At 74.3% G+C, this 57498-nt stretch carries 50 protein-coding genes and 2 pseudogenes (2 of these 52 running past the window's edge); 37 read left to right on the top strand and 15 right to left on the bottom strand.

From position 1 onward, the window contains the following. Both mutM and ABZ793_RS07575 read left to right on the top strand, forming a co-directional pair. Positions 1 to 666 carry the 3' portion of a bifunctional DNA-formamidopyrimidine glycosylase/DNA-(apurinic or apyrimidinic site) lyase gene (gene mutM / locus ABZ793_RS07580; protein WP_357453430.1) on the top strand. Its footprint begins 192 nt before the window's first position, so the window shows 666 of its 858 coding nt (coding positions 193–858); its start codon lies off the left edge, out of view; it ends in the stop codon at positions 664 to 666. 220 nt (positions 667 to 886) lie between these two features. Further along, complete coding sequence (locus ABZ793_RS07575) at positions 887 to 3103, top strand: MMPL family transporter (RefSeq protein ID WP_357453427.1); 2217 nt, start codon at positions 887 to 889, stop codon at positions 3101 to 3103. A 165-nt stretch (positions 3104 to 3268) separates the two neighbouring features. On the opposite strand, the gene ABZ793_RS07570 is transcribed toward ABZ793_RS07575, so the two are convergent. Both ABZ793_RS07570 and ABZ793_RS07565 read right to left on the bottom strand, forming a co-directional pair. After that, entirely contained in the window at positions 3269 to 4111 is an 843-nt protein-coding gene (locus ABZ793_RS07570; RefSeq protein WP_357453424.1) for an endo alpha-1,4 polygalactosaminidase, read from the bottom strand. Between the two features lie 108 nt (positions 4112 to 4219). Then, positions 4220 to 5530 carry a CAP domain-containing protein gene (locus tag ABZ793_RS07565; RefSeq protein ID WP_357453421.1) on the bottom strand — a complete coding sequence of 437 codons (1311 nt, stop codon included), beginning with the start codon at positions 5528 to 5530 and terminating at the stop codon, positions 4220 to 4222. A gap of 372 nt (positions 5531 to 5902) precedes the next feature. Between ABZ793_RS07565 and ABZ793_RS07560 the strand changes: the two genes are divergently transcribed. From ABZ793_RS07560 to ABZ793_RS07550, 3 genes are all read left to right on the top strand, one after another. Continuing rightward, on the top strand, positions 5903 to 6097 hold the full coding sequence (locus tag ABZ793_RS07560) for a hypothetical protein (protein ID WP_091096806.1): 195 nt from the start codon (positions 5903 to 5905) through the stop codon (positions 6095 to 6097). Positions 6098 to 6412: 315 nt separating this feature from the next. After that, on the top strand, positions 6413 to 10027 hold the full coding sequence (gene smc, locus ABZ793_RS07555) for a chromosome segregation protein SMC (protein WP_357453418.1): 3615 nt from the start codon (positions 6413 to 6415) through the stop codon (positions 10025 to 10027). Continuing rightward, a complete protein-coding gene (locus tag ABZ793_RS07550; protein ID WP_357453415.1) occupies positions 10027 to 10650 on the top strand; it encodes an HAD-IA family hydrolase in 624 nt (207 codons plus the stop codon). The genes smc and ABZ793_RS07550 overlap by 1 nt, the downstream gene beginning before the upstream one ends. 108 nt (positions 10651 to 10758) lie before the next feature. On the opposite strand, the gene ABZ793_RS07545 is transcribed toward ABZ793_RS07550, so the two are convergent. From ABZ793_RS07545 to ABZ793_RS07530, 4 genes are all read right to left on the bottom strand, one after another. Then, on the bottom strand, positions 10759 to 11280 hold the full coding sequence (locus tag ABZ793_RS07545; protein ID WP_357453412.1) for a DinB family protein: 522 nt from the start codon (positions 11278 to 11280) through the stop codon (positions 10759 to 10761). 112 nt (positions 11281 to 11392) lie between these two features. Further along, positions 11393 to 11887: a universal stress protein gene (locus ABZ793_RS07540; RefSeq protein ID WP_357453409.1), complete on the bottom strand. Its 495-nt coding sequence runs from the start codon at positions 11885 to 11887 to the stop codon at positions 11393 to 11395. Between the two features lie 66 nt (positions 11888 to 11953). Continuing rightward, positions 11954 to 12394 carry a MarR family transcriptional regulator gene (locus ABZ793_RS07535; protein ID WP_357453406.1) on the bottom strand — a complete coding sequence of 147 codons (441 nt, stop codon included), beginning with the start codon at positions 12392 to 12394 and terminating at the stop codon, positions 11954 to 11956. A gap of 24 nt (positions 12395 to 12418) precedes the next feature. Continuing rightward, entirely contained in the window at positions 12419 to 14131 is a 1713-nt protein-coding gene (locus ABZ793_RS07530) for an alkaline phosphatase D family protein (protein ID WP_357453403.1), read from the bottom strand. Positions 14132 to 14282: 151 nt separating this feature from the next. On the opposite strand from ABZ793_RS07530, the gene ftsY reads away from it, so the two are divergent. From ftsY to ABZ793_RS07495, 7 genes are all read left to right on the top strand, one after another. Next, positions 14283 to 15470: a signal recognition particle-docking protein FtsY gene (ftsY, locus tag ABZ793_RS07525; protein WP_357453399.1), complete on the top strand. Its 1188-nt coding sequence runs from the start codon at positions 14283 to 14285 to the stop codon at positions 15468 to 15470. Between the two features lie 7 nt (positions 15471 to 15477). After that, positions 15478 to 16341 (top strand): aminoglycoside phosphotransferase family protein, encoded by an 864-nt coding sequence (locus tag ABZ793_RS07520; protein ID WP_357453396.1) that lies wholly within the window; start codon positions 15478 to 15480, stop codon positions 16339 to 16341. 195 nt (positions 16342 to 16536) lie between these two features. Next, complete coding sequence (locus ABZ793_RS07515) at positions 16537 to 17958, top strand: ammonium transporter (RefSeq protein WP_357453394.1); 1422 nt, start codon at positions 16537 to 16539, stop codon at positions 17956 to 17958. Positions 17959 to 17983: 25 nt separating this feature from the next. After that, on the top strand, positions 17984 to 18322 hold the full coding sequence (locus ABZ793_RS07510) for a P-II family nitrogen regulator (protein ID WP_357453746.1): 339 nt from the start codon (positions 17984 to 17986) through the stop codon (positions 18320 to 18322). Between the two features lie 16 nt (positions 18323 to 18338). Then, positions 18339 to 20705, top strand: coding sequence for a [protein-PII] uridylyltransferase (locus tag ABZ793_RS07505; RefSeq protein WP_357453391.1), 2367 nt, complete (start codon positions 18339 to 18341; stop codon positions 20703 to 20705). 305 nt (positions 20706 to 21010) lie between these two features. Further along, the gene (gene ffh / locus ABZ793_RS07500) at positions 21011 to 22567 is read left to right on the top strand and encodes a signal recognition particle protein (protein ID WP_357453389.1); all 1557 of its coding nucleotides are present in this window, start codon (positions 21011 to 21013) and stop codon (positions 22565 to 22567) included. A 67-nt stretch (positions 22568 to 22634) separates the two neighbouring features. Then, positions 22635 to 23213, top strand: a complete 579-nt coding sequence (locus tag ABZ793_RS07495; RefSeq protein ID WP_350704854.1) for a Uma2 family endonuclease — start codon at positions 22635 to 22637, stop codon at positions 23211 to 23213. A 65-nt stretch (positions 23214 to 23278) separates the two neighbouring features. Here ABZ793_RS07495 and ABZ793_RS07490 read toward each other — a convergent pair whose 3' ends face one another. Then, positions 23279 to 26824: a S8 family serine peptidase gene (locus ABZ793_RS07490; protein WP_357453385.1), complete on the bottom strand. Its 3546-nt coding sequence runs from the start codon at positions 26822 to 26824 to the stop codon at positions 23279 to 23281. Between the two features lie 308 nt (positions 26825 to 27132). On the opposite strand from ABZ793_RS07490, the gene ABZ793_RS07485 reads away from it, so the two are divergent. Beyond that, a complete protein-coding gene (locus ABZ793_RS07485; protein ID WP_357453382.1) occupies positions 27133 to 28212 on the top strand; it encodes an amidohydrolase family protein in 1080 nt (359 codons plus the stop codon). 61 nt (positions 28213 to 28273) lie between these two features. Here the strand turns inward: ABZ793_RS07485 and ABZ793_RS07480 are convergent, their stop codons facing one another. Continuing rightward, complete coding sequence (locus ABZ793_RS07480; RefSeq protein ID WP_357453379.1) at positions 28274 to 28870, bottom strand: TetR family transcriptional regulator; 597 nt, start codon at positions 28868 to 28870, stop codon at positions 28274 to 28276. A 113-nt stretch (positions 28871 to 28983) separates the two neighbouring features. Between ABZ793_RS07480 and proS the strand changes: the two genes are divergently transcribed. The 12 genes and pseudogenes from proS (at position 28984) to ABZ793_RS07420 (ending at position 37290) form a co-directional block, all read left to right on the top strand. Further along, a complete protein-coding gene (gene proS, locus ABZ793_RS07475; protein WP_357453377.1) occupies positions 28984 to 30390 on the top strand; it encodes a proline--tRNA ligase in 1407 nt (468 codons plus the stop codon). A 107-nt stretch (positions 30391 to 30497) separates the two neighbouring features. Then, entirely contained in the window at positions 30498 to 31145 is a 648-nt protein-coding gene (locus tag ABZ793_RS07470) for a DUF402 domain-containing protein (RefSeq protein ID WP_357453374.1), read from the top strand. Between the two features lie 249 nt (positions 31146 to 31394). Beyond that, the gene (gene rpsP, locus ABZ793_RS07465) at positions 31395 to 31853 is read left to right on the top strand and encodes a 30S ribosomal protein S16 (protein WP_350704864.1); all 459 of its coding nucleotides are present in this window, start codon (positions 31395 to 31397) and stop codon (positions 31851 to 31853) included. Next, entirely contained in the window at positions 31828 to 32088 is a 261-nt protein-coding gene (locus ABZ793_RS07460; protein ID WP_176737275.1) for an RNA-binding protein, read from the top strand. Before rpsP ends, ABZ793_RS07460 begins: the two co-directional genes overlap by 26 nt. A gap of 2 nt (positions 32089 to 32090) precedes the next feature. Continuing rightward, on the top strand, positions 32091 to 32645 hold the full coding sequence (gene rimM, locus ABZ793_RS07455) for a ribosome maturation factor RimM (RefSeq protein ID WP_357453743.1): 555 nt from the start codon (positions 32091 to 32093) through the stop codon (positions 32643 to 32645). Positions 32646 to 32665: 20 nt separating this feature from the next. Next, positions 32666 to 33439, top strand: a complete 774-nt coding sequence (gene trmD, locus ABZ793_RS07450) for a tRNA (guanosine(37)-N1)-methyltransferase TrmD (protein ID WP_357453369.1) — start codon at positions 32666 to 32668, stop codon at positions 33437 to 33439. A 141-nt stretch (positions 33440 to 33580) separates the two neighbouring features. Then, on the top strand, positions 33581 to 33937 hold the full coding sequence (gene rplS, locus ABZ793_RS07445) for a 50S ribosomal protein L19 (protein WP_089001547.1): 357 nt from the start codon (positions 33581 to 33583) through the stop codon (positions 33935 to 33937). Positions 33938 to 34122: 185 nt separating this feature from the next. Next, positions 34123 to 34997, top strand: a pseudogene (gene lepB, locus ABZ793_RS07440) (signal peptidase I). Positions 34998 to 35006: 9 nt separating this feature from the next. Next, entirely contained in the window at positions 35007 to 35627 is a 621-nt protein-coding gene (gene lepB / locus ABZ793_RS07435) for a signal peptidase I (RefSeq protein WP_357453366.1), read from the top strand. A gap of 48 nt (positions 35628 to 35675) precedes the next feature. Beyond that, the gene (locus ABZ793_RS07430) at positions 35676 to 36164 is read left to right on the top strand and encodes an NUDIX domain-containing protein (RefSeq protein WP_350704872.1); all 489 of its coding nucleotides are present in this window, start codon (positions 35676 to 35678) and stop codon (positions 36162 to 36164) included. After that, on the top strand, positions 36158 to 36970 hold the full coding sequence (locus ABZ793_RS07425; protein ID WP_357453363.1) for a ribonuclease HII: 813 nt from the start codon (positions 36158 to 36160) through the stop codon (positions 36968 to 36970). Before ABZ793_RS07430 ends, ABZ793_RS07425 begins: the two co-directional genes overlap by 7 nt. Further along, positions 36967 to 37290 (top strand): DUF2469 domain-containing protein, encoded by a 324-nt coding sequence (locus ABZ793_RS07420; RefSeq protein WP_007075222.1) that lies wholly within the window; start codon positions 36967 to 36969, stop codon positions 37288 to 37290. The genes ABZ793_RS07425 and ABZ793_RS07420 overlap by 4 nt, the downstream gene beginning before the upstream one ends. A 122-nt stretch (positions 37291 to 37412) precedes the next feature. Here the strand turns inward: ABZ793_RS07420 and ABZ793_RS07415 are convergent, their stop codons facing one another. After that, a complete protein-coding gene (locus ABZ793_RS07415; RefSeq protein WP_357453361.1) occupies positions 37413 to 38042 on the bottom strand; it encodes a class I SAM-dependent methyltransferase in 630 nt (209 codons plus the stop codon). A gap of 359 nt (positions 38043 to 38401) precedes the next feature. Between ABZ793_RS07415 and ABZ793_RS07410 the strand changes: the two are divergent. After that, positions 38402 to 38806: pseudogene (locus tag ABZ793_RS07410) on the top strand (M23 family metallopeptidase); the annotation flags it as partial. A gap of 45 nt (positions 38807 to 38851) precedes the next feature. Here the strand turns inward: ABZ793_RS07410 and ABZ793_RS07405 are convergent. Beyond that, positions 38852 to 40033, bottom strand: coding sequence for an aminotransferase class V-fold PLP-dependent enzyme (locus ABZ793_RS07405; protein ID WP_357453358.1), 1182 nt, complete (start codon positions 40031 to 40033; stop codon positions 38852 to 38854). A gap of 92 nt (positions 40034 to 40125) precedes the next feature. Between ABZ793_RS07405 and ABZ793_RS07400 the strand changes: the two genes are divergently transcribed. Then, the gene (locus ABZ793_RS07400) at positions 40126 to 40716 is read left to right on the top strand and encodes a GNAT family N-acetyltransferase (protein WP_357453355.1); all 591 of its coding nucleotides are present in this window, start codon (positions 40126 to 40128) and stop codon (positions 40714 to 40716) included. A 116-nt stretch (positions 40717 to 40832) separates the two neighbouring features. On the opposite strand, the gene ABZ793_RS07395 is transcribed toward ABZ793_RS07400, so the two are convergent. After that, positions 40833 to 41960 carry a tyrosine recombinase XerC gene (locus ABZ793_RS07395; protein WP_357453740.1) on the bottom strand — a complete coding sequence of 376 codons (1128 nt, stop codon included), beginning with the start codon at positions 41958 to 41960 and terminating at the stop codon, positions 40833 to 40835. 511 nt (positions 41961 to 42471) lie between these two features. On the opposite strand from ABZ793_RS07395, the gene ABZ793_RS07390 reads away from it, so the two are divergent. After that, the gene (locus tag ABZ793_RS07390; protein WP_357453352.1) at positions 42472 to 42807 is read left to right on the top strand and encodes a hypothetical protein; all 336 of its coding nucleotides are present in this window, start codon (positions 42472 to 42474) and stop codon (positions 42805 to 42807) included. 17 nt (positions 42808 to 42824) lie between these two features. Here the strand turns inward: ABZ793_RS07390 and ABZ793_RS07385 are convergent, their stop codons facing one another. Genes ABZ793_RS07385 through ABZ793_RS07375 form a run of 3 tightly spaced genes read right to left on the bottom strand, consistent with a single transcriptional unit; the run spans position 42825 to position 46000 of the window. Continuing rightward, entirely contained in the window at positions 42825 to 44072 is a 1248-nt protein-coding gene (locus ABZ793_RS07385) for a DNA-processing protein DprA (protein WP_357453349.1), read from the bottom strand. Continuing rightward, positions 44069 to 45589 carry a YifB family Mg chelatase-like AAA ATPase gene (locus tag ABZ793_RS07380; protein WP_357453346.1) on the bottom strand — a complete coding sequence of 507 codons (1521 nt, stop codon included), beginning with the start codon at positions 45587 to 45589 and terminating at the stop codon, positions 44069 to 44071. Before ABZ793_RS07380 ends, ABZ793_RS07385 begins: the two co-directional genes overlap by 4 nt. 51 nt (positions 45590 to 45640) lie before the next feature. Next, on the bottom strand, positions 45641 to 46000 hold the full coding sequence (locus ABZ793_RS07375; protein ID WP_350704888.1) for a YraN family protein: 360 nt from the start codon (positions 45998 to 46000) through the stop codon (positions 45641 to 45643). A gap of 840 nt (positions 46001 to 46840) precedes the next feature. On the opposite strand from ABZ793_RS07375, the gene ABZ793_RS07370 reads away from it, so the two are divergent. The 8 genes from ABZ793_RS07370 to ABZ793_RS07335 all read left to right on the top strand — a co-directional run bounded on the left by ABZ793_RS07370 (position 46841) and on the right by ABZ793_RS07335 (position 56214). Continuing rightward, positions 46841 to 48142 carry a hypothetical protein gene (locus ABZ793_RS07370; RefSeq protein WP_357453343.1) on the top strand — a complete coding sequence of 434 codons (1302 nt, stop codon included), beginning with the start codon at positions 46841 to 46843 and terminating at the stop codon, positions 48140 to 48142. Between the two features lie 437 nt (positions 48143 to 48579). After that, the gene (gene rpsB / locus ABZ793_RS07365) at positions 48580 to 49425 is read left to right on the top strand and encodes a 30S ribosomal protein S2 (protein ID WP_350704894.1); all 846 of its coding nucleotides are present in this window, start codon (positions 48580 to 48582) and stop codon (positions 49423 to 49425) included. 135 nt (positions 49426 to 49560) lie between these two features. Next, on the top strand, positions 49561 to 50388 hold the full coding sequence (gene tsf, locus ABZ793_RS07360; protein WP_357453340.1) for a translation elongation factor Ts: 828 nt from the start codon (positions 49561 to 49563) through the stop codon (positions 50386 to 50388). Between the two features lie 163 nt (positions 50389 to 50551). Then, complete coding sequence (pyrH, locus tag ABZ793_RS07355; RefSeq protein WP_357453337.1) at positions 50552 to 51319, top strand: UMP kinase; 768 nt, start codon at positions 50552 to 50554, stop codon at positions 51317 to 51319. Between the two features lie 78 nt (positions 51320 to 51397). Then, complete coding sequence (frr, locus tag ABZ793_RS07350; RefSeq protein WP_091096739.1) at positions 51398 to 51955, top strand: ribosome recycling factor; 558 nt, start codon at positions 51398 to 51400, stop codon at positions 51953 to 51955. A gap of 308 nt (positions 51956 to 52263) precedes the next feature. Further along, entirely contained in the window at positions 52264 to 53475 is a 1212-nt protein-coding gene (locus ABZ793_RS07345; RefSeq protein WP_357453334.1) for a phosphatidate cytidylyltransferase, read from the top strand. 104 nt (positions 53476 to 53579) lie between these two features. After that, positions 53580 to 54728: a 23S rRNA (adenine(2503)-C(2))-methyltransferase RlmN gene (gene rlmN, locus ABZ793_RS07340; RefSeq protein ID WP_357453331.1), complete on the top strand. Its 1149-nt coding sequence runs from the start codon at positions 53580 to 53582 to the stop codon at positions 54726 to 54728. 31 nt (positions 54729 to 54759) lie between these two features. Next, on the top strand, positions 54760 to 56214 hold the full coding sequence (locus ABZ793_RS07335; RefSeq protein ID WP_357453328.1) for a DivIVA domain-containing protein: 1455 nt from the start codon (positions 54760 to 54762) through the stop codon (positions 56212 to 56214). Between the two features lie 100 nt (positions 56215 to 56314). Here ABZ793_RS07335 and ABZ793_RS07330 read toward each other — a convergent pair whose 3' ends face one another. Further along, complete coding sequence (locus ABZ793_RS07330) at positions 56315 to 56536, bottom strand: DUF2631 domain-containing protein (protein ID WP_357453325.1); 222 nt, start codon at positions 56534 to 56536, stop codon at positions 56315 to 56317. A gap of 270 nt (positions 56537 to 56806) precedes the next feature. Between ABZ793_RS07330 and ABZ793_RS07325 the strand changes: the two genes are divergently transcribed. After that, positions 56807 to 57498, top strand: the start of a protein-coding gene (locus ABZ793_RS07325) for a Rieske 2Fe-2S domain-containing protein (RefSeq protein ID WP_357453322.1). 898 nt of this gene lie beyond the right edge of the window; 692 of the gene's 1590 nt are visible here — the first part of the coding sequence; the start codon lies at positions 56807 to 56809; its stop codon lies off the right edge, out of view.

The raw sequence follows: 57498 nt of genomic DNA, 5'->3' as shown, positions 1-57498 counted from the left end.
CTGCCGCTGGACAGCGGGGACGCCGTCGTCGGGCACCTGGGCATGTCGGGCCAGCTGCTGGTGCAGCCGGCCGACGCGCCCGACGAGACGCACCTGCGCGTCCGGTTCCGCTTCGCCGACGACGGGCCGGAGCTGCGCTTCGTCGACCAGCGCACGTTCGGCGGGCTGTCGGTCTCCGCGGGCGGCGCGGAGCTGCCGGCGGAGATCGCGCACATCGCCCGCGATCCGATGGACCCGGAGTTCTCCGACACGGGGTTCGCCGCCGCGCTGCGCCGGCGGCGTACGGAGGTCAAGCGCGCCCTGCTGGACCAGACGCTGATCTCCGGGGTGGGCAACATCTACGCCGACGAGGCGCTGTGGCGGGCGAGGCTGCACGGCGCCCGCCCCACCGACGTGCTGACCGGCCCGGCCGCGCTGCGGCTGCTGGGCCATGTCCGGGACGTCCTGGCCGAGGCGATCAAGTCCGGCGGCACCAGCTTCGACGCCCTCTACGTCAACGTCAACGGGGAGAGCGGCTACTTCGACCGGTCGCTGAACGTCTACGGCCGGGAGGGTCTGCCGTGCCACCGCTGCGGCGCGCCCGTGCGTCGGGAGGCGTTCATGAACCGTTCGTCGTACAGTTGCCCGCGCTGTCAGCCCCGCCCCCGGGGGGCCCTTCGGGGATGACCCCGAGGCGTTTTCCGGGTCGCCGTCGGCGCGTCGACCCCGGCCGGTCGGGGATCGCCCTCCCGACGCGCCGGTTTCGGCCCGGCTCGCCCGGCCGGACCGCCGTTCAGGCCGCGTACAGGTTCCGGGGAAGGGCCGGGGCCGTTCCCTGATGTCCCGGGCCCCGTTCCGTCCATAGCGTCGACCCGTTGACAGGGGTGACGTGACAGGGGGACCCGGAATGGGGGCAAGACCGGTGACGGTGCGGCTGGCGCGGTGGAGCGCGGAGCATCCGTGGCGGGCCATCGCGCTGTGGGTCGTGTTCGTGGCGGTGTGCTTCGTCGGCGGGAACGCCGTGGGACTCAAGGAGGCGACCGGCGCCGACCAGGCCGTCGGCGAGTCGGGCCGGGCGGGGCTGATCGTGGACGCCGGCGACTTCGCCGACCCGGCGGTGGAGAACGTCCTGATCACGGCGCGCGGCGGCACCCTGGACCCCGTCGCCGCGAAGGCCGCCGCCGCCGACGCGGCGACCGAACTGCGCTCGGTGACCGGAGTCGCCTCGGTGGGGGAGCCGGTGATGGCGCGGGACGGCTCCGCGCTGCTGGTGCCGATCACGATGTCGGGTGACGCGGAGACCGCGTCCGACCGGGTGCAGCCGCTGCGGGACGCCACCGCCCGGGTGCAGGAGGGGCATCCGCAGCTGCGCGTCGAGCAGGTCGGCGGCCCGTCGATCAGCAAGGCGCTGAACGACACGCTCGGCGAGGACTTCAAGCGGGCCGAACTGCTGAGCCTGCCGGTGACCCTGGCCATCCTGATCATCGCGTTCGGGGCACTGATCGCCGCCGGCGTGCCGGTGCTGCTGGCGCTCTCCTCGGTCGCCGCGGCGATGGGGCTCTCCACCCTCGCCTCGCACCTGGTGCCGGCGACCGACACGACGGCCAGCGTCATCCTGCTGATCGGCATGGCGGTCGGGGTCGACTACTCGCTGTTCTACGTGCGGCGCGAGCGGGAGGAGCGGGCCAAGGGGCGCTCCGGCCTCGACGCGGTGGAGATCGCTGCGGAGACCTCCGGTCACGCCGTCGTGGTCTCCGGCTTCGCCGTGATGATCTCGATGGGCGGGCTGCTGCTCGCCAACGACGCCATCTTCTCCTCCCTCGCGGTGGGCTCGATGCTGGTGGTCGCGGTCGCGGTGATCGGCTCGCTGACCGTGCTGCCGGCCCTGCTGGCCAAGCTCGGCCGCTGGGTCGACCGGCCCCGGGTGCCGCTGCTGTGGCGGCTCACCGCCCCGCGTACCGGGCGGCACGGCGAGGCGAAGCCGAGGTTCTGGCCGGCCGTGCTGAAGCCCGCGCTGCGGGCGCCGGTGGCCACCCTGGTGATCTCGGTCGGGCTGCTGCTCGCCCTGGCCACGCCCGCGCTGGGGATGAAGATGAAGTTCCCCGGCATGGAGGACCTGCCGCGTAGCACGCCGGCCATGCAGGCGTACGACCGGCTCACCGCGGCGTTCCCGAGCAACGGCACCAGCCACACGGTCGCGGTGCGGGCGCCGGCGGCCGAGGCGGACCGGGTCGCGGCGGCGCTGACCGCGCTGGCCGGCGCGGCGTCGGCCGACCCGCTCTTCGCGCCGACCGAGGCGGACGGCCCGAAGATCGAGGTGTCGGCGGACCGGCGGGTGTCGGTGCTGGGGGTCGCCACCCCGCACGCCAGCCGCACCGACGAGGCGGCCCGTTCCCTGGAGCGGCTGCGCGCCGACCTCGTCCCGGCCGCGCTCGGCGGGGTGCCCGGCGTGGAGTACGCGGTCGGCGGGGACATCGCCGACAGCGAGGACTACTCGCAGCACATCCGCGACAAGCTGCCGGTCGTCATCGGCTTCGTGCTGGTGCTGACCTTCGTGGTGATGGTGCTGACGTTCCGCTCGGTGGTGATCGCCCTCAGCTCGATCCTGCTCAACCTGCTCTCCGCCGGCGCCGCGTACGGGCTGCTGGTGCTGGTCTTCCAGGGCGACTGGGCCGAGGGCCTGCTCGGCTTCACCTCGATGGGCGCGATCGTCACCTGGCTGCCGCTGTTCCTCTTCGTGGTGCTGTTCGGGCTCTCGATGGACTACCACGTCTTCGTGGTCAGCCGGATCCGCGAGGGCGTCCGGGCCGGCATGTCGAACCGGGACGCGGTGGCGTACGGCATCACCTCGTCGGCCGGCGTGGTGACCAGCGCGGCGATCGTGATGGTCGGGGTCTTCTCGATCTTCGCCACGCTGAGCACGATCGACATGAAGCAGCTCGGCATCGGCCTGGCGGCGGCGATCCTGCTGGACGCCACGATCATCCGCGCGGTGGTGCTGCCGGCGCTGATGACCATGCTCGGCGACGCGAACTGGTGGGCCCCGAAGTTCCTGCGGGAACGCCCCGCGAAGGCCCCCACGGACCCGCCGGCCCCGACCCCGGAGCTGGTCGGCGCCCGCTGACCCACGCCGCACCAGGGGTCGGACCGCACCCGCGGTCCGGCCCCTGCCGTCCGTCCGTCGGTACGCGCGGTGGGTCCTGCCGTCGGGCCGGCTTCCACGCGGGGCGGCCTGCCGGGCACGTGGTGTGCGGGGCGGCGGCATGGCCCGCGTGCGTGACGGTCGGCGTCAGAACACCGGGCAGGCGGCCCGCCAGGCGCCCAACTCCCGGTCCTTGCGGATCGAGGAGAAGCCGTAGCCCACCGTGGTGACGCAGAAGTCCGTGGTCGAGCCGGTGTACTCGGCGTGGAACACCGGCTTGCCCGCCTCGACGAACGGCAGCAGCTTGGCGCACAGGCCCAGCCGCACGCACTCCTCGTTGACGGCGAAGTCGAAGTCCGGCGCCAGGGCGGCCACCTGCGGCACGTCGTTGACCAGGCCGGGGGAGAGGTCCAGGGACCGGGCCAGCTCGGCCAGCCGGCGGTTGAACAGCAACTGGTCGTCGAAGTCGAGCGGGAAGCCGGCGCGGTGGGCGTACCCGTCGGCGTCGGCGAGCGCGACCGCGCCGAAGCCCTTGCCCCGGCAGAGCCGGAGCCGGTCCGCCAGCACCGGCCGCAGCGCGTCCCACTGCCGTACGTCGAGCCAGCGGCTCTGCGGGCGACGGGCCGCGGCGCCCCACACGGCGGCCGGGAAGCGGCTCGCGTCCGGATCCGTGGGCAGGACCGACCCGACGTGCACCTGGCAGACCAGCCGGCGGTCGCGGGACCGCAGCTCGGCGGTCTGCGCGGCGGTGGTGGCGACCGGGTCGAGCAGGAAGACGTCGGCGTCGACGGTCGGGTCGAGCACGCCGCTGAGCTGCCACTGCCACCGCCACCGGCCGGCCGACTCCGCCGGCCAGGTGGTCGGGGCGCCGGGCGGGGTGAGCGCGACCCGGCAACCGCCGACCGCGGCCAGCAGCGCGAGGACGACGCAGGCGGACAGGACGCGGCGCGGGCCCCGCCCGACGGCGCGCGTACGCGGCCGGATCCGCATCGGCAAGCTCCCGGGTACCGGGGCGGCGGGAGTGCCGCCCGGAGCGGGTACGCCGGTGCGGCGTACCTCACCCGGTCAAACGAGCGCGGACCCGGCCACGACTCGCGTTCAGCGCGGCGCGGCGAAGACCTGCGTCCAGTACGGCCCGTTGCTGCTCGCCACGCCGACGCCGATCTCGGTGAAGGCACAGTTCAGGATGTTGGCCCGGTGACCGGAGCTGTTCATCCAGGCGTCCATCACCGCGGCCGGCGTCTTCTGGTTCCAGGCGACGTTCTCGCCGTACGTGCGCCAGGCGTAGCCGACCCGGTCCAGCCGGTCGCCGGCGTCGCTGCCGTCGCTGCCGGTGTGCGACATGTCCCGGTGGTCCGCCTGGTCCTGGCTGTGCCGCTGGGCGGCGGTCATCAGCTTGTCGTCGATGCTCAGCGCCCCGCAGCCGGCCTTGGCGCGCTCGGCGTTGACCAGGTTCACCACCTCGCGGGCCTGGGCGCTGACCCCGCTGCTCACGGGGGCCTTCGTGCCGCCGCCGGACGGCGCGCTGCTCCGCTCGGTGCGCCGCGAGGGCGCGGTGGAGCGCGAGGGCGCCGGCGTGGGCCTGGTGGCCTTCGTGGGCGACGGGGCGGGCTTGGTGGTGGTCGGCGCGGTGCTGGGGGTGGGGGCGGTCAGCGCGTCACCGGGCGTGACCGGCAGCGCCGGGGCGGCGGCGATCGTGTCGTCGACGGCGGTCGGGTCGGTCTCCGGGCCGTCGCCGCCCAGCGCGACCGCGCCGACGCCGAGGCTCACCACCAGCGTGGCGGCTGCGGCGGCGCCACCGATCAGCACGGGGCGGGGGAAGCGGCGGTGGCGGCGGTGCCGGCCCTCGGCGGGTGTCGTCCCGGCGTCGGTGTCCTGGTGCGTCCCGAGGTCGATCGGGGCGGTCGGGGCGTCGACCGGCCAGCCGCCGGCCGCCCGCCCGTCGGCCGGGGATGCGTCCGTCCCGTACGGCCCGCCGTCCCGCAGGTCGGGGTCGGCGTGCCAGCGGACGCCCGGCTCGGCGTGCCAGGTGGCAACCGGCTCGGCCTGCCAGGTGGCGGCCGGCGCGGCGGACCCGGCCGGCCAGGTCCCGGTGGGCTCGTCCCGCCAGCGCTCGGTGGGCTCGTCCCGCCAGCGCCCGGTGGGCTCGGCGTCGGCGGCGGGTCCAGCCTGCCAGCGCTCGGTGGGCTCGTCCTGCCGGTGTGCGGCCGGCTCGGCGGGCTCGGCCTGCCAGCGGGCGGTCGGCTGGTCGCGGTGCCACTCGTCGGCGGGTCGGTCCGGGTCGTCCCCGAACAGGTAGGCCGACCTCGGCTCCGGACGGTCGGTCAGCCAGGCCGGCTCCTCGCTGCGCGGCTGCTCGGGGTGCCGGGCGGCGCCGTCCGGGTCGTTCGGGTCGGTCCAGCGGTACACGCCTCTGCCTCCAGGGGGTCGGGTGCGGGCGGAGTGACGCTACGTGGGGGGCCTGAACAGCGGCAACGTGGCTAAGGAAGAGTTAAGGGGAAGTCGGACGGCCGGGTAGGGACTTCCCGGGATCCGGGGCGTAGAGTCAGGGTGTCCGGACAGAGAGTGTCCGCGCCTTGTGGCAGCCCCCCGACAAGTGGACAGGTCGACGTGGAAATGATCTACGGCCTGCGAGAACTTGACGAAGGAGGGGGTATCGGCTCAATATATAGGTGTCGCCAGTCGCGCCCGGTCATGCCCAGAATCGCCTGGAATGACAGCCGCGTGCACATTGGGCGCGCGTTGGCCGGCCTTTCCGGCAGCGCATATCAAGGAGTCATCATGGCGAAGGCCCTGTACGGCCACGTAGGTGCGGCGCCCGATCGGCGTCTGCTCGACGAGGTCACCCGACTGCGTGCCACGGTTCGGGCACTGGAGTTCGAGATCACGCGGTTGCGTGCCGAGAACGATCGGCTCGCGGCGGCTGCGGCGGAGGCGGACGATCTGCTCCGTCTGGCCGAGCCCGCGCTGACCTGAGCTCCGGGATCGAAAAACTGAATCGCACCACGCAAAAAAGCGCGCCGACACTTCTGTGCCGGCGCGCAGTTCTGTCCGCGCCCCTTTTCGCCGGCACACCAATTCGCGATCTTGTGCGGATCTGTCGGGGACCGGCGGAAATGGTCCTCCCGACGTCGCCCGGCGTACCCCGGTGGGTCCGCCGCGCGGCGCGGCCGGGCGCCCCGGCAGGCGGGTCGCGTGCCGGGCGGCCGTCGGTCCCGGGTTAGTCTGCGGGTTCACCCAGGTCCGCGCAGCCGGCGACGGTACGGCGGCCACCGGACGAGGATCGAGAAGGTGTATCTCAAGAGCCTGACGGTGAAGGGCTTCAAGTCCTTCGCCTCCGCGACGACACTGAAGCTGGAGCCCGGGATCACCTGTGTGGTCGGCCCGAACGGCTCCGGCAAGTCCAACGTCGTCGACGCCATCGCCTGGGTGCTCGGCGAGCAGGGCGCCAAGGCGCTGCGCGGCGGCAAGATGGAGGACGTCATCTTCGCCGGCACCGCCGGCCGGGCCCCGCTGGGCCGGGCCGAGGTGACCCTGACGATCGACAACACCGACGGCGCGCTGCCGATCGAGTACACCGAGGTGTCGATCACCCGCCGGATGTTCCGCTCCGGCGAGAGCGAGTACGAGATCAACGGCGACTCCTGCCGGCTGCTCGACATCCAGGAGCTGCTGTCGGATTCCGGCATCGGCCGGGAGATGCACATCATCGTCGGGCAGGGCCGGCTCGACGGCATGCTGCACGCCAAGCCGGAGGACCGGCGGGCGTTCATCGAGGAGGCGGCCGGCGTCCTCAAGCACCGCAAGCGCAAGGAGAAGGCGCTGCGGAAGCTCGACGCGATGCAGACCAACCTCAACCGGCTCACCGACCTCACCGCCGAGCTGCGCCGCCAGCTCAAGCCGCTGGGCCGGCAGGCCGAGGTGGCCCGGCGCGCCGCCGCCATCCAGGCCAACCTGCGCGACGCCCGGCTGCGGCTGCTCGCCGACGACCTGGCCACCCTGCGCGCCACCCTCGACCGGGAGATCGCCGACGAGACGGCGGTGCGCGAGCGGCGCGAGCAGGTCGAGGCCGAGCACACCGAGGTGCAGTCCCGCCTCGCCGAGCTGGAGGCCGCCCTCGCCGAGGACGCGCCGCTGCTGGCCGCCGCGCAGGACACCTGGTACAAGCTCTCCGCCCTCTCCGAGCGGTTCCGCTCCATCGAGCAGCTCGCCCGGGAGCGGCTGCGGCACCTCAGCGCCACCCCGGACGACGAGCGCCCCGGCCGCGACCCGGACCAGTTGGAGGCCGAGGCCGAGCGGGTCCGCGAGCAGGAGGAGGAGCTGCGCGCGGCGCTCACCGACGACCAGATCCGGCTCGCCGAGGCGGTGGAGCACCGCCAGGAGTTGGAACGGCAGCTCGCCGCCGCCGAACGCGAGCTGGTCGCCGCCGCGAAGGCGATCGCCGACCGGCGGGAGGGGCTGGCCCGGCTGACCGGTCAGGTCAACTCCGCCAGGGCCCGGACCACCAGCGCGGGCGAGGAGATCGAACGGCTCGCCGCCGCGCACGCCGACGCGCTCGCCCGCGCGGAGCAGGCGCAGGCCGAGCTCGACGCGGTGGCCGAACAGTCCACCGAGGCGGACCGGGACAACGCCGACCTCGACGCCCGGCACGCCGAGGCCGCCGCCGCCCTCGAGCGGACGCAGGCCACCGTGCGGTCGCTGACCGACGCCGAGCGGTCGGCGGAGAAGGACGCCGCCACCTGGAAGGCCCGGGAGGAGGCGCTCGCCCTGGGCCTGCGCCGCAAGGACGGGGCGGGGGCGCTGCTGGCCCGCGCCGACGAGGTCCCGGGCCTGCTGGGCAGCCTGGCCGGGCTGCTCACCGTCGCCCCCGGGCAGGAGGCCGCGCTCGCCGCCGCGCTCGGCGGGCTCGCCGACGCGGTCGCGGTCAGCGGCGTCGACGAGGCCGTCGAGGCGATGCGGCTGCTGAAGATCTCCGACGCCGGTCGGGCCGGCCTGCTGGTCGGCAGCCCCGCCGGCCCGGGCATGGACGCCCACCCCGACGCGCTGCGGCCGAAGCTGCCCGACGGCGCCCGCTGGGCGCCCGACCTGGTGGAGTGCTCCCCGCAGCTTCGACCGGCGGTGCACCGGGCGCTGCGCGACGTGGTGCTGGTCGACGACCTCGCCGCCGCGGCCGAGGTGGTCGCCGGCAATCCCGAGTTGCGCGCGGTCACCCCCGACGGCGACGTGGTGGGCGCGTACGCGGCGGCCGGCGGGTCGGCCAAGGCGCCCAGCTTCATCGAGGTGCAGGCGGCGGTCGAGGAGGCCCGGTCGAACCGGCTCGCGGCCGAGCGGACCGGCGCGGAGCTGCGCGAACAGCTCGTCGACGCCCGCGCCGAGGTGGCCGCCGCGAAGGAGACCGTGCAGCACGCCGCCGCCGCCAAGCGGGAGGCGGAGAGCCACCGCAACGCCGCCGCCCGGCGGCTGGCGGAGCTGGGCGCGGCCGCCCGCTCCGCGAAGGCCGAGACCGACCGGCTCGGCGAGTCCCGGGCCCGCGCCGAAGCGGCCCGGGAACGGGACCTGCTCACCCTGGCCGAGCTGGAGGAACGGCTGCGGCTGGCCGAGGAGACCCCGGTCGACGCGGAACCCTCCACCGAGGAACGCGACCAGCTCGCCGCGATGGTGCCGCAGGCGCGACAGAACGAGATGGAGGTCCGGCTGGCGGTGCGTACGGCCGAGGAGCGGGTCTCCTCGATCGCCGGTCGCGCCGACTCGCTGCGCCGGCAGGCCACCGCCGAGCGGGCCGCGCGGGAACGCGCGGCGGCGCGGCGGGCGGCGCGCACCCGCGGCGCGGGGATCGCCCGGGCCGTGGCGGGCGGCGCCCGCGAGGCCCTCACCCGGCTGACCACCTCCATCGCCGCGGCGGAAGAGCACCGCGACGCTGTGGCGCGCGAGCGCGCCTCCCGCGAGGCCGAGCTGCAGGAGGTACGCGGCGCGGCCAAGCGGCTCGCCGCCGAGCTGGAGCGGCTGACCAGCCAGGTGCACCGGGACGAGGTGGCCCGCGCCGAGCAGCGGCTGCGCATCGAGCAGCTGGAGGCGAAGGCCGCGGAGGACTTCGGGCTGGACGTGGAGACCCTGGTCGCCGAGTACGGCCCGCACCAGCCCGTCCCGCCCACCCAGGCCGACGTGGCGGCGGCCGAGCGGGACGGCCTGCCGGTGCCCGAGCCGGTGCGCTACGAGCGGCCGGTGCAGGAGAAGCGGGCCGCCAAGGCGGAACGGGAACTGACCCTGCTCGGCAAGGTCAACCCGCTCGCGCTGGAGGAGTTCGCCGCGCTGGAGGAGCGCTACAAGTTCCTCTCGGAGCAACTGGAGGACCTCAAGGCCACCCGCCGCGACCTGCTCACCGTGGTCAAGGACGTCGACGACCGGATCCTGGAGGTCTTCGCCAGCGCGTTCGAGGACACGGCCCGGGAGTTCCAGCAGGTCTTCACCGTGCTCTTCCCCGGCGGCGAGGGCCGGCTCGTGCTCACCGACCCGGAGGACCTGCTCACCACCGGCGTCGAGGTGGAGGCCCGCCCGCCGGGTAAGAAGATCAAGCGGTTGTCGCTGCTCTCCGGCGGCGAGCGGTCGCTGACCGCGGTGGCGATGCTGGTGGCGATCTTCCGCGCCCGGCCCAGCCCGTTCTACATCATGGACGAGGTGGAGGCGGCGCTCGACGACGTCAACCTGGGCCGGCTGATCACGCTGCTGGCCCAGTTGCGGGAGAAGAGCCAGCTCATCGTCATCACGCACCAGAAGCGGACGATGGAGGTCGCCGACGCCCTGTACGGCGTGACCATGCGCAACGGGGTGACCCAGGTGATCAGCCAACGGCTCAACCGGGCCGACGGGGACGACGAGCGGCGCGGCCGCGGCGAGGAGAACGAGTAGTGGGTCGGGAACGCGCCACGGCGCTCCTGGTGGACTTCGACGGCGTCCTGCGACGCTGGGACCCGGCGGTGGCCGCCGGCGTGGAGCGGGAGTACGGCCTGTCCGAGGGCGTACTCACCGAGATCGCCATGCAGTGGGGGCGGCTCCAGCCGGTGCTCACCGGCCAGGTCAGCCACGCCGACTGGATGACCAGCGTGGCCGACGCGCTGGCCGGGCCGGCCGGCGGGCCGGAGCGCGCCCGGGCCGCGGTCGAGCAGTGGCAGCGCTACCGGGGCGAGGTGGACACCGAGGTGCTCGACTTCATCCGCAGGGTACGCGCCGGTGGCCTCCCGGTCGGCCTCGCCACCAACGCCACCGACCTGCTCGACGACGACCTGGCCGCGCTCGGCCTGGTCGGCGAGTTCGACGCGGTGGTCAACTCGTACCGGCTCGGGGTGAACAAGCCGGCCAAGGAGTACTTCCAGGCCGCCTGCCGGGCGGTGGCCACCCCGCCGGACCGGGTGCTCTTCGTCGACGACGAGGACTGGTCGGTGCGCGGCGCCCGGGTCGCCGGGCTGTCGGCGCTCCGCTGGACCGGCCGCCCCGAGGACCTGCGCTACCTGCGGGCGGCGCTGGCGTACTGAGGCGCTGCCCGGGCTCGTCCGCTCGGCCGTCGTGCGGGGCCGCCGGGCCGGCGGCGCGGGGCTCCCCGGGTGCCGGTGGGCGGCGCTGTGGCGCGGCGCCCCGGGCGGTCAGTCGCCGGTGACGCCGTCGATGCGTTCGCGGATCAGGTCGGCGTGGCCGTTGTGCCGGGCGTACTCCTCGATCATGTGCACGTAGACCCAGCGCAGGTTGAACGTCCGGCGCTTCGGGCCGACCTCCGTGAAGGTGTCGTCGAGCGAGCGGCCCGCCGCGGCGGCCCGGGCCAGCTCCACCTCCCGGTGGAACGTGGCGAGGTCGGCCTCGGCGTCGGCGGCGCTGACGTCGTGATCGGCGTCCGGGTTGTCGGGGGTGAAGTAGGGGTAGTCGACGCGCTCGCCGGCGAAGTTCTCCCGGAACCACCAGGCCTCCACCTCGGCCAGGTGCCGGACCAGCCCGAGCAGGGTCAGCCCGGAGGGCTCGACGCTCGGCGTCCGCAACTGCTCGGCGGTCAGCCCGGCGCACTTGAGCAGCAGCGTCTGCCGGTGGTAGTCCAGCCAGCCTTCCAGGATGGTGCGCTCGTCGCCGACGTACGGCTCGGGGGTCCGGGTGATCTCCGGTGCTCTCCAGGTCATGCCGGCCATCCTCGCCGGCAGGCCCGACAACCCGCGACCGCATATGCGCCGCGACCCGTCCCGGCGTCAGGACGTGTCCGGGCTCCGCGGCTCGCCGCCGCGCCGCGACGTGTCAGGGCACCACGACGACCGGCCAGCGGCCGGCCCGGACGAGGCGGGTGGCGACCGAGCCGACCAGCCGGTGCCCGGCCTGCTCGGAGGAGCCGACGACCACCAGGTCCGCCCGGAACTCGTCGGCCGCCGCACGCAGTTCGGCGTACGCGTCCCCGCACCGGCGCAGGAAGGTGACCGGCAGGCCGAGTTCCTCGGCGCCGCGCCGGCACTCCCGGCGCAGCTCGGCCGTCAGCTCGTCGTGGCAGCGCTGCACCTCCCCGGCGTCCAGGCCCGGCACGAGCGTGGTCAGCCCGGGCGCGGGGCTGACGTGGACCACCACCAGGGCGGAGCCCTGCCGGCGGGCCAGCCCGGCCGCGTACCAGCCGGCGCGCTCCGAGGTGCGGGTGCCGTCCACGCCGACCAGCACGACCCTCGGCCCGTCCGTGCCGCGCTCGTAGGGCCCCGGCCGGGTGCGCGGGCCGTACTCCTCCCGTTCCGGCGCGTCCGTGCTCATGCCAGCTCCGTCCTCTCCGGTTGCCCTAGGCAACAACAGGGCCGGGCGCAGCCCTATTCCGGCGGCCTAGAAGTACTCCTCGTTGAAGCGGCGCAGCAGCCGGGCGAAGTCCCCGACGTCCGCCGCCGACCAGGTGCCCAGGGTCTGCCGGAAGCGTTCGAGCCGACCGCCCTGCGCGGCGTCGAACCGGCGCTGCCCCTCCTCGGTCAGGCTCAGCCGCGCCGCGCGCCGGTCGGTCGGGTCCGGGTCGCGCCGGACCAGGCCCAGGCCCTCCAGCCCGTGGATCTGCCGGCTCAGCGTCCCCTTGCCGACGCCGAGCCGGGCGGCCAGGTCGGTGAGCCGGACCGAGCCGCACCGGCGCAGCCACAGCAGCAGCCCGTACGCGTCGGGCTCCAGGCCGGGGTGCACCTCCCGGGCGAGTTCCGAGGAGACGGCCCGCCCCCGGCGCAGCAGGGCGGTCAGCTCGTGCTCCACCGCCCGCATCGCCTCCGGCAGGTGCTCGTCCACGTGGTCAGGGTACGGCGGACGGTCTCAGGCGCCTGGCGCCAGCCGCTGCCGCATCACCTCGCGCAGGTGACCGTCGCTGGTGGTGCCCTCGATGGTCACCTCGGCCGCCCGCCCGGTGTGCACCAGCGTGGCGACCGCGTTGCCGAAGTAGGGGCCGGCCAGCCGCTTCCAGCGGAACGGCGGGCGGCGTACCCCGGCGGAGCGGGCGAGCGCCCGGGCGGCTCCGGCCGGCCCGGACGACCAGCCCAGCCGCATCAGCGGGCGCATCCCGGCGGGCACCTGGTTGTGGATGGGCGAGCAGGTGAGCTGGTGCACCGGGGTGACCACGCTCCGGTCGTCGAACCGGGCCCGCGCCACGTACGAGTGGTGCACGTCACCGGAGAGCACGCTGATCGACGCCGGCGGCGCGTACGCCGGCCCGGCCCCGACCCGGTCGCCGGGCTCGCCGGGGGTGCCGCTGCCGATCCGGGCGAACAGCGCGCCGAGCGCGTCGAACGAGCGGCGGAACGCGGCCCAGTGCTCCAGGTCCAGCCCCCGGCGCAGCTGCTCCGACAGGCGCCCGACCCAGCGCCGCCGCGAGTCGGCGAGCTTCTCGTTCCACGCCTCCACGTGGTGGATGCCCGGCGGCAGCAGCCAGGGCAGCGAGGCGCCCACCACGAGGTGGTCGTAGACGCCGTGGGCCCGGTCGAGGAACCACGACCACTCGCCCGGGGGCAGCATCGCCCGCTGGCCGGGCTCCAGCACCCGGCTGCACCGGTTGTCCAGCATCACCAGCCGGGTCCGGCCCAGGTCCAGCGCGTAGCTCCACTGGTACTGCACGGCCCGCCACCGCTCGGTGTCGTGGGCGAGGTCGGCCTCGGTGTCGACCCGCTGGCCGAACTCGCGCAGCACGCCGGTGGCGTCCTCCGCCGCGCTGACCTTCGCGAAGACCGGGTCGGCGGCGATCTCGTCGGGGGAGAGGTTGCCCAGGTGCTGGTAGACCCAGTAGGAGGCGAGGCCACTGGCGATCCGCTCCGCCCACCAGGGCTGGTCGCGCATGTCCGCCCGCCAGGCGGCCGAGGTGTTCCAGTCGTCGATGATCTCGTGGTCGTCGAAGATCATCACGCTCGGCACGGTGGAGAGCAGCCAGCGGATCTCCGGGTCGCGCCAGGACTCCAGGTAGAGCTTGGTGTACTCGTCGAAGCTGACCACCTGGTCGCTGGGCGCGCCCCTGGGCCGCCGGCGGCGCCGCTTCAGCAGCCGCCGCACCGTGGGGGAGGTCACGTCCGCGTAGACCTGGTCACCGAGGAGCACCAGCAGGTCGGGCAGGCCGGCCGGGTCGGGGTCGGCCACCAGCCGCCGGGCGTACGCGTCGAGCGCGTCCGGGGGCAGCCGGCGGGTGGTGGCGTGCTGGGTGGTCTCCCGGCACGATCCGAAGATCAACCGGACCGGCTGATCGAGGTCGTCGGCCGCCCGGGTGCGGATGACGCTGGGCGGGAACCCGCTCGTCGGCACCGGCCAGGCGACCTCGTCGTCGATCAGCACCTCGTAGGTGGTGGCGCTGTCGGGCGTGAGCCCCTCCACCACGACGAGCGCGTAGTGGTGGTCGTACGCGGAGAAGGTGGGCGCGGTGCCGCGGGCGCCGTCGGCCGTGCGGACGGTGACCACGGCGGGCGCGCTGGTCTCGACCCAGACGGTGGCCCGCGTGTCGACCACCCGCCGCAGCAACGGGCCGATGAGCAGGTGTGCCGCGGGCATGGTCGACCTCCAGGTAAGCGGACTTCACTTTTACTACCCGGCCGGCGGTCGCACCACTGCTGGCTGTGACCGAGCCTACCGCCGACTCCCGGACGGGCCCGCCGGGAGCGGTGGCTGGGACAGCTTCGCCGGCATCTGACAGGATTCCGGCATGACCGAATACCTCCTCATCGCACTCGCCCTGCTCGGCGTGCTGATCCTTGGCGGCATCGGGCTGGTCGTGCCGCGGCTGCGCCGGCGCCCGGAGCCGCCGCTGCCCGAGACGGAGGTCGAGACCCGGGCCGAGGAGGGTCTCGCCGGCCCGCCGGTGGCGGCCCCGGAGGCCGAAATCTCCACCGGGATCCTGGTGGAACCGCCGGTCGTGGAGGCCCCGGCCCCGGTGCTGGAGGTGCCCGAGCCGACCGCCGGGCGGCTGGTCCGGCTGCGCTCCCGGCTGTCCCGCTCGCAGAACGTCTTCGGCAAGAGCCTGCTCGGCCTGCTCAGCCGCGACCACCTCGACGAGGACACCTGGGAGGAGATCGAGGACAGCCTGATCACCGCCGACGTCGGCATCGACGCCACCCGGGAGATCGTCGACCGGCTGCGCGAGCGCACCCGGGTGCTCGGCACCCGGTCCGGCACCGAGCTGCGCGCCCTGCTCGCCGCCGAGCTGGTCAACGCCCTCGACCCGACGCTGGACCGCTCGCTGCGCACCGCGCCCAAGGACGGCGTGCCGGCGGTGCTGATGGTGGTCGGCGTCAACGGCGCCGGCAAGACCACCACCTGCGGCAAGATCGCCCGGGTGCTGGTCGCCGACGGCCGGAGCGTGATCCTCGGTGCGGCCGACACCTTCCGCGCCGCCGCCGCCGACCAGCTGGAGACCTGGGCCGGTCGCGTCGGGGCCGAGACCGTGCGTGGTCCGGAGGGGGCCGACCCGGCCAGCGTCGCCTTCGACGCGGTCAAGCGCGGCATCGACACCGGCGTGGACACGGTGCTGATCGACACGGCCGGCCGGTTGCAGAACAAGGTCGGCCTGATGGACGAGCTGGGCAAGGTCAAGCGGGTGGTGGAGAAGCACGGCCCGATCGACGAGACGATCCTGATCCTGGACGCCACCACCGGGCAGAACGGGCTGGAGCAGGCCCGGGTCTTCACCGAGGTGGTCAACGTGACCGGCGTGGTGCTCACCAAGCTCGACGGCACCGCCAAGGGCGGCATCGTGATCGCCGTGCAGCGCAAGCTGGGCATCCCGGTGAAGCTGGTCGGGCTCGGCGAGGGCAAGGACGACCTCGCCCCGTTCGACCCCGCGCAGTTCGTCGACGCGCTGCTCGGTACCGAGCCGCTCGCCCGGGACGCGTAACCTCGCAGTGACGAGCAACGATCGCGCGTACGCCGGGTGGCGCGACCCCAGCCACCCGTCGCAGCGCCTCGGGAGACCGTACGTGACTTCGCAGGAGATCCCGCTGCACGGCGGGAACGTCAGCACCGTGGTGCGGGTCGGCGACACGGTCCGGCGCAACGCCGGGCCGTGGACGCCCTCGGTGCACGCCCTGCTGCGCCACCTGGAGTACGTCGGGTTCACCGGCGCCCCCCGCGCGCTCGGCATGGACGAGCGCAACCGGGAGGTCCTGTCGTACCTGGAGGGGGAGTGCGGGGAGTACCCGCTGGCCCCGCACTGGGTCACCGACGAGGCCCTGGTGACCGTCGCCACCATGCTGCGGATGTTCCACGACGCCCAGTACGGCTTCGTGCCGCCGCCGGGGGCGGTGTGGCGCTCGTTCGGCCCGCCGCCGCCGGACACCGAGGTGATCTGCCACCACGACGCCGCCCCGCACAACGTCATCTGGCGGCCCGACGGCACCCTCGGGCTGATCGACTTCGACCTCGCCTCGCCCGGCGCCCGGATCTACGACGTGGCGTACGCGGCCTGGACGTGGGTGCCGATCTTCTCCGACCGGGACTCGATCACGCTCGGCTGGAAGCACCCCGACCGGCCGCGCCGGCTGCGCCTCTTCGCCGACGCGTACGGGCTGATCCCGCGGGACCGGCACCGGCTGATCCGGACCATCCGCAAGCGGATCGTGGACCACGTCGAGGGCATCCGCCGGATGGCCGCCGCCGGTGAGCCGGCCTTCGTCCGGATCGTGCACAAGGGGCACCTGCGCCGGCCGATGCGGGACCTGCGGCTGCTCGACTACGAGCGCAACGCCCTCGAGTACGCGCTGCGCTGACCGGTCCGTGCCGCCGAGGGCCGTTCCTGCCGGCGGTGAGGTTGTCTTCACACGTCCGAAACAAGGCGTCACCGTCCGGAAATCGACGGGTGACGCTGGGGGAAACAGGGAGCGAGCAGGCTTCCGCGCATCCGGCGTACGGGCGACGCTGCCCCGGAAGCCGGGAAGGAGGGACTTCACCTTTAGGAGGCCGGCGTGCCTGACGCACCCACGATCGATTCCGGCAACACCGTCTGGTTGCTGGTGTCGACGGCGCTCGTGCTGCTCATGACGCCCGGACTGGCGCTGTTCTACGGCGGCCTGAACCGGGCCAAGGGTGTACTGAACATGATGATGATGAGCTTCTCCGCGATCGGGCTCATCTCCGTTTTGTGGTGGTTCTACGGTTTCAGCATCGCGTTCGGCAGCGATGTCAACGGCTTTTGGGGCGACCCGGGCGCCTACCTCGGCACCAGGACCTTCCTCGCCGAGACCGACCTCTGGGGCGCGACGGCGGAGAACCCGAGCGGCATCGGCGTCCCGCTCTACGTGTTCATGGCCTTCCAGATGGTCTTCGCCGTGATCACCGTCGCGCTGATCAGCGGCGCGATCTCCGACCGGGCGAAGTTCGCCGGCTGGCTGCTGTTCGCGTTCGGCTGGGCGACGCTGGTCTACTTCCCGGTCGCGCACTGGGTGTGGGGCGGCGGCATCATCGGCGGCGACATCCACGCGCTCGACTTCGCCGGCGGCACCGCCGTGCACATCAACGCCGGCGCGGCGGCCCTGGCCCTGGCCCTGGTGCTCGGCAGGCGGCTCGGCTGGCCCCGGGAGGGCATGAAGCCGCACAACATCCCGCTCGTCGCGCTCGGCGCCGGGCTGCTCTGGTTCGGCTGGTTCGGCTTCAACGCCGGTTCCGAACTCACCGTCGACTCGGTCGCCGGCCTGGCCTTCATCAACACGCAGCTCGCCACCGCCGCCGCGGTGCTCGGCTGGATCGCCGTCGAGTGGATCAAGGACAGGAAGCCGACCCTGGTCGGCGCCTCGTCCGGCGCGGTCGCCGGCCTGGTCGCCATCACCCCGGCCTGCGGCTTCGTCGCGCCTTGGGCGGCGGTGCTGCTCGGCGTCGTCGCCGGGGCGGTCTGCGCGCTGGCGATCAGCCTCAAGTACAAGCTCGGCTACGACGACTCGCTCGACGTGGTCGGCGTGCACTTCGTCGGCGGCTGGATCGGGTCGCTCTGGCTCGGCCTGTTCGCCACCAACTCGGTCAACGGCGCGATCACCGACGTGGTCGGCGCCTCGGACGGCCTGTTCTACGGTGGTGGGGTGACCCAGCTCGGCCGGCAGGCCCTGGCCGGCCTGATCGTCACCGTCTGGTCCTTCGCGGTGGCCTGGGTGCTCGCCGTCGCGATCGAGAAGACCATCGGCTTCCGGCTCCGCGCCGAGGACGAGGTCGGCGGCATCGACATCGCCGAGCATGCCGAGAGCGGCTACGACCTGTCGCCGACCACGGGCGGCGGCAGCAGCGCCTTCGCCATGGCCGGGCTGACCGGCGCCAAGCAGACGGCGGCACCGGCCGCGCCCGCCGCGTCCCCCGCCGGGCCGGTCGACGAGCCGGTCGACGAGAAGATCGCCGGTTAACGTTCCTGTGATGGAGGGGTTGGACATGAAGCTGGTGACCGCGGTCATCAAGCCGTACCAACTGGACGCGGTGAAGGAGGCCCTGCACGCCCTCGGCGTGGCCGGCCTGACCGTCAGCGAGGTCCAGGGCTACGGCCGGCAGAAGGGGCACACCGAGGTCTACCGGGGTGCCGAGTACACGGTCGAGTTCCTGCCCAAGATCCGGGTGGAGGTGCTCACCGACGAGATCGACCTGGAGAAGATCGTCGACGCCGTCGTCGCCGCCGCCCGGACCGGCAAGATCGGCGACGGGAAGGTCTGGGTGACCTCGGTCGACGAGGTCGTCCGGGTCCGCACCGGCGAGCGCGGCCTCGACGCGCTCTGACCGGGCCACGACCGACATGACCTCGTCGACCGGGAGGAACGCGTCGGGCCACGCCGGCAACGGCGGCCCGGCCCTCCCGGTCGACGGGTTCGTCGGCGCGGACACGGGCGTGGGGGAGGCGGCCCGGGCCGCACGCGCCGACGCCCACGACCGGTGGCTGCGCGCGCTGCTGCCGGACCGGCCCGGTGTGGCGCTCGTCGCCGTCGGCGGGCTGGGACGGCGGCAGTGCGCCCCGCACGGCGACCTCGACCTCGTGCTGCTGCACGCCGGGGTGCCCGGCGTGGACGAGCTCGCCTCGACGGTCTGGTATCCCGTCTGGGACGCCGGGCTGCGGCTCGACCACTCCGTCCGCACCGTCGCCGAGGCGCTGTCGGTCGCCCGGGACGACGTGAAGGTCGCCCTCGGGCTGCTCGACGCGCGGCTGGTCGCCGGGGACGCCGGCCTCGCCGACACGCTCGTCCGGTCCGCCGTCGACCACTGGCGGCGCACCGCCGTACGGCAGCTTCCCGGGCTGCGGGAGGTCACCGCCGCCCGCTGGGAGGCCCACGGCGAGCTGGCCTTCCTGCTGGAGGGTGACCTGAAGGAGGCCGCCGGCGGGCTGCGCGACGTGGGGATCCTGCGGGCGATCGCCACCGCCGGGATCACCGACGCGCTGCGCCCCGCCGTCCGCGCCGCGCACCGGCGGCTGCTGGACACCCGGGACGCGCTGCACGTGCGGGTCGGCCGCCGGGTCGACCGGCTGGTCGCCCAGGAACGCGACGGCGTCGCCGCGCTGCTCGGGCTGCGCCAGCCCGCACCCGGCGGGCCCGACGCCCGGCTGCGCCAACCCTCGCCCGGCGCGCCCCACGCCGGGCTGCGGGCCGGAGCGGGCGCCGTGGACGGCGACGCGCTGCTGCGCCGGGTGGCCGGGGACGCCCGGACCGTCAGCCACGCCCTCGACGACGCCTTCCGTGCCGCCGACCGGCTCCGCTCCGGCCGCCGCCGGGGGGCCGACGGGCGCCCGGTGCGCCGGCCGGTGGCCCGGGACGTCGTGGAGCACGACGGCGAGCTGGTGCTGGCCCGCACCGCGATCGGCGCGCGACCCGACCCGAGCCTGTCGCTGCGGGTCGCCGCCGCCGCGGCCACCACCCGGCTGCCGATCGCCCGGGCCACCTGCGAGTGGCTGGCCGTGTACTGTCCGCCGCTGCCGGCGCCGTGGCCGGCCGAGGCCCGGGCCGCGCTCGTCACCCTGCTCGGCGCCGGTCCCGGCCTGGTGCCGGCCTGGGAGACCTGCGACCGGTACGGGCTGATCGAGGGCTGGCTGCCCGAGTGGACCCGGCTGCGCAGCCTCCCCCAGCACAACCCGGTGCACCGGTTCACCCTCGACCGGCACCTCGTGCAGACCGCGTACGAGGCGAGCCGGCACACCCGCGAGGTGGACCGTCCCGACCTGCTGCTGCTCGGCGCGCTCCTGCACGACGTCGGCAAGGGCCTGCCGGGGGACCACAGCACGGTCGGGGCTCCGCTGGCCGAGGCGGTGGCCGCCCGGATCGGCCTGCCCGAGCCCGAGGTGGCGTTGATCGGCACGCTGGTCCGGCTGCACCTGCTCCTGCCCGACGTCGCCACCCGGCGGGACCTCGCCGACCCGGTCACCATCTCCGGGGTGGCCGAGCGGGTCGGCGACACCACCACCCTGGACCTGCTGCACGTCCTGGTCCGCGCCGACGCCGCGGCCACCGGGCCGGCCGCCTGGTCGGACTGGAAGGGCCGGCTGGTCGCCGAGCTGGTCGCCCGGGTCCGCACGGCGCTGGACACCGGCGCGCTGCCCGCCCCGCCCGCCCCGGACCCGGCGCTGCTGGCGGGGCCCCTGCCGGTCGTACACCTGACGGGGGACCGGGTGGCGGTGGCCGCGGCGGACCGGCGCGGCCTGCTCGCGACGGTGGCCGGGTGCCTGGCCCTGCACCGGCTGGAGGTGATCTCCGCCGACGCCGCCACGGTCGACGGCCGGGCCCTGGTCGAGTGCCGGGTGCAGCCCCGTCACGGCCTGGCCCCCGCCCCGATCGCCCTCGGCGCCGACCTGCGCCGCGCGGTGAGCGGCGACGTCTCGGTCACCCAGCGGCTGCGCGGCCGGGCCCTGGCGGCGCGGGCCGAGGGAGCCGCGCCGCGGGTGGTCTGGCACCGGGAAGCGGCCACCGACGCCGTGTTGCTGGAGCTGCGCGCCGCCGACGCGGCGGGCCTGCTCTACCGGGTCGCCCGCGCCCTCGACGAGGCCGGCGCCCAGGTGCGCGCGGCACGCATCTCCACCCTCGGCGGGGACGTGGTGGACGCGTTCTACCTCGTCGGCGGCTGGCCGGACGACGCCACGCGCGCCCGCCTGGAGGCCGCCGTCCTCGGCGCCGTCTGAGCACGGACGCCCGGGCCGCACCACGTCGAGCCGCGTGTGCGGGGAGCCGCCCGCCCGCCGCGGCCGGCGACCGTGCGTACCCACCTGGGTCGGGCGATGGTGCAGCTGGGCGCCCGGGGCAGGGCCCAGCTGGTCGTCTCCGCGGACCGGTCGGGCTGGTCGCGGGGTGACGGCGCCGGGCGGGCCGGGGTGGTCGGGCCGCCCGGAAGCAATGGCGAGGTGGGACGGTTACCCTTGCGGGTGGCCGGCCTTGTGCGTGCCGGCCGACCTGTGCCCGCCGAAACACTGACAAACGGGATGTTCGCGTGTTTGACACCTTGAGTGACCGCCTGTCCGGGATCTTCACCAAGCTCCGCGGCAAGGGTCGGCTCACCGACGCCGACATCGACGCCACCGCGCGCGAGATCCGCCTCGCGCTGCTGGAGGCGGACGTCGCGCTGCCGGTGGTCAAGGGCTTCATCGCGAACGTCAAGGAGCGGGCGCGCGGCGCCGAGGTCTCCCAGGCGCTCAACCCCGCCCAGCAGATCATCAAGATCGTCAACGACGAGCTGGTCAACGTGCTCGGTGGCGAGGGGCGGCGGCTCCAGTTCGCCAAGCAGCCGCCGACCGTGATCATGCTGGCCGGTCTCCAGGGTTCCGGCAAGACCACCCTCGCCGGCAAGCTGGCCCGCTGGCTGAAGGCCCAGGGGCACCAGCCGCTGCTGGTCGCCGCCGACCTCCAGCGCCCCAACGCCGTCGGGCAGCTCCAGGTGCTCGGTGGCCGCGCCGGCGTCGAGGTGTACGCCCCCGAGCCCGGCAACGGCGTCGGCGACCCGGTGCAGGTCGCCCGCGCCTCGGTCGAGCACGCGAAGCGGGCGGCCCGGGACATCGTCATCGTCGACACCGCCGGCCGGCTGGGCATCGACGCCGAGATGATGCAGCAGGCCGCCGACATCCGCGACGCGGTCGACCCCGAAGAGGTCATCTTCGTCATCGACGCCATGGTCGGTCAGGACGCCGTGCGCACCGCCGAGGCGTTCCGCGACGGCGTCGGCATCACCGGTGTGGTCCTCTCCAAGCTCGACGGCGACGCCCGCGGCGGCGCCGCGCTGTCGGTCCGGGAGGTCACCGGGCAGCCGATCCTGTTCGCCTCCACCGGCGAGAAGCTGGAGGACTTCGACGTCTTCCACCCCGACCGGATGGCCAGCCGGATCCTGGGCATGGGCGACGTCCTCACTCTGATCGAGCAGGCCGAGCAGGCCTTCGACGCCGATCAGAAGGAGAAGATGACCGCCAAGCTGATGGGCGGCGAGCAGTTCACCCTGGAGGACTTCCTCGACCAGCTCATCGCGGTCCGCCGGATGGGCCCGATCGCCAACGTGCTGGCCATGATGCCGGGCATGGGGCAGATGAAGGACCAGCTCGCGGAGCTGGACGACAAGCACTTCGACCGGGTCACCGCGATCATCCGGTCGATGACGCCGGGCGAGCGCACCAACCCGAAGATCATCAACGGCTCCCGCCGGGCCCGCATCGCCAACGGCTCCGGCGTCACCGTGATGGACGTCAACCAGCTGCTCAACCGCTTCGCCGACGCGCAGAAGATGATGAAGCAGATGGGCGGCATGATGGGCCTGCCCGGCGGTCGGCGCAAGGCGACCAAGTCGCCGAAGAACAAGCGCAAGGGCACCAAGGGCGGCGGTCGGCCGCGCGCCGGGGCGGGCGCCGGGCTGCCGGGTGGCTTCCCGGGCGGCATGCCGCAGCTCCCGCCGGGGATGGACCCGAACGACCTGGCCGCCGGCCAGGGCCTGCCCCCGGGCTTCAAGCTGCCGAAGATCGACTTCAACAAGCTCGGCAAGGGCGGCGACGGCCGGCCCCGCTGAGGCGTGTCGTTGGCGGCGGGTGACGTCATCCTTGCCTAGGGTGATGTCGCCCCTGGAAGGAGGAGTCATGACCGTGGCACCCATCCTGCCCGAGCGGTCGGAATGGACGGTTGACGACCTCGGTGACCTGCCGAAGGACCTTCCGTACGAGTTGGTCAACGGAAGGTTGATCGTGCCGTCCCCCACCGCCGTGCACCAGGACCTCTGCGTGCGACTGCTGCTCGCTCTCGAGGTCAACTGCCCCGCCGACTACCTGGTCAGCATCGACCTGTCGATGCGGATCGACCGCCGCAACGAACCCCGCCCCGACGTGGTCGCGATCCGCCGCGAACACGCCGACCGGTCGCCCGTCCCCGTCGAGGACGCCCTGCTGGCCGTCGAGGTCCTCTCGCCGACCTCCACGTTCCGCGACCTCTACGACAAGGCGAAGGTCTACGCGCACGCCGGGGTGCGGACGTACTGGGTGGTCGACCCGCTGCACGAGCGGATGACCCTGACGGAATACACGCTCGGCCCCACCGGCGAGTACGAGGTGGTGACCCACACCGAGGACCTCTTCGTCACCGAGCGGCCCTGGAAGGTTTCCGTCGACCTGCCCGCGCTGACGACGCGACGGGCGGGGCTGCTCGCGCGCGACGGCGGCTGACCGCACCGGTCCACCCGGGCGGGGCCCGGCCGTGACCGGCCGGGCCCCGCTTTCCGTGCGACCGGTCAGGACACCAGGTCCGGCCGGTCGGTGACCCGCAGCGCGTTGACGATCGGCGCGCCGAAGCCCTTGTGCGTCACGAACCGCACGTTGAGCTGGCCGTCGGTCACCCGCACCGTGTACGTCCGGCTCAGCGCGGCGAAGCTGCCCACCTCACCCGCCACGTCCAGGGACGGCAGGACCTCCTGGCCCTCGAGCAGCACGTCGAAGACCCGCTTGTCCGGCGACTGCCGGCGGACTTCGGCGAATTCCAGCTCCACCGTGTAGTAGCCGTCCGCGAGCCCGTCGACGCGGTACTCGTACATCCCCTCCCGCAGGTCCGCGAAGCGGGCCGGGTCGTTGGTGCCGGTGATCGGGGTGCCGGTCGACTGCCGGCTGGAGTTGCCGAGGTAGCCCGCCCCGCCGGCGACCCAGGCCCGGTCCGGCGACCAGGTCTGACCCTCCACGTCCGCCCGCGCCGCGCCCGCCCCGGCGTCGATCGCCAGGACGTGGCTCGGTACCACCAGGGTGACCGGGACGACCAGGACCGGCTGGCGGCCGCTGGCCGAGGTGATCCGCAGCTTCGCCCGGTGGTGGGTGCCGGGGGTCAGGCCCGCGGTGCTGACCGCCACGCCGACGGTGTGCCGGCCACCGCTGGCCAGGGTGCCGGTGGCGCCGGAGAGCGCCAGCCAGCCGATGTCCTGCGGCGCGCCGTCGGCGTTCAGCTCGGTGACCGTGACGTCGGTGCCCAGCGCGCCCGTGTTGCTGAGGGCGATCTGCCGGCCCCGGGTCTGGTCGGCCGCCGCGACGACGGTCAGCTCGGTCGTCGGGGTGGCCACCCGGGCGGTGCGCAGCGCCGGCGAGCGGACCTCGGCCCCGCCGGCCGACACCGCCACCGTGCCGGCGGCCGGCTCGTAGTGCTCCTTCTCGACATCGAACTCGACCGCGCCGGTCGGGGCCTGGATCAGGTACGAGCCGTCGGCCTCGGTCGTCTCCGTGGTCGTCGCGTCGCCCGTCCGGGCGGTCACCGTGGCCCCGGCGACCGGGTGCCCGTCGTTGGCGTCGGTGACCACGCCGGAGAGCACCCCGGTGCGGGTGGTGCGGAACGCGATCGCGGTGCCGTCGGCGATCGCCTGGGCGTTGTACGAGTACTCGAAGCCCACGGTGCCGTCGACGTTCTCCAGGCCGATCGTCGCGCCGGTGCCGGTCTCCACGCCGGTGCCGTCGACGTCGGCGTACCGGTAGGTGATCGAGCCGTCCTCGCCGATGGCGGCGCTGAAGGTCAGCCGCGTCGACCGGTCGGCGAAGACCGACACGTTGCGCCACTCCACGACGAAGGTGCGGTTCGGCCTGGCGCCGGTGACGGCGGTGTAGATCCCCGAGTCGGCCTCCACGTAGAGGTCGTCCCAGAACGGGAAGAGCGCGAGGTCGGGGTTGGCGGTGTTCGGCAGGGCGGTGTTGGCGCGGCTGGTTGACGCGGTGCCGAAGCCGAGCACGCCGTTGGTGCTCACCCAGGCCTGCCGGTAGGACTTGCCGTACAGCGGCACCCGGAAGGGCAGCGTGACGGGCGCGGTCCGGTCGTCCCCGGTCAGCGGCATCAGCTCCGTGCCGCTCACGAAGGACCCCCCGGCCGCGCCGCAGGCGTACCCGAAGGCGTCGACCCGGTCGGGCAGGGTGACGTCCAGGACGGTGTCCGCGCCGACCTGCGCCGGCCGGGTCACGACGTCCGAACAGCGGTACGCGTGCGCGAAGCGGACGTCGTACACGCCCTGCGGCACGGTCACCTGGTAGCGGCCCTGCTCGTCGGCGGTGGTGGCGAGCGGGGTGCCGAGGACGGTGACGCTGGCGCCGCCGGCCGGGCCCGCCGAGGTGCGCACGGTGCCGCTGAGCGTGGCCGAGGGGGCCTGCTCGACGGTGACGTCCGCGTCGACCGTCTGGTTCTCGGTGACCGTCACCAAGGTGGTCGCCGTCAGGTAGCCGAACTTGCTCACCGAGACGGTGTACGCGCCGACCATCAGCCGGTCGAACGCGTAGGAGCCGTCGGCGGCGGTGGTGGTGGCGCGGCCCATCGGGCCGGTGACCGTCACGCTGGCCCCGGCCAGCGGTGCGCCGCCCGAGGTGACCTGGCCGCCCAGCGCGCCGAGGGCGCCCCGGGGGGTGGCGTTGACCGCCGCGTACGCGTCGAGCCGGCCCTCGCCGAAGACGTTGTTGTCGTCGACGGTGCCACCGCAGGTGAGCGCGTTGACGTCGATCGCGGTGTCGTCCAGGATGCGCCGGGTCTCGGCGATGTCACCCTGGACGGCCGGCGAGGCCGACCACATCAGCGCCACGGTCGCCGCCGTGTGCGGCGAGGCCATCGAGGTGCCGCTGAAGGACGCGTAGCCGCCCGGCACCGAGGAGCGTACGTTGGCGCCCGGCGCGGCGATGTTCGGCTTGATGTCGCTGTTCTCGCCGGTGCCCCGGCTGGAGAAGCTGGCGATCGCGTTGTTCACGTCGAACGCGCCGGAGCTGTAGCTGATCGTGTACGACCCGGGGCTGCCGGAGGTGTTGCAGCTCGGGCCGCTGTTGCCGTTGGAGAAGGCCGGGAAGATGCCGGCGGCCACCCACGACGAGACGGTCTCGGTGTACCACGGGTCGTAGGCGCTGGAGCCCCAGGAGTTGTTCACGATGTCGGGGGCGAGGTCGGGGCGCGGGTTCGCGCCGTTGAGGTCGGTGGGCGCGACGATCCACTGGCCGGAGGCGAGCAGCGACGCCCGTGAGCAGCTGCTGGTCTCGCAGCCCTTGGCGGCGATCCACCGGGCGCCCGGGGCCACGCCGATCACGTTGGCACCGTCCGAGCCGACCATCGTGCCCATGGTGTGCGTGCCGTGGTCGTTGTTGTCGCAGGGGGCGGCGGTGGGGCAGACGTCGGCCGGGTCGAACCAGTTGTAGTTGTGGTCGAGCGTGCCGTCGCCGTTGCGGCCCCGGTAGCTGGCGGCCACGGCGGGGTGGGTGACGTCGACCCCGCTGTCGATGTTGGCGACCACGACGCCCTCGCCGCGTACGCCCAGCTCGTTCCAGACCCGGGGAGCCCCGACCCGGTCGATGTTCCACTCCGCCGCGTCGGTGGCGGGAACGGTCTCGCCGGGCAGCGGCTTCGGGATGTCGACCGGGTCGTCGGCGAGGATCTCGGCCACGTCGGAGCGGACGGCCAGGTCGCCGAGCAGTTCGGCGTCGCCGGTCACCCTGATCGCGTTGACCAGCCAGAACGGGGTGAACTCGGCGCCCTCGGCGGCCAGCGCGGCACGCAGGCCCGCCTGGCTGCGCGCGGCGTGCGCGGTCTTGGTGCGGTGGACGTACGCGGCCTTGTCCGCCTTGCGCCGGAGTTTGGCCGCGCCGGTCAGGTCGGCCTTGCTGTCCAGGAAGACCCAGAAGCTGGCCTTGGTCTGGCCGGCGAGCCGGGCGGTGAGCTTCTTGTCGACCTTCTCGGCCACGGCCCGGGCCTCGGCCCGGGCGGGGTCGGGTCCGGCGGCGGCGGGTCCGCCGGCGCCGATCGGGAGGGTGAGGCCGACCGCCAGGCCGACCACTGCCATTCGCCATCGTCGTGGTGCCACTGTCCCGACGCTCCTTTTGTGAGGCGAAACCGGGTGTGCCCCCAGGTTCGGGCACTTTGGGTGCATCCTGGCGACGGAAGATCCCTTCAGCAAGACATGTGTACATAAAGAAATATGTCAATCGATCGTTCGTGCCTCTCCGTGACGAGGCAACGACGGAGTGGGACCGTCGGCGTCCGGGCCGCCCCGCCGGCCCGCCGCCCGCCGAGGTGGCCCGGCGGGACCCGGCCCGCGCCGGCCGGGGAGAATGGCCGCGGACCGCCCTTTCGCTCGCAGACGGAGGACGCATGGCCTGGCACGTACGCGGCGTGGTGCTGCCCGACGACGAGGTCCGTGACCTGTGGCTGGTCGGGGACCGGGTGACCTTCACCCCGGTACCGGACGCGGAGACCATCGCCGACGGCGGCTTCGTGCTGCCCGGCCTGATCGACGCGCACTGCCACATCGGCATCGCCCGGGGCGGCGCCCCGATCACCTCGCTCGACCAGGCCCGCGAGCTGGCCCGCACCGACCGGGACGCCGGCGTCCTCGCGATCCGCGACGCCGGGTCGCCGTACCCGTACCCCGAACTGGACGACGCCGAGGAACTGCCGCGGCTGGCCCGCGCCGGCCGGCACATCGCGCCGCCGAAGCGCTACCTGCGCGACATCGGCGTGGAGGTCGGCGCGGCGGAGGTGGCGGCGACCGTGGCCGCGCAGGCGCGCGCCGGCAACGGCTGGGTCAAGCTGGTGGGCGACTGGATCGACCGGGGCGTCGGCGACCTGGCCCCGGCCTGGGACGCCGACACGATGACCGCCGCCGTCGAGGCCGCGCACGCCGCCGGCGTCCGGGCCGCCGTGCACACCTTCTCCGAGTCGGCCGTCGAGATCATGGTGCGGGCCGGGGTGGACTCGGTGGAGCACGGCACCGGGCTGAGCCTCGACCTGATCGACGAGATGGCCCGGCGGGGCACCGCCCTGGTCCCCACGATGATCAACATTCAGACCTTCGGCGGCATCGCCGACCAGGCGCGCGCCAAGTTCCCCGGCTACGCCGACCACATGGTCGCCCTGCGCGACCGCTTCCCCGAGGTGGTGCGGGCCGCGTACGAGGCGGGGGTGCCGATCTACGTGGGCACGGACGCGGGCGGCGGCATCGACCACGGCCTCGCGGCGGAGGAGATGCTGCTGCTGCACGAGCGGGCCGGCATGTCCACGACCGACGTGCTCGCCGCCGCCTCCTGGCGGGCCCGCGAGTGGCTCGGCTTCCCCGGCCTGGTCGAGGGCGGCCTCGCGGACCTGGTCGTCTACGCCGACGACCCGCGCGCCGACCTGCGCGCCGTGCGCAGCCCCGCCCGCATCGTGCTGCGCGGTCGCGTCGTCCGCTGACCTGCCGTGCCCGCCCGCCGGCGAGCCGGCGGGCGGGTGCTCCCGCCCGGTGCCGCGCCGGTCAGCCGGTGCGGGCGCCCTGGGTGACCGCGTGCAGGAGCAGGTACACCGCCAGGTCGGCGAGGGCGGCAGCGGTCTGTGCGACCGGGGCGCCGGGCAGGACGATGTGGCTGATCACCAACCGGATGACCGAGTCCGTGGCGAAGGCGACCGCGGCCCGGTCGGCGTCCGGCAGCACGCCGTCGGCCCACTCCAGGAGCACCTCGGTGGCCTCGGTCAGGACCAGCTCCGACCGGGTGGTCAGGTAGGGCAGCAGCTCGTCGGAGCCGCCCCCGGTGCTGGTCAGGACGGCCTTGATCAACGGGTCGCCGGCCGCCTGCGTGAGGGTGTGCGAGATGGTGGCGTGCGCGGCCGCCCGGACGTCGTCGCCGTGTGCGCGCAGGAGGGCGCGCACGTCGCCGACGAACCGGTCGACCTCCCGCCGGGCGAGCGCCTCGGCCAGCCCCGCCTTGCTGCCGAACTCGTTGTAGACCGTCTGCCGGCTGACCCCGGCCGCCCGCGCGACGGCCCCCATCCGGACGGCGTCCCAACCGCTCGCGACCGTCAGCGCCCGGGCGGCATCGACGATCGCGTCCCTGGACCGGCTGCCGTTGTTCACGCTGCCATCGTGGCGTACGCCCCCGGCCCGCCGCACCCGGCCGTCCCGGCAGCTGACGACGACACCGCGCCCGATCGCGCCGTCCGGACGGCCGACGCATAGGATGTGCGGTCATGGCACGCGTGCTCACTCCCCGTGCGGAGGACTTTCCCCGCTGGTACCAGGACCTGATCGCCAAGGCGAAGCTGGCCGACAACGGCCCGGTCCGGGGGACCATGGTCATCCGACCGGCCGGCTACGCCATCTGGGAGCGGATGCAGGCCGAGATGGACGCCCGGATCAAGGCGGCGGGCGCGGAGAACGCGTACTTCCCGCTCTTCATCCCCGAGAGTTACCTCAAGCGGGAGGCCGAGCACGTCGAGGGCTTCTCGCCGGAGCTCGCGGTGGTCACCCACGGCGGCGGCAAGCAGCTCGCCGAGCCGGTCGTGGTGCGCCCCACCAGCGAGACCGTCATCGGCGAGTTCATGGCCAAGTGGATCGACTCCTACCGGGACCTGCCGCTGCTGCTCAACCAGTGGGCCAACGTGGTCCGCTGGGAGCTGCGCCCCCGGGTCTTCCTGCGCACCAGCGAGTTCCTGTGGCAGGAGGGGCACACCGCGCACGCCACCCGCTCCGACGCGCGGGCCTACGCCCGCCGGATCCTGCACGAGGCGTACGAGGACCTGATGGTCAACGTGCTCGGCATCCCGGTGGTCGTCGGCCTGAAGACGGCCCGCGAGCGCTTCGCCGGCGCGACCGCCACCTACACCTGCGAAGGCATGATGGGTGACGGCAAGGCCCTCCAGCTCGGCACCAGCCACGAGCTGGGGCAGAACTTCGCCAAGGCGTTCGACATCAGCTACTCGTCGGCCGAGGGTGGCCGGGAGCACGCCTGGACGACCTCCTGGGGCACCTCGACCCGGATGCTCGGCGGCCTGATCATGTGCCACGGCGACGACAACGGCCTGCGGGTGCCGCCGAAGCTGGCGCCGGTGCAGGCGTACGTCATGGTGGTCAAGGACGGCGAGGGCGTCGGAGAGGCGGCGGCCAAGTTGCGCGACGCGCTGCGCGACGCCGGCGTCCGGGTCGCGCTCGACGACCGCACCGACACCCCGTTCGGCCGCCGGGCCGTCGACGCCGAGCTGCGCGGCTATCCGGTACGCGTCGAGGTCGGCCCCCGCGACCTGGCCGCCGGCAACGCCGTCGTGGTCCGGCGCACCGACGGCTCGAAGTCCCCGACGGCCGTGGCCGACGTGGTCACCACCGTGCTGGCCGCCCTCGACGCCGACCAGCGGGCGCTGCACGACCAGGCCCTGGCGCACCGCCAGTCCCGCACCGTCGAGGTGTCGACCCTGGCCGAGGCGATCGAGGCGGCCGCCACCGGCTGGGCCCGGGTGCCGTGGTCGGCGGTCGGCGTCCAGGGCGAGGCGGAGGCCAACGGGCAGGGCGTCACCGTGCGCTGCCTGGTGCGCGCCGACGGCTCCGTGCCCGACACCGAGGACGAGCCGGACCTCGTCGCCATCCTGGCCCGCGCCTACTGAGGTGTGCGGAAGGGCCCTTTCCCGGCGACCTCGGTGCTGGGAAGGGCCCTTCCGCACACGCTGAGCGGGTTGCCGGCGGTCGGTGTCGGTGCCGGTAGGGTCGGGGCGTGAGATTCGAACCGGGGCGGCTGATCGTGCACCGCAACGTGCGGCGGGGCCGGATCGGCTGGGTGCGTACCGCACGGGTGGTGAGCGACGACGACCGGGGCCTGGTGCTCTGGGTGGCCCGGAACTCCCCGGTGGCGAGCGAGGTCACCGAGGCCGGGCTGGGCATGCGGGCGGTGCCGTTCGCCGAGTGGATCTCCTCGTCCTACCGCCTGGCCGCCGGCCGGTGGAACGGCCCGCCCGTGCTGAAGTTCCTGCCCACCGGGGCAAGCCACTCGGTGTGGTGGTTCCGCGATGCGCACGACCGCTTCGCCGCCTGGTACGTCAACCTGGAGGAGCCCGGGGTGCGCTGGGACGACGGCGCGCTCGCGGGGGTCGACATGGTGGACCAGGACCTCGACGTGGTCGTCCGGCCGGACCTGGGCTGGGAGTGGAAGGACGAGGACGAGTTCGTCGAGCGGCTCGCCTTCCCCACGCACTACTGGGTCCCCGACCCCGACGCCGTCCGGGCCGAGGGCAAGCGGGTGATCGCGCTGGCCGAGGCGGGGGAGTTCCCCTTCGACGGCACCTGGTGCGACTTCGCCCCGCCGCCGGAGTGGACCACTCCCGACGAGCTTCCGCCCGGCTGGGACCGCGCCCCCGTGCGCTGACCCGGCAGGGTGTGTTTTCGGTCACTTCCGTCGCTGCGCGGGTGACCCCGGGCGGTCCGGTGTGAGAGATCCGGGCCCGATCTGGCAGAATGGCTGGCTGGTATCCGGCGTGTGTCCGGCGCCCTCTAACCCGGGCACCGCGCCAGTCCACCGAGCAGTCTCCGGCCCAAACCCCACTGTGCCGGTCGGCGCTCACCCGTGCACCGCCCTCGTCAGGGCTGGTGAGATCGCAACAGGAGCGAAACAACTGTGGCCGTAAAGATCCGGCTCCTGCGGATGGGCAAGATCCGCAACCCGCAGTACCGCATCGTCGTCGCCGACTCGCGCACCAAGCGCGACGGCCGGGCGATCGAGTTCGTCGGGGTCTACCAGCCGAAGGAAGACCCTTCGGTGATCGAGGTCAAGTCGGAGCGGGTCCAGTACTGGCTGTCCGTCGGCGCCCAGCCGAGCGAGGCGGTGCAGCGGCTGCTGGAGCTGACCGGTGACTGGCAGAAGTTCAAGGGCCTGCCGGCCCCGCCGCCGCTGAAGGTCGCCGCGGAGCGGGTCGACCGCACCGCCGCGTACGAGGCCGAGGCGAAGGCCGCCGCCGGGCTGGCCGAGACCCCGGCCAAGCCGGCCAAGAAGGCCGCCAAGGCCGAGGCTCCGGCCGCCGAGGAGGCGCCGAAGACCGAGGAGCAGGCCGGTGCGGACTCCGGCGAGCAGGCCTGACATGGCACTGCGTCCGGCGTTGGAGCACCTGGTCAAGGGCATCGTCGACCACCCCGATGACGTGCGCGTCCGGCTGGTCGACAACCGTCGGGGCAAGCGGCTCGAAGTCCGCGTGCACCCGGAGGACCTCGGCACGGTGATCGGGCGGTCCGGCCGGACCGCCAAGGCGCTGCGCCAGGTGATCGGCTCCATCGGCGGGCGCGGCGTACGCGTCGACATCGTCGACTCGTACTGATGCTGCTCATCGTCGGCAGGATCGGCAAGCCGCACGGGATCCGCGGTGAGGTCACCGTGGAGGTGCGGACCGACGAGCCCGAAGCGCGCTTCGCTCCCGGTTCGGTTTTGCGTACCGAACCGGGAGCGGCGCCGCCGCAGCAGGCCGCGCCCGAGCACGGGGAGCCGTTCCGGGTTCCCGCCGAGCTGACCGTGGAAGCCGCCCGCTGGCACCAGGGACGGCTGCTGGTGGCGTTCGAGGGCGTGCTGGACCGGGACGTCGCCGAGGCGCTGCGCGGCACGCTCGTCGCGGTCGACAGCGCCGACGTCGCCCCGCCGGAGGACCCGGAGGAGTTCCACGACCACCAGCTCGTCGGGCTGGCCGTGGTCACCCCGGGCGGCGAGCGGCTGGGCGAGGTGGCCCGGATCGACCACGCCCCCGCCTCCGACCTGCTGGTGCTGCGCCGCCCCGAGGGCCGCACCGCGCTCATCCCGTTCGTCAAGGCGATCGTCCCCGAGGTTGACCTCGCCGGCGGTCGTGTCGTCGTCGACCCGCCGGCCGGTCTGCTCGACCTGTAGAGCTGCTGGAGCACCCCCGCATGCGCGTCGACATCGTGTCGATCTTCCCGGAGTACTTCGCCCCGCTGGACCTGTCGCTGATCGGCAGGGCGCGGGCGAACGGCACGCTGCGGCTGGCCGTACACGACCTGCGGAGCTGGACCCACGACGTGCACCGCACGGTCGACGACACGCCGTACGGTGGCGGGCCCGGCATGGTGATGCGGCCGGAGCCGTGGGGCGAGGCGCTCGACGCCCTCGCCCCGGCGGAGGTGGCCCCGCCCCGGCTGGTGGTGCCCGCGCCGACGGGTGCCCCCTTCACCCAGGCGATGGCGCACGAGCTGGCGGCCGAGCCGCACCTGCTCTTCGCCTGCGGCCGGTACGAGGGCATCGACCAGCGGGTGCTCGACCACGCCGCCACCCGGATGCCGGTGACCGAGGTCTCCCTCGGCGACTACGTCCTCTTCGGCGGGGAGGTGGCCGTCCTGGTGATCCTGGAGGCGGTCACCCGGCTGCTGCCCGGGGTGCTCGGCAACGCGGGCTCGCTGGACGAGGAGTCGCACGCCCACGGGCTGCTGGAGGCCCCCATGTACACCAAGCCGGCGACCTGGCGCGGGCTGGAGGTGCCGGAGGTGCTCCGCTCCGGCGACCACGGGCGGATCGCCCGCTGGCGGCGGGACCAGGCGCTGACCCGCACCGCCCGGCGCCGCCCGGACATGCTCGCCGCGCTCGACCCGGAGCGCCTGGACAAGCGGGACATCGCCGCGCTGGACGGGGCCGGATTTCAGGTGCCCCCGGGGGATGTGGCAAAGTAGGGGGGTTGCCGCAACCGGCCGCGCCGCGGACGGCTGCGAGGATCCTCGACCGAGGTCGGGCCACCGACCACACCCGGGGATCAGAATCACCCACCCGCGCACCGATTGACGGTGCGCCGTGAGCCTCACGAGGACGCAGCGATGAACATCCTGGACGCCCTTGACGCCCAGTCGAAGCGGACCGACCTCCCCGACTTCCGTGCCGGTGACACCGTCAAGGTGCACGCCCGGGTCGTCGAGGGCAACCGGTCCCGTGTCCAGATCTTCCAGGGCGTCGTCATCCGCCGCCAGGGTGACGGTCTGCGCGAGACCTTCTCGGTCCGCAAGATCAGCTTCGGTGTCGGTGTCGAGCGCACCTACCCGATCAACAGCCCGGCGATCGACCGGATCGAGGTCGTGACCCGCGGTGACGTGCGTCGCGCCAAGCTCTACTACCTGCGCGAGCTGCGGGGCAAGAAGGCCAAGATCAAGGAGAAGCGCGAGAAGCAGCCGAGCTGACCTCACGCTCGCCACGCCGCCCGAGCTGCGCGCGTGTCGTACCGACCGGACCGCACTACCCTGGTCGGTACGGGCGCAGCCGGGCGACGCCCCGCCACGAGGGCGGGGAGACGTCCACTACCGCCCGGGGGGCCTCGACGAGGCTCCCGGGCGGTAGTTGTCATATCGGCTGACCGGGGAGTGGCGTGGTGCAGACGCTGGACGAGGACGGCGGCGTCGACCCGTGGCGTCGCCGGGCGCGACGTCCCCGCCGTCAGATGCCGCTCTGGCAGGAGCTGCCGCTGCTGCTGGTCGTCGCGTTCTGCCTCGCGGTGCTGATCCGCACCTTCCTGCTCCAGGCGTTCTTCATCCCCTCCGGCTCGATGGAGGACACGCTCCTCGTCGGCGACCGGGTCCTGGTCAACAAGGTCGTCTACGACGTACGCGACCCGGTGCGGGGCGAGGTGGTCGTCTTCCGGGGCACCGACCGGTGGGCCCCACAGGTCGACGAGCAGCCGGAGCCCGGGTTCGTGGGCAAGCTCGGCCGGACGGTCGGCGACCTTGTCGGCGTCAGCCGCCCCGGCGAGAAGGACTTCATCAAGCGGGTCATCGCGCTGCCCGGTGACCGCGTCAAGTGCTGCGACGCCCAGGGCCGGGTGCTGGTCAACGGCACGCCGCTCGACGAGTCGTCGTACGTCATCCGGGACTCGCCGCTCGACATCCCGCCGAACCCCCGCGAGTGCCGGTCCCGGCGCTTCGAGGAGGTCCTGGTCCCGCCCGGGCAGATCTTCGTGATGGGCGACCACCGGCTGGTCTCCCAGGACGCCCGCTGCCAGGGGCCGGTGCCGATCGACAACGTGGTGGGCCGCGCCTTCGCGGTGGTCTGGCCGTCGTCGCGGTGGAGCACGCTGTCGGTGCCGGCCACCTTCGACGACGTCGCCGATCCGCCCGCCGTCTCCACCGGGGCTCCGCCCCCGGTGCGTCCCACGCCCGGCGGCGGGGTGGTGCTGCTCGCCCCGTTCGTGGCCGCGCTGGCCGTTCTCGCGCGTTCCGGACGGTGGCGCCCAGCCGGGCAACGTAGGCTCCATCCGTGATTGACGAGCAGACCGACAAGCCCCGCAGTTCCTTCTGGAAGGAGCTGCCCATCCTCCTGGGCGTGGCGATCCTGGTCGCGGTGCTGGTGCGAGCCTTCGTGCTGCAGACCTTCTTCATCCCCTCCCCGTCCATGGAGAACACCCTCCAGATCGACGATCGGGTGCTGGTCAACAAGCTGGTCTACGACTTCCGGTCGCCGCGCCGGGGCGAGGTGATCGTCTTCAAGGCCCCCCTTGAGTGGAGCAGCAACCCCGACGGCGAGGACTTCATCAAGCGGGTCATCGGCGTCGGCGGCGACCACGTGGTCTGCTGCGACCCGCAGGAGCGGCTGGTGATCAACGGCAAGCCGCTGGACGAGCCGTACATCTATCCGGGGGACAAGACCGCCGAGGAGTTCGACATCACCGTCCCGGAGGGACGGCTCTGGGTGATGGGCGACCACCGCGAGGCGTCGGGCGACTCGCTGGAGCACTGGCAGCAGTCCGGGCAGGACATCACGACAGCCACCATCCCCGAGGACGAGGTCGTCGGGCGGGCGTTCACCGTCTTCTGGCCGGTCAACCGGGCCACCTGGCTGAGTGTCCCGAAGGGGTTCGAGGGCATCCCCGAGCCGTAGGGGCCGCCGGGCGTGGGCGTTGTCGGCGGCGTCTGGCAGGCTGGTGCGGTGACCGACTACACCCCGCGGCGCGCGGCCCGCGTCCTGCTCGTCGACGCGGCGGGTCGGGTGCTGCTCTTCAGCGGCTCCGACCCGGCCCGTCCCGAGCACGGCCGCTGGTGGTTCACCCCCGGTGGCGGCCTGGACCCCGGCGAGACGTACGCCGAGGGCGCCGCGCGGGAGTTGGCCGAGGAGACCGGGCTGCGGCTGCCGGCCCCGGCGTTCGGCGCGCCGGTGCACCGCGACGTCACGGAGTTCCCGTTCGACGGCGTGTGGTACCGGCAGGAGCAGGAGTTCTTCCTGGTGCGGGTGGCGGATCACGAGGTCGACACCGCCGGCTTCAGCGAGATCGAGCGGGCCAGCGTCGCCGCCCACCGGTGGTGGCCGCTGGCCGAGCTGGCCGCCACCGACGAGCGCTACTACCCGCCGGACCTGCCGGCGGTGCTGAGCCGGGCGCTGGCCGAGGCGCCGGCGGCCGACGGAGGTGTGCCGTGCTGACGCCGCCGCGCACGGTGGTCCGCCGCGAGGGCGGGCTCTACGCGCTGGAGCGGGCGTTGCAGCGGCGCGGCTTCCGGCACGTCGCCGGTGCCGACGAGGCAGGCCGCGGCGCCTGCGCCGGCCCGTTGGTCGCCGCCGCCGCGATCCTGCCCGAGGGGCGCCGGGGCGAGATCGACGGGCTGGCCGACTCGAAGCTGCTCACCCCGGCCAGCCGGGAGCGGGTCTACGACGAGGTCGTCGGCCGCGCCCTGGCGTACTCCGTGGTGGTCATCCCGGCGGAGGAGGTCGACGAGCGGGGCCTGCACGTGTGCAACCTGGCGGCGATGCGCCGCGCCCTCGCCTCGCTGGCCACCCGGCCCGAGTACGTGCTGACCGACGGCTTCGGGGTGGACGGCCTCGACGTGCCGGGGCTGGCGGTGTGGAAGGGCGACCGGGTGGCCGCCTGCGTGGCGGCGGCAAGCGTGCTCGCCAAGGTGACCCGGGACCGGATCATGGTCGAGCTGGACGGGACGTTCCCCGGCTACGGGTTCGCCGAGCACAAGGGCTACATCACGCCGGAGCACAGCGCGGCGCTGCGGGAGCGGGGGCCGTGCCGGGAGCACCGGTTTTCGTACGTCAACGTGGCGGTGGTGTCCGGTCGGGACGGCGCCCCACCCAGGGCACGTCGCCCGGTGGGCGCAAGGCCGGACGAGCCGATGGAGCGCTCCGGGCCGGCAGGGGGTACCGTCGGCGTGGCGTTGGGCGAGCAGCCTCGGCCTCCGGCGTCGGTGGGGGAAGATGTGGTCATGGAAGGCGGAGTGCGATGAGCGCGGAAGATCTCGAGAAGTACGAGACCGAGATGGAGCTTCAGCTCTACCGGGAGTACCGCGACATTGTCCGCCAGTTCTCCTACGTGGTGGAGACCGAGCGCCGGTTCTACCTGGCCAACCAGGTGGACCTGCACGTGCGCAACTCCGACGGCGAGGTCTACTTCGAGGTCGAGATGCACGACGCCTGGGTGTGGGACATGTACCGTCCCGCCCGGTTCGTGAAGAACGTCCGGGTGATGACCTTCAAGGACGTCAACGTCGAGGAGCTGGAGAAGCCCGACATCTCCCTCCCCGCCGACTCCGGCTTCGGCGGCTGACCCACCGCCCACGTCCCGCCCGGTGGCCCGACCACCGGGCGCGCGCCCGGCCCCGTCGGTGCTCCCACCCGCCACGCGGCCCTCGAACTCGCCCCCGACCTGATCGTCCAGTGTGCCCGGTCTCAGTCGACGAACGCGAACATCGTCACCCCGGCCGGGAGTGGACGGGGCTCGCCCAGGAACCGGTGCACGCCCACCCCCACGCCGTCCGCCGGGCTGCTCACCGCCACCGGCACGAAGCCCTCCTGCGCGAACCACCCGCAGATGGTCGGCACGAGGTCGGGGCTGCGCCGGTGTCGGGTCCAGAACACGGTGCCGCCGGTCGCGCAGAGCGCCGCGCAGTGCCGCACCGTGGCGCGGACGTCCGCCTCGCCGACGTTGCCGAACACCCCGCAGACCAGCACCAGGTCGGCCGGGGCGAGATCCGCGTACACGTCGGTGCGCGCCGCGTCGCCGACCACCACCTCCACCGACGACAGACCCGCCGCGCGGGCGGCCGACCGGGCCACCGCCGCGTTGCGGGGGTCCATCTCCACCAACCGGGCGGTCACGTCGTCGCGGCGGGGGTGGGCCGCCAGCACGGGAATCAGGTCGCGTCCCTGCCCGGCGCAGAGGCTGACCGCCCGCAGCGGGCCGGGCGGGGCCGCGTCGAGCGCCTCCCCGACCCGCAGCCGCACCTCGGCGAGCCGGCGGGACAGCGCCGACCCCGGGTCCTCGTAATCGGCGTGCCAGGCGTACCAGTCCCGCGTCACCGGCCCAGCGTAGGCATCGGCCCCGCCGGTCGGGGGACGCCTCGTGGCGGTGGGAACGGGAGGGGCGCCGGTCGAGCCCGCAATAGCAGATCACGTCAGGTTCCGGTTGCTGTCCACAGAAGACCGTTGTCCACAGGGGTGGGTGACCGGGGTGGCGGGGCGGGACGCTCGCCGAGCAGGCTGCGCCCATGCGACCAGCAACCCGTACCGGCGTCGCCGCGCTCTGCGCCGCCCTGCTGTCCCTCGGGCCGGCCGCCGTGTCGGCCACGGGGCCGGGTCCGGCGCCGGCCGGGGCGGCGGCGGCCGTGGCACCCGGCCGTCCGGCGGCGTCCGAGGCCCCGGCGCCCGAGGCGGCGCGGTTCCGGTGGCCGCTCGACGGCGTGCCCCGTCCGGTCCGCCGGTTCGACCCGCCGCCGCAGCCGTGGCTGCCCGGCCACCGGGGCGTCGACCTGGCCGCCGCGCCGGGTGCCACCGTGCGGGCGGCCGGTGCCGGCACGGTCGTCTTCGCCGGCATGGTCGCCGGACGCCCGGTCGTCAGCGTCGGGCATGCCGACGGACTACGGACCACCTACGAGCCGGTGTCACCGGCGGTCCACCCCGGCGACCGGCTCGCCGCCGGGGCGCCGCTGGGCGCGCTGCTCGCCGGCCACCCCGGCTGCCCCGCCCCGGCCTGCCTGCACTGGGGGCTGCGGCGCGGGGCGGAGTACCTCGACCCGCTGGCGCTGCTCGGCCTCGGCCCGGTGCGGCTGCTGCCGCTCGACGGCGCCGGCACCGGCCCGTCGTCGGGCGGCCGGCGGTGGGGCGGCGGCTCAGCGCTGGGCGAGCAGCGGGGGGAGCCGCACCGAGAGGCGCTCGTACTCGTCGGCGGTGTTGTAGACCTGCGCGCACAGCCGCAGCCAGCCCCGCCCGTTCCAGGCCATGACGGCCACCTCCGTGGCGAGCCGCTCGGCGATGCGTTCCCGCAGCGCCCGCGCCGCGTCGAACGTGGTCCCCAGGCCCGCCGGCAGCGGGACGATCCGCATGGCGACCCCGGGCCCGCCGGGGTTCGGCAGGTCGGCGGGGGCCACCCCCAGCGCGTCCCCGACCACCCGCTGGCCGTACGCCACCAGTGCGGCGTTGTGCGCCCGTACCCGGTCGACGCCGAGGCTGCGCAGCGTGAACAGACCCACCGGCGCGGCCAGCCAGCCGGTGTAGTCCTGCGTCGCCGCCCACTCGACCCGACCGGGGAACCCCGACTCCTGCTCCCACGAGACGACCAGCGGCTCGATGCGCTCCCGCCACGGTGGCGCGACCACCAGCACGGCGCTGCCGCGCGGCGCGTACGCCCACTTGTGCAGGTTGCCCACCCAGAAGTCGGCGGCGATGCCACCGACCGGGGTCGGCAGCATGCCCGGGGCGTGCGCGGCGTCGACCAGGACCGGTATTCCGTGCTCCCGGGCCACCCCGACGATCGCGGCGACGGGGAAGAGCCGGGCGGTGGCCGAGGTGAGCTGGTCCACCACGAGCAGCCGGGTCCGGCCGGGGCGCAGCCCCGCGCGGACGATCTCGACGACCTCCTCGTCGGTGGCGGCCAGCGGCACCCGCAGCGCCCGGGTGACCGCCCCCGTACGGCGGCACTCGCGGGCGATGGAGAGACCGACCGCGCCGTAGCCGTGGTCGGTGGTGAGCACCTCGTCGCCGGGGCGCAGGCCGAGCGACTGGAGCACCACCGCCACGCCGGTGGTGGCGTTCGGCACCAGGGCGGTGCCGTCCGGGTCGGCGCCCAGGAATCCGGCCAAGTGGCGGCGGGTGTGCGTGATCCGGTCGACCAGCCCCTGCGTGAAGAAGCGCAGCGGGTTGGCCTCCATCTCGTCGCGCAGCCGCTGTTGGGCCCGCTGCGCCGGGATCGGGACCGCGCCGAACGAGCCGTGGTTGAGGTGGCTGACCGCCGGGTCGAGTGAGAAGAGCAGGCGGGCTGCCGCGATCGGCTCTGGCGGCTGCGGGACGCTCACCCGGTGATCGTAGCGGCCGGTGGATCTCCGGCCGGCGTTCCGCCGGGTGTCCGTGCCGGTCGACCCCGCTCGATCCCGCAGAATGGCGGATCGTGGAGACCCTCGTGGAACTGCGCTGGCCGACCGCCGCCGACGAACAGCTCCGCGCCGACGTGCACCGGGTGCTGCACGCGGTTGCCGAGCACGGTGGCGCGATCGGGTACGCGGTCCCGCCCGGCCGCGCCGAGACCGACGCCTGGCTGGACGGGGTGCTGAGCCTGGTCGGGGCCGGCGACGCCGCGCTGGTCCTCGCCGTGCTCGACTCCCGGGTCGTGGGCACCGGGCTGTGGCGGCGCGGCCCGAAGCCGATCTTCGCCCACTACGCCGACCTGGAGAAGATCACCGCGCACCCGGCCGCCCGCGGCCGAGGCATCGGCAGGCTGGTCACCGGGGCGCTCATCGACGACGCCCGCAAGGCCGGTATCGAGACCCTCGCGCTGGGCGTACGCGGCAACAACCACGGAGCCATCGAGCTCTACGAGCGGCTCGGGTTCCGCGAATGGGGCCGGCTGCCGAACGTCATCGAGGTGGGCGACGAGCGCTACGACGACGTGCGGATGTGTCTGGACCTGGGCCGGCCGCCGCACGTGCTGCTCCGCGGCTCTGCCCCGGACGGCCCGGGCTCGTCGCCGCGCCGCTCCTGAGAGTCGACGCCGGCGACGCAGCTGCCAGGCGACCACACCGGCCAGCACCCCGGCGGCCCCAGCGGCCGGGCCATCGCCGCGACGTCGGGCATGGCCGTCCGGCTCCCTCCCACCGCTCAGGCGCGGGGATGGGCCTGACGGTAGGCCGCGCGGAGCCGCTCCACCGACACGTGGGTGTAGATCTGCGTGCTCGCGAGGGACGAATGCCCCAGCAACTCCTGCACCGCCCGCAGGTCGGCACCGCCCTCCAGCAGGTGGGTCGCCGCCGAGTGCCGCAGCCCGTGCGGGCTGACCGGGGGCAACCCGGCGGCCTCGGCGTACCCGCTGACGATCCGTCGGGCCGTCGTCGGGTTGAGCCGCCCGCCGCGGGCGCCGAGCAGCAGCGCCTCCCGGGAGTGCGGCCCGGCCAGCGCGGGGCGGCCGTGCCGCAGCCACTCGTCGAGCGCCCGCTGCGCCGGCACCCCGTACGGGACCGCGCGCTCCCGGCCGCCCTTGCCGAACACCCGCACGACCCGCCGCGCGTGGTCGACGTCGGCGATGTCGAGGCCGCACGCCTCGCTGATCCGTACGCCCGTGCCGTAGAGCAGCTCCAGCAGCGCCCTGTCCCGCAGCACCACGGCCTCGGCGGTACCGTCCGCCGTGGCCCCCTCCGCCGTGGCCCCGCTCGCGGCGTCGGCCCTGGCGGTGCCGCCCGCCGTGTGCGCCGCCGCGTCCCCGTCCGCCGTGTGCGCCGCCGGGTCTCCGTCCGTCGTGTCCGTCTCCGTCGGCCCGGAAGCACTGTCCGGAGCGGTGAGGCGTCCGCCCGGCGCCAGGACTCGGGGCCGTGACCCGGCGACGGTGTCCAGCGGCGTCGGCGCGCCCGGGGCGGACCGGCCGGGCGCCTCGACCAGCGCGGCGGCCTGGTCGGCGCGGAGCACGGTCGGCAGGTCCCGGTGGGCGCGGGGGCTGGCCAGCGCACCCGCCACGTCGGTGGAAAGGAGCCCGCAGCGGTGCGCCCAGGCGCTGAACGCCCGCGCCGAGGCCGCCCGGCGGGCGAGCGACGTCCGCGCGGCGCCCATCGTCCGCTGCTTCGCCAGCCAGCTGCGCAGCACCGTCAGGTCCAGTTCCGCCAGTTCGGCGCAGCCCATCCGGCGCGCGTGGTCCAGCAGCGACACCACGTCGCCGACGTACGCCCGGACCGTGTGCGCGGACCGGTTGCGCACCCCGGCCAGGTGCCCGGCGAAGTCGTCCACCGCCTCGCGCATCGCCGACGGGAGCGCCTCGTGCGTCGCCCGGGTGCCGGCCGGCTCCCGGCTCACCGCGACGCCCCGCTTCGCCGCCACCGTGGGCACCCCCGGCGAACAGTTCCGCTCCCCGTGGCCGGCCGCCGGCATCGTGGGCGGCGCGGTCGGCGGGGCCCGACCCTCGTGCAGGCCGGCGGTGGTGGATCCTCTGGCACAGCGCCAGCCTACGGTCGGCGGGACCCGACGACCACGCGCCCGGTCCACCCGCCCCGGCCGGGCGCCGGGCTGCGGGGCGGGTGTGCGACCGGCCGGATCGACCGGGGCGGGACGGCTCCGAGGTCGGGATGACGGGGCGGGACGGGTCCGAGGCCGGGGCGGGTGCCGGCGCGGCCCCACGGGCAGAAGCTCTCCCACCTGTGCGGGCGGGGTGATGGATTACCGCGGCCGGTGCGCGCAGACTTGTCGTACCAACGGGTGAGCGCAGGTCGTCGTCGCCACGCGACGGACGGTGCTCGACGAAGGGGGACCGGGCATGGGGGTCGACGTCGTCCTCTACCGGGTGGTCGGGGCGCGCTCGGGCCGGCGCCGCCTCGTGCCGGCCGAGGTGCTGCCCGATCCCGACGACGTGCTGCTGGATCTCGTCGAGCGGGTCCGTGGCACCGGGCGTACCCCGATGCTGGACCGGGTCGACCCCGTCGGTCAGCTGGTGGTCCCCGCCGACCAGGCAGCGCAGCTCCTCGCCGAACTGCGTTGCCTCGCCGAGGTGGCCCGGACGACGCCCGAGGTGACGCACGTGCGCCGCCTGGACCTGCTGGCGCGGCACTGCCGGCCGGACCGCGAGATGGAGATCCGCTTCGAGGGGGACTGACCGGGCTGGCGGCCCGCTCAGCATCGGGCCTCCTCGCCCGTCCGCCCGCCTGCGTGCGGCGGCTGGTCGTGACCGCGCCGCCCCCGGCCGGCCCGACCCGCGCCGGCCGGCGGCGCGAGGGCGTATCCGTCCGCGCGGTGGACCACCAGGGCCAGCTCCTCCAGCATCGACAGTTTCCGCAGGGCGGTGCGGACGGCGACGCCGGCCCGGGCGGCGAGGACGTCCACCCCCACGGCGCCCCGGCGGGGCAGCGCCTCGACGATCGACCGGGCGTCGTCGTCGAGCTGGTCGACCGGCCGCTGCGGGCCGCGCGGCACCGGCGCCAGCTCGCCGATCCGCCCGACCTCCTCCAGCACCTGGGCGACCCCGGTGACCAGCCGGGCCTTCGGGTGCTCGCGCAGCAGCTCGTGCGTGCCCACCGACATCGCCGACGTGACCGGGCCCGGCACCACCATCCCCGGTTTCGTCAGGGCGAGTGCCCGGTGCGTGGTCTGGGTGGCGCCGCTGCGCGCCGCCGCCTCCACCAGCACGGTGCCGAGGGTCCCCGCCGCGATCACCCGGTTGCGGATGAGGAACCGGGGACGCAGCGGGTCGGCCCCCGGGATCCACTCGCTGACCAGCAGCCCGGTGTCGGCGATCCGGTCGAACAGTGCCGCGTTGCCCATCGGGTAGGGACGGTCCACGCCACAGGCGAGCACGGCCACCGTGATGCCCCCGGCGTTGAGCGCGCCCCGGTGGGCCGCCGCGTCGATGCCGAAGGCGCCACCGGAGACGACGGTCCAGTCCCGGTCGGCGAGCCCGTAGCCGAGTTCGGTGGCGACGTGCGTGCCGTACCCGGTGGCCGCCCGGGCGCCGACGACCGCGACGGAGCGGTCGAGCGCCTCCGCGAGCGGCCACGAGCCGCGTACCCAGAAGCAGAGCGGCGGCGCGGTCTCGGTGTCCACCCGGCGGTACGCGCCGGGCAGCCGCAGCCCGCGCAACTGGTCGACCCGGTCGGGCCACTCGTCGTCGCCGGGGACGACGATCCGGGCCCCGAGCCGGTCCCCGCGGGCCAGCGCCTCGGCCGCGACTGCCCGGGCGTCCCCGGCGGCGGTGCGCGCCGCCACCGTCGCCCGCAACGTCTCGTCCGGCGCGCCCCCGTCGAGCAGCAGGTCGAGTGTGGCCGCTGGGCCGAGCCGGTCGACCAGCCGGTGCACCGACCGGGTGCCCGGCTCGGCGAGCCAGGTCAGCGCCACCCGGGCCAGCGTCTCCTCGTCGGTGCTCACGTGCCGTCCCCCGTTCGCAGTTGAATGGCCTCCCGGACGTCCTCCCGGTCGGGCCGGTCCCGGCCGTCGAGGTCCGCGATCGTCCAGGCCAGGCGGATGATCCGGTCGAAGCCCCGGGCGGAGAGCGACCCCGAGTCCAGTCGTGCCCGCAGCTCGGCGGTGTCGGGCCCGGGCAGTCGCCAGGGCGGTCGACGCAGGTACGGCCCGGGTATCTCCGCGTTGAGCCGGCGGCCGAGGACCGCCCAGCGTGCGGCCGCGGCCTCCCGGGCGGCTGCCACCCGCCGGGCGACGGTGGCCGACGACTCGCTGTCCACGGTGGCCTCCATCAGCTCCGCCGCCCGGACGGGTGGCAGCTTCACCTGCACGTCGATCCGGTCCAGCAGGGGACCGGACAGCCGGCTGAGATAGCGCCGGCGGGCCTGCGGCGGGCACTCGCAGTAGGCGTCCCCGGCCGGCTTGGCGCACGGGCACGGGTTGGCCGCCAGCACGAGTTGCGTACGGGCCGGGTACTCGGCGCCGCCGCGGCTGCGGGCCAGCCGGACCCGGCCGTTCTCCAGCGGCTGGCGCAGCGCCTCCAGCGCGCCCCGGCTGAACTCGGGCGCCTCGTCGAGGAAGAGCACCCCGCGGTGGGCGAGCGAGATCGCGCCGGGACGCGCCAGCCCCGGACCGCCGCCGACCAGGGACGGCACCGTCGCCGTGTGGTGCGGAGCCTGGAACGGCGGGCGGCGCAGCAACCGGCCGCCCGGCGGGAGCAGCCCGGCGATCGAGTGCAGGGCGGTGACCTCCAGCGCGGCCTCGTCGTCCAGCTCGGGCAGGATCGACGGGAGGCGCTCGGCGAGCATGGTCTTGCCGGCGCCCGGCGGCCCGAGCAGCGCCAGGTGGTGCCCGCCCGCCGCGGCCACCTCCAGCGCCCGCCGGCCCAGCCCCTGCCCGGCGACCTCGGCCAGGTCGGGCCCGTCGCCGGCCGGTGCCGGGCCGCCCGCCTCCGGCTCGATCAGGGGCGTGCCGTCACGGACGAAGCTGACCAGCCGGTGCAGCGTGTCGACCGCCCGGACCCGGACCCCGGGGACGACCGCCGCCTCGGCGGCGTTGTCGGCCGGGACGATCACCCGCTCGACGCCGGCCCGGGCGGCCGCGGCGACCATCGGTAGTACGCCGCGCACCGGTCGGACGGTGCCGTCGAGACCCAACTCGCCGAGGACCGCCACGCGCTCCAGCGGCAGCAGCGGCAGCTCGCCCGAGCCGCCCAGCAGGGCCACCGCGATCGCCAGATCGAACGCCGAGCCGAACTTGGGCAGGTCGGCGGGCAGCAGGTTGAGCGTGATCCGGCGGTTGGGCCACCGCTGCCCGGAGTTGACCACCGCCGCGCGGACCCGGTCCCGAGCCTCGTGCAGGGCGGTGTCCGGCAGCCCCGAGATGACGACGGCCGGCAGACCGGCCGCCAGGTCGGCCTCGACCTCCACCAGGTGCCCGGTGACGCCGACCAGGCCCACGCAGAGCACCTTCGCGTAGCTCACGCCGCCACCCGCCCCAGGCCATCGGAGATCCGTCCGCTGCGTCCGGCCATCTCAGAACGCGCCCTTGAGGTGCTCGACCCGGGCGGCGCCGGCGCCGGTGAGGCGTACCGAGATCACGTCGAAGCGCACCTCGTCCGCGGTGGTGCCGGTGTCGGCCAGCCACCGGGCGGCGAGCCCGCGCAACCGGCGGGCCTTGGCCGGTACGACGGCCTCGGCCGGCGGGCCGAACTCGTCCGAGCGGCGGGTCTTCACCTCGCAGAAGGCGAGCACCGGCCCGTCCCAGGCGATGATGTCGATCTCCCCGGCCGGGCAGCGCCAATTCCGGGCGACGGGGCGCAGCCCCGCCCCGATCAGGTGCCGGACGGCGCACCGCTCGCCGTACGCGCCGACCGCCTGGTTCCGCTTCGTCATGCCCGGCACCGTGCCCGGCCCGGGCGGCCTCCGCCGCCCCACGTCGCCGACCTGTGGACAGGCGGACGGGCTGTGGACGAGCGGACGATCATGTTCGTGCTGTGCTATGTGGACCGCCGTGGGCGCGGCCGGTCCGAGGAGTTCGTGCTGCCGCGGGCGGGCCGGCCCACGCCGCCCCAGCGGCGGTGGTACCGAGGCGGTCGGCGGGGAACCCTCGGACACCCGGCCGTCCGCTAGCGTGCGACGGATGAGCGTCGACTGGCGGAGCGACCGGGTCCGCGCGGCCCTGCGTGGCGCGAATCCCACCGTCCTCCGCCGGCTCTCCGCCGGGTTCGCCGTGATCGGCGACAACCAGCACCTCCCGGGATACTGCGTGCTGATCACGGACGACCCGTCGGTCGACCGGTTGACCAACCTGCCCAGGGGCCGGCGACTGGCGTTCCTGGCGGACATGGACCTGCTCGGCGAGGCGGTGGCCCGGGTCTGCGCCCGGCGGGACCCGGGCTTCCGGCGGATCAACTACGAGATCCTCGGCAACCTCGACGCCTTCCTGCACGCGCACGTGCGCCCCGGTACGACTGGGAGCCGGCCGAGCTGCGGCAGGGACCGGTCTACTGCTATCCGACGCAGGTGTGGCGCGATCCGGCGTACGCCCTCGGGCCCGCACACGGCGAGCTGCGCGCGCAGCTCGCCGCGGAGCTGGACCGGCTCGCGGATCCCCGCCCCTGACCGCCGTCGCGCTGCCCTGGACCGTCGTCCCGCGGAGGCCGGCCGCTCGGCCGCCGTGGGTGTCCGAGGGGCGAATGGCGCCTGTGGAGCCGGTCGCATACGGTGCCGGACGTGGACGGACGACGGAGCTTTGCCGAAGATCAGGAGTCGCGCTGGTATCCCGCAGACCGCGACCGTGGCTACGGGGAGCCGGACTGGCGCGGACCGGCCGAGACCCGGCACCGGGACGACGACCTGAGCACCCCCGAGCAGCGCCGCGGCGCAGAGGACGGCCGGCACGGCGAGGCCGCGACCGGCCGGCGCGGTGAGCCGGGCCGCTTCGGTACGACGAATGAGCCCGCCTCCGGACGCTTCGGCGCCGTCGATGCCGACCGGGCCCGCTTCGGCGGCCCGGAGGACTCGGGTCGCTTCGCAGTGACCAACCCGGATTCCGGTCGTTTCGCGGCGGTAGAGCCGGACTCGGGTCGTTTCGCGGCGGTCGAGCCGGACTCGGGTCGCTTTGCGGCGGTCGAGCCGGATTCCGGTCGTTTCGCGGCGGTAGAGCCGGACTCGGGTCGCTTCGCGGCGGTCGAGCCGGACTCCGGCCGGTTCGCGGCGGTAGAGCCGGCGTCCGGGCGGTTCGGCGGCGCCGAGAGCGACTTGGGACGGTTCGTCGCGGTGCCGTCGCTCGGGGACGACCGGGCGGAGACCGAGGGATACCGGGCGAGTCGCGCCCGGCGCGCCGAGCCGGACCCGGAGGTCTCCGGCGAGCTGCCGGCCGACCGGCCGGGTCGACGCGCGGCGCGGGAGGCGAGGGAGGCGCGGGACGCGGTCTCGACGTCGGGCGTCGACGCGCTGGCCGGTGCGGGCCCGGTCGAGCGGGCCGACGAGCCGACCCGCCCGGCCCCGCTGGGCGGCTATCCGATCGTCGAGCCCCACCGGGGTGCCGAGTCCGCGAGCCCGCCGGAGTCGCCGGTCGTCGCGCCCCAGCCGGCGGTCGGGACGCCGAACCCGCTGGAGATGCCGACCGGACCGATGCCGCCGATCGGCCCCCGTGGCGACATGCCGCCCGGGGAGGTGCCGGTCTATCCGCCGGTGGTCGGCCCGCACCCGTCCCCGCCGGCGAGCGACGGGGTCTACCGGACCCGCCGGCCCGCGCTGGCAGCGCTCTTCACCCTGCTGGTCGCGGTGTTCGAGGTCCCCGCGCTGCGGGTGCTGCTCGGCGGCGTGACCGGCGACCCGGTCTCGGCCGCCGACGTCGTGGCGGGCACCTTCCTGGTCTGCGGCCTGCCGATCTTCGCGATCGGCCTGTACGGGCTGCGTACCGGCGGGTTGTCGCTGGCGGAGGGGGGCCGGGGCTGGCTGCGCCCGCCGACGGCCTACCTGACCGTGGGTCTGGTGTTGTTCGTCGCCGCCGCCCTCGCGGTCGGCTGACGCCGGCCCGAGCCGGCGATCCGCGCTGCGGGACACGCCGTCGCGGGTGAGCATCTCGCCGAGTCCGGCGGGTTCCCACCCCACGGCCTGACGCCGGCCTGAGCTGCGGTCGCCCGGCGGGCGCCGGCGATGAGGGTTCGGCGGTCGCCGCCGCCCCGACCCACCTCGGCCCCCGCGACGTGGGCCTGCCGTGCCGGAAATGGGCGTTCTGACCCCTTCCCGCCACCCGCAGCGGCGGCGGCGGAGAAGGGGCGTACACTGGTCGACTGGCGACCGCCTCGTGCGGTCGACCTCGCGCGCCCTCTCCACGAGTCGTCGTGGGGCGACGGCCTCCCTGGTCCCGATCTTGGTCGGGCCCGTCATGGCCGGCGACCGGGCGCCAGGACGCCCGGCCGCCGGCCGGGCGGGACAACCAGGGACGCAAGGAGTACCCCACCATGGCCGTCGTGACCATGCGCCAGCTGCTGGAGAGCGGTGTCCACTTCGGGCACCAGACCCGGCGCTGGAACCCGAAGATGAAGCGCTTCATCTTCACCGAGCGCAACGGTATCTACATCATCGACCTGCGCCAGACCCTCGACTACATCGAGAAGGCCTACGACTTCGTGCGCGGGACCGTCGCCGAGGGTGGCAGCATCCTCTTCGTCGGCACCAAGAAGCAGGCCCAGGAGGCCATCGCCGAGCAGGCGACCCGGGTCGGCCAGCCGTACGTCAACCACCGCTGGCTCGGCGGCATGCTGACCAACTTCCAGACGGTGTACAAGCGGCTGCAGCGGATGAAGGAGCTGGAGGCCCTGGGTGACCTGAGCGGCACGGCCGCCGGGTACACCAAGAAGGAGACCCTGCAGCTCTCCCGCGAGAAGGACAAGCTGACCCGCACCCTCGGCGGTCTGCGGGACATGCAGAAGCTCCCGGCCGCGATCTGGGTGGTCGACACCAAGAAGGAGCACATCGCCGTCGACGAGGCCCGCAAGCTGGGCATCCCGGTGATCGCGGTGCTCGACACCAACTGCGACCCGGACGAGGTCGACTTCCCGATCCCGGGCAACGACGACGCGATCCGCTCGGCGGAGCTGCTGACCAAGGTCGTGGCCGCCGCCGTCGCCGACGGCCTGATCGCCCGCTCCGGCCGTCGTCGGGGCACCGACGAGAAGCCGGAGCCGGGTGTGGCCTCCGACGAGCCGCTGGCCGAGTGGGAGCGCGAGCTGCTCGAGGAGCCGAAGAAGGCCGACGAGCAGCAGGGGCAGCCGGCCGAGCAGCCGGCGACCGCCGCCGCGGAGTGACCGCGCCGCCGCTTCCCCGCCGTCCGTTTTTTCGGACGGCGGGGAGCGGCCGGTACGCCGGGCACGTCGCGCCCGGATCCGGGTAACCGGCACCAGGACCAACCCACCCGCAGTCTCAACACCGAAGAGAGAGCCATGTCCAACTTCACCGCCGCGGACGTCAAGAAGCTCCGCGACCTGACCGGCGCCGGCATGATGGACTGCAAGAAGGCGCTGACCGAGGCCGAGGGCGACTTCGACAAGGCCGTCGAGATCCTGCGCGTCAAGGGCGCCAAGGACGTCGGCAAGCGGGCCGGCCGCACGGCCGCCAACGGTCTGATCGCCCACTCCGGCCAGGCGCTGCTCGAGCTCAACTGCGAGACCGACTTCGTCGCCAAGACCGACGCCTTCATCGAGCTGGCCCAGCGGCTGGTCGAGCACGGCGAGCGCAGCGGCGTCGGCACCGCCGAGGAGCTGCTCGCCACCGAGCTGGACGGCAAGGCCGTCGCCGACCTGGTCCAGGAGCAGTCCGCCAAGATCGGCGAGAAGCTGGTCCTCAACCGGTTCGCCAAGCTCGACGGCACCACCGCCGTCTACCTGCACCGCAAGAGCCAGGACCTGCCCCCGGCGGTCGGCGTGCTCGTGCAGTACACGGGCAAGACCGACGAGGCCGGCGACGCCGACGCGCGTGCCGTCGCCATGCAGATCGCCGCGATGCGGCCGAAGTACCTCACCCGTGACGAGGTGCCGGCCGACGTCGTCGAGTCCGAGCGGCGCATCGCCGAGCAGACCGCCCGCGAGGAGAACAAGCCCGAGGCGGCCCTGCCGAAGATCGTCGAGGGTCGGGTGAACGCCTTCTTCAAGGACTACGTCCTGATCGAGCAGGCGTCGGTCGCCGACAACAAGAAGACGGTGAAGCAGATGCTGACCGAGGCCGGCATCGAGGTCACCCGTTTCGTGCGGTTCGAGGTCGGCCAGGCCTGAGCCGCCCCGGGGCGCGTCGTGCGTCCGCGGGAAGGGTAAACGTCGACGAGGAGGCCGCCGGTGTACGTGACAGGCACCGCGGCCTCCTTGTCACATAGGGTCGGCTACGGCAGTTTTGCGGTACGCGGCGTACGGGACGTGCGCATGGGGAAGGGCGGGGCGGATGACGCAGGTTGTGAGTAACCGGAGTCTGGCGGCGGACGATCCGACGGCGCCGCCCCCCGGCCGGGCCCGACGGGTGGTGCTGAAGCTCTCCGGCGAGGTGTTCGGCGGGGGCGCGGTCGGCGTGGACCCGGACGTGGTGCAGGCCGTCGCCCGGCAGATCGCCACCGTGGTGCGCCGCGGTGTGCAGGTCTCGGTGGTGGTCGGCGGCGGCAACTTCTTCCGGGGCGCCGAGCTGCAGAAGCGCGGCATGGACCGGGCCCGTGCCGACTACATGGGCATGCTCGGCACCGTGATGAACTGCCTCGCGCTGCAGGACTTCCTGGAGAAGGAGGGCGTCGAGACGCGCGTGCAGAGCGCGATCACGATGGCCCAGGTCGCCGAGCCCTACATCCCGCTGCGCGCCATCCGGCACCTGGAGAAGGGGCGCGTGGTGATCTTCGGCGCGGGCGCCGGCATGCCGTACTTCTCCACCGACACGGTGGCCGCCCAGCGCGCCCTGGAGATCCGCGCCGACGTGGTGCTGATGAGCAAGAACGGCGTGGACGGCGTCTACACCGCCGACCCGCGGGTCGACCCGACCGCCAGCAAGTTCGACTCGATCACCTTCTCCGAGGTGCTGCGCCGCAACCTGCGGGTCGCGGACGCCGCCGCGTTCAGCCTGTGCATGGAGAACGGCCTGCCGATGCTGGTCTTCGGCGCGCAGGGCGACGACACCATCATCCGGGCCGTGGGTGGCGAAAAGATCGGCACCCTGATCACCGCCTGAGCGGGTCTCGCGACCGCGTTCAGCGGTTCCTCCGACACCACAAGCCACGACGAGCACAAGAAGGAGGCGAGGAGACCGGTGATCGACGACACCCTCCTCGAGGCCGAGGAGAAGATGGAGCGTGCCATCGAGCACGCCAAGGAGGAGTTCGGCGCGATCCGCACCGGTCGCGCCAACGCCGCCATGTTCTCCAAGATCATCATTGACTACTACGGCAGCCCCACCCCGCTGCCCCAGATGGCGTCCATCGGCGTGCCCGAGCCGCGCATGGTGATCATCAAGCCGTACGACAACTCGCAGATCAACGCCATGGAGAAGGCGATCCGCGACTCCGACCTCGGCGCGAACCCGAACAACGAGGGCAACCAGCTCCGCATCCTGCTCCCGCAGATGACCGAGGAGCGCCGCCGCGACATGATCAAGGTCGCCCGGCACAAGGGTGAGGAGGCCAAGGTGGCCATCCGCAACATCCGCCGCAAGGGCAAGGAGGAGCTCGACCGGCTCGTCAAGGACGGCGAGGTCGGCGAGGACGACGGCCGGCGCGCGGAGAAGGAGCTCGACGACCTGACCCAGCGCTACGTCGCCGCCGTCGACGAGCTGGTGAAGCACAAGGAGAACGAGCTCCTCGAGGTCTGAGGCCGTACGCCGGTCACCACCGGCGACGACGACACCGTGGCACCGGCGCCGCCGCCCGCACCGGGCAGCGGGGTCCGGTGCCACCGTCGTTGCGCCCGCCGCCCCCGGGGACGGGCGCGGGACACGGTCCGGCGTGGGGACACGACGGGTGCAGTAGGCTCGGCACGATTCCCGGCCACCCTGCGGTGAACGGTGGGGATCGGCCGGCCGTCGGGCGGGTCAACCGGACGGAACAGTCGCGCGGGTAGGGGAATGGTTGTGGTTGTGCGTCATGCGGTGGATCTCGTGCCGGGCCCGTTCGGCGCGTGATGTCCCACCTCGACCCCTACGGCAGCGCCGAGCCCCGCGGCTGGGACCGCCCCGACCGCCCCGCCCCCGCCCTGCCCTGGCCGGAGCCCGAGACGGAGCCCGGCCAGTGGCACCGCCGGCCCGGCGTCGCCCCTGACGCGTACGCCGAGCCGCACACCCGCCTCCGACCGCAGGTCGACGCCCACTCCGAGCCGGGAAGCGCGGACGGTGCCCCGTACGACCACCCGGCCGGGGCGAACGGTCACCACCCGGACGACTCCGAGTACCCGACGACCCAACTGGAACCGGTGCGGGACGCCGAGCCGGAGCCGGAGCCCGCGCGGGCCCCGGGCCGGCGGCAGCGCGGCCGACGCCGGGCCAGCGCCGACCGGCCCCCGACGCAGCAGCCCGCATCGAGCCGGGCTGGGCGCAACCTGCCGGCCGCCATCGGGGTCGGCGTGGCCCTCGGCGCCCTGATCGTGGTCCCGCTGTTCTTCTACCGGCCCGCCTTCCTGGTGGTGGTGGCCGGCGCCGTCGCGGTCGGCAGCTGGGAGATGGCCCGGGCGGTGCGCCGCAGCGGTGCCCACCCGCCGCTGGTGCCCCTGATCGCCGGCGGGGTGCTCACCGTCGGGCTGGCCTGGTTCGCCGGTCCCGACGCGCTCAGCCTCGGTCTGCTGGTCACCGTGCTCGGGACGATGGTCTGGCGGCTCGGCGACGGGCCGCGCGGCTTCCAGCGTGACCTGACCGCCGCCACCCTGATCGCCGTGTACGTGCCGTTCCTCGGCGGGTTCGCCGCGCTGCTGGCGGCGGCGCCGGACGACGGCCACCTGCGGGTGCTGGTGACCCTGGTCGCGGTGGTGCTCTCCGACACCGGCGGGTACGCCGCCGGCGTCAGCTTCGGCAAGCACCCGATGGCTCCCTCGGTGAGCCCGAAGAAGTCCTGGGAGGGCTTCGCCGGCTCGGTCACCGCCGCGGCGCTGGGCAGCGCCCTGCTGATCTGGCTGCTCTTCGACGTGGCCCCGTGGTGGGGCGCGCTCTTCGGGCTGGCGGTCTCCGGTGCGGCCGTCCTCGGTGACCTCGCCGAATCCATGATCAAGCGGGACCTCGGGGTCAAGGACATGAGCAACCTGCTCCCCGGGCACGGCGGCCTGATGGACCGGCTCGACTCGATCCTCTTCGCGCTGCCGACCGCGTACCTGTTGCTGGCGGTCTTCGTCCCGGTGCTGGAGTGAGGCGTGAATCACCGGCCGTCGCGGGCCCCGGCCGGGCGGTGGGGGTCGATTCGGCACCTCCGGACAGGTGCGTCGGCCGTCCGGCGTGACAGACTGGACCCGCCATGACGAGCCTGCCCCTGATCCCCGCAGACCCCGACGCCCCCGGGCGCCGGCCCGCGATGCCTCCCCGTCACCTCGCCGACCTCGACCTCGCCGGCCGCCGCGCGCTGGTCGCCGAGCTGGGGGAGCCGGCGTTCCGCGCCAAGCAGGTCTCCACCCACTACTTCGGCCGCCTCGTGCGCGATCCGGCGCAGATGACAGACCTCCCGGCCGCCGCCCGGGACCGGCTCGCCGACCAGCTCCTGCCGCGCCTGCTCACCCCGGTCCGCGAGCTGGCCTGCGACGACGGCGCGACCCGCAAGGCGCTCTGGCGGCTGCACGACGGCTCGCTGGTGGAGAGCGTGCTGATGGGCTACCCGGACCGGGTCACCGTCTGCATCTCCAGCCAGGCCGGCTGCGGCATGGCCTGCCCGTTCTGCGCCACCGGCCAGGCCGGGCTGACCCGCAACCTGTCCACCGCGGAGATCGTCGACCAGGCGGTCTACCTGGCCGGCGTGGCCGCCTCCGGCGCGGTGGCGGGATCACCGCCCCGCCTGTCGCACGTCGTCTTCATGGGCATGGGCGAGCCGCTGGCCAACTACTCCCGGGTGATCGCGGCGATCCGCCGGCTCGTCGCTCCGGCGCCGGAGGGGCTGGGGCTGTCGCAGCGCCACATCACCGTCTCCACGGTCGGCCTCGTGCCGGCCATCCGCCGGCTGGCCAGCGAAGACCTCTCGGTGACCCTTGCGTTGTCGCTGCACGCCCCCGATGATGAGCTGCGCGACGAACTCGTGCCGGTCAACCAGCGCTGGAAGGTGTCCGAGGTGCTGGACGCAGCGTGGGACTACGCGGCGACGACGGGGCGTCGCGTGTCGATCGAGTACGCGATGATCAAGGACGTGAACGACCAGCCGTGGAGAGCCGATCTGCTCGGGCGGCTGCTGGCCGGGAAGCTGGCCCACGTGAACCTCATCCCGCTCAATCCGACTCCTGGCAGCCGGTGGGATGCCAGCCCGAAGCCGGTCGAGCGGGAGTTCGTCCGGCGGTTGCGTGAGGCCGGGGTGTCGACGACGGTGCGGGACACCCGGGGTCGCGAGATCGACGGAGCGTGTGGGCAGCTCGCCGCCGCCGTCGACAACAGGGACACCGACCGGACCGGGGAGACTGCGTGACCGGGCGTAGCGAACGAGACCAGGAGACATAGTGGCGAGTCAGGGTCAGCGTTTCCGGCGTAAGGCGCTCCGCCGGGGATACAAGGTCGACGAGGTCGACGCCTTCCTGGACCGGGTCGAGGCGACGCTCGACGGTCAGCCGGTCGGCGCCCCCGTCGCCTCCCAGGAGGTCCACGACGTCGTCTTCCGGGTCCGCTTCAACGGCTACGACGAGTGGCAGGTCGACCTGCACCTGGACCGGGTCGAGCGGCAGCTGGCCGAGTTGGAGGAGCGCGGCGGCGTCGGTGGCCGCGGCGGCGACCCTCGGGCCGCCGACCGGCTCGGCCCCGCGGACCGGCTCGGCCCGCCGGATCGGATGGGCCCGCCGGACCGGCTCGGCCCGCCGGATCGGATGGGTCCCCCGGATCGAATGGGGCCGCCGGACCGGCTTGGCCCGCCGGATCGGATGGGTCCGATGGGCCCGCCGGATCCGATGGGGCCGCCGGATCGAATGGGTCCGCCGGACCGGATGGGCCCGCCGGACCGGTTCGGCCCGCCGGACCAGATGGGCCCGCCGGACCAGATGGGCCCGCCGGACCGGATGGGCCCGCCGATGCGCGACGATCGCGGCATGCCTCCCGGTCCGCAGTCGATGCCGCCCCGGCCGATGCCCACCCAGGCCGGCCCCTCCGCCGACCGCTACGGCCGCTACGACGAGCCGACCGGCGCCTTCGCCGGTGGCTACGACGGCCCCCGGGGCGGCTACGAGCCGCACCGCGGCCCGGGCGGCCCCGGCCCGACGGGTCCGGGCGCGCCGATGGGTCACGGCGGCCCGCCCCCGCGCGGCCTGCCGGCCGGTCCCGGCGGCTATGGCGATGGTCCGGGTGGCTACGGTGACGGCCCCGGTGGCTACGGTGACGGCCCGGGCGGCTACGGCGACGGTCCGGGTGGCTACAGCCCCGGTTACGGCGACGGTCCCGGCGGTTACGGCGATGGTCCGGGTGGCTACGGCGACGAGCCGCGCTTCGACGGCTTCGAGGCCGGCCGGCACGGGCGCACCGACATGACCGCCGAGATCCGGATGCCCGAGCGGGAGCTGCGCGACCTGCGGGGCCGGGGTCCGGCCGGGCCGCCCCCGCAGCAGGGCTACGGCGGCCCGCCGCCGATGGCCGGCCCGCCCGTCGGTGGCCCGCCGGTCGGTGGCCCGCCGGTCGGTGGCCCGCCGGTCGGTGGCCCGCCGATGGCCGGCCCGCCCGGCAGCGACCTCTACCGCGTCGACCAGATCCGTCGCAGCTTCCAGGTGCGCCGGTTCGGCAGCGGGTACGACCCGGACCAGGTCGACCGGTTCTTCGACACCCTGCTCGGCGGCATGCAGGGGCGCAACCCGATGCCGGTGAACCCGAAGGAACTGGACACGCTGCGCTTCGGGCTGGTGCCCGGCGGCTACTTCGAGGCCGAGGTCGACGCCGCGCTCAAGGACGTGCAGGACATCCTGTTCCGCCGCTGACCCGCGTACGACGAGGGCCCGCTCCCCGGTCGGGGGCGGGCCCTCGTGCGTGTCGTCTCCGGTGCGCGGACCGGCTTGACGCCGGCTGACGGGAGTGCGGTCAGGACCGCAGGCCGTTGCGCCGCAGCACGGCGTCGCCGATGACGATGACCAGCAGCAGCACGGCCAGGCCGATCAGCCAGATGTCCTCGACCCTGCCCTCGTGGTTGCCGCAGAGCATCGCCAGCAGCGCCAGCGCGGTGAGCACCGCGCCGATCCGCCCGGACTTGCGGTGCCCCGGCTTGTGCTGGTCTGGCGACGTTACCGGCTCGCTTCCTGCCACTGTCGGTCCTTCCCTCGCGATCGGATCTCCGGTTAGTCTGGCACGCCCCTTGCCAGGCTCGGCGCTGGGTCCGGCCGGATGGGGCGGACCGCACGATCCGCGCCGCCGCCCGGGCGCCGGCCCGAACGGCCCTCGCGTGCGACCGGGTGGGTCCAAGGTCCCGGCGGTGCCGGGCGTAACGGCACTACCGGCGTCGCGGGTCGCTCGCCAGACTGCCTCCGGTAGCGTTTCGGACGTACACCTTTTGTTTGTCTTCGAGGGGGAACTGCGGTGCGAGTGACCGGTACGGGACACGCCAGCATGCGGATCGACACGGCCGCGGGCAGCATCCTGTGCGACCCGTGGGTCAACCCGGCCTATTTCGCGTCGTGGTTCCCTTTTCCGGACAATTCCCTGCTCGACTGGGAGACCCTCGGCGACGTCGACTACCTCTACGTCTCCCACCTGCACCGGGACCACTTCGACGCGGCGCACCTGAAGAATTTCGTGTCGAAGGCGGCCACCGTGCTGCTGCCCGCGTTCCCCACCTCCGAGATGGAGGACGAGCTGCGGGAGCTGGGCTTCACGAAGTTCCTGAAGGCACCGAACGAGCAGGTCGTCGAGCTGGACGGCGGCCTGAGGATCATGATCCAGGCGCTGACCAGCCCGACCGACGGCCCGATCGGCGACTCGTCGCTGTGGGTGGAGTACGACGGGGTCCGGCTGCTCAACCAGAACGACGCCCGCCCTACCGACCTGAGCGTCTTCGCCGAGCTGGGCCACGTGCACGCGCACATGCTCCAGTTCTCCGGCGCGATCTGGTACCCGATGGTCTACGAGCTGCCGCAGGCGGCGAAGACCGCGTTCGGCAAGCAGAAGCGGGACCGGCAGTTCGACCGCACCTGGCGCTACATCGACGACCTGAAGGCCGACCACGTCTTCCCGATCGCCGGCCCGCCCTGCTTCCTCGACGACGAGCTGTG

This window comes from Micromonospora sp. NPDC047465, assembly GCF_040643125.1.
Classification (GTDB): Bacteria; Actinomycetota; Actinomycetes; order Mycobacteriales; family Micromonosporaceae; genus Micromonospora.
The sequence above is the reverse complement of the archived record's forward strand: the minus strand, read 5'-3'. Positions and strand labels throughout refer to the sequence as shown.

Coding starts and splice junctions, on each gene's coding strand:
- ABZ793_RS07575 (WP_357453427.1), top strand. CDS start 887: ATGGGGGCAAGACCGGTGACGGTGCGGCTGGCGCGGTGGAGCGCGGAG.
- ABZ793_RS07570 (WP_357453424.1), bottom strand. CDS start 4,111: ATGCGGATCCGGCCGCGTACGCGCGCCGTCGGGCGGGGCCCGCGCCGC.
- ABZ793_RS07560 (WP_091096806.1), top strand. CDS start 5,903: ATGGCGAAGGCCCTGTACGGCCACGTAGGTGCGGCGCCCGATCGGCGT.
- ABZ793_RS07545 (WP_357453412.1), bottom strand. CDS start 11,280: ATGACCTGGAGAGCACCGGAGATCACCCGGACCCCCGAGCCGTACGTC.
- ABZ793_RS07540 (WP_357453409.1), bottom strand. CDS start 11,887: ATGAGCACGGACGCGCCGGAACGGGAGGAGTACGGCCCGCGCACCCGG.
- ABZ793_RS07530 (WP_357453403.1), bottom strand. CDS start 14,131: ATGCCCGCGGCACACCTGCTCATCGGCCCGTTGCTGCGGCGGGTGGTC.
- ftsY (WP_357453399.1), top strand. CDS start 14,283: ATGACCGAATACCTCCTCATCGCACTCGCCCTGCTCGGCGTGCTGATC.
- ABZ793_RS07510 (WP_357453746.1), top strand. CDS start 17,984: ATGAAGCTGGTGACCGCGGTCATCAAGCCGTACCAACTGGACGCGGTG.
- ABZ793_RS07505 (WP_357453391.1), top strand. CDS start 18,339: ATGACCTCGTCGACCGGGAGGAACGCGTCGGGCCACGCCGGCAACGGC.
- ABZ793_RS07495 (WP_350704854.1), top strand. CDS start 22,635: ATGACCGTGGCACCCATCCTGCCCGAGCGGTCGGAATGGACGGTTGAC.
- ABZ793_RS07490 (WP_357453385.1), bottom strand. CDS start 26,824: ATGGCAGTGGTCGGCCTGGCGGTCGGCCTCACCCTCCCGATCGGCGCC.
- ABZ793_RS07485 (WP_357453382.1), top strand. CDS start 27,133: ATGGCCTGGCACGTACGCGGCGTGGTGCTGCCCGACGACGAGGTCCGT.
- proS (WP_357453377.1), top strand. CDS start 28,984: ATGGCACGCGTGCTCACTCCCCGTGCGGAGGACTTTCCCCGCTGGTAC.
- trmD (WP_357453369.1), top strand. CDS start 32,666: ATGCGCGTCGACATCGTGTCGATCTTCCCGGAGTACTTCGCCCCGCTG.
- rplS (WP_089001547.1), top strand. CDS start 33,581: ATGAACATCCTGGACGCCCTTGACGCCCAGTCGAAGCGGACCGACCTC.
- ABZ793_RS07420 (WP_007075222.1), top strand. CDS start 36,967: ATGAGCGCGGAAGATCTCGAGAAGTACGAGACCGAGATGGAGCTTCAG.
- ABZ793_RS07395 (WP_357453740.1), bottom strand. CDS start 41,960: ATGCGCGAGGCGGTGGACGACTTCGCCGGGCACCTGGCCGGGGTGCGC.
- ABZ793_RS07390 (WP_357453352.1), top strand. CDS start 42,472: ATGGGGGTCGACGTCGTCCTCTACCGGGTGGTCGGGGCGCGCTCGGGC.
- ABZ793_RS07375 (WP_350704888.1), bottom strand. CDS start 46,000: ATGACGAAGCGGAACCAGGCGGTCGGCGCGTACGGCGAGCGGTGCGCC.
- rpsB (WP_350704894.1), top strand. CDS start 48,580: ATGGCCGTCGTGACCATGCGCCAGCTGCTGGAGAGCGGTGTCCACTTC.
- tsf (WP_357453340.1), top strand. CDS start 49,561: ATGTCCAACTTCACCGCCGCGGACGTCAAGAAGCTCCGCGACCTGACC.
- pyrH (WP_357453337.1), top strand. CDS start 50,552: ATGACGCAGGTTGTGAGTAACCGGAGTCTGGCGGCGGACGATCCGACG.
- ABZ793_RS07345 (WP_357453334.1), top strand. CDS start 52,264: ATGTCCCACCTCGACCCCTACGGCAGCGCCGAGCCCCGCGGCTGGGAC.
- rlmN (WP_357453331.1), top strand. CDS start 53,580: ATGACGAGCCTGCCCCTGATCCCCGCAGACCCCGACGCCCCCGGGCGC.